The sequence below is a fragment of the Nocardia sp. NPDC004278 genome (genome assembly GCF_053602975.1).
Window position 1 is genome coordinate 1 of record NZ_JBSGEQ010000053.1, and the last position, 47,155, is coordinate 47,155.

At 66.6% G+C, this 47,155-nt stretch carries 43 protein-coding genes, 1 tRNA gene and 3 pseudogenes; 32 read left to right on the plus strand and 15 right to left on the minus strand.

Annotation, left to right across the window (positions count from 1 at the left end; genetic code table 11):
* Positions 1-110: pseudogene (locus ACWEO2_RS40875) on the minus strand (AMP-binding enzyme); the annotation flags it as partial.
* A 493-nt stretch (positions 111-603) separates the two neighbouring features.
* On the opposite strand from ACWEO2_RS40875, the gene ACWEO2_RS40880 reads away from it, so the two are divergent.
* The 6 genes from ACWEO2_RS40880 to ACWEO2_RS40905 all read left to right on the plus strand — a co-directional run bounded on the left by ACWEO2_RS40880 (position 604) and on the right by ACWEO2_RS40905 (position 6,599).
* Complete coding sequence (locus tag ACWEO2_RS40880; RefSeq protein WP_452410290.1) at positions 604-810, plus strand: hypothetical protein; 207 nt, start codon at positions 604-606, stop codon at positions 808-810.
* Positions 811-879: 69 nt separating this feature from the next.
* Positions 880-955 (plus strand) — tRNA-Thr (locus ACWEO2_RS40885).
* Between the two features lie 391 nt (positions 956-1,346).
* A complete protein-coding gene (locus ACWEO2_RS40890; protein WP_452410291.1) occupies positions 1,347-1,502 on the plus strand; it encodes a hypothetical protein in 156 nt (51 codons plus the stop codon).
* Positions 1,503-1,634: 132 nt separating this feature from the next.
* Positions 1,635-4,748 carry a BTAD domain-containing putative transcriptional regulator gene (locus ACWEO2_RS40895; protein WP_452410292.1) on the plus strand — a complete coding sequence of 1,038 codons (3,114 nt, stop codon included), beginning with the start codon at positions 1,635-1,637 and terminating at the stop codon, positions 4,746-4,748.
* A gap of 45 nt (positions 4,749-4,793) precedes the next feature.
* Complete coding sequence (locus ACWEO2_RS40900; protein WP_452410293.1) at positions 4,794-6,008, plus strand: FAD-dependent monooxygenase; 1,215 nt, start codon at positions 4,794-4,796, stop codon at positions 6,006-6,008.
* A gap of 75 nt (positions 6,009-6,083) precedes the next feature.
* Positions 6,084-6,599: a VOC family protein gene (locus tag ACWEO2_RS40905; RefSeq protein ID WP_452410294.1), complete on the plus strand. Its 516-nt coding sequence runs from the start codon at positions 6,084-6,086 to the stop codon at positions 6,597-6,599.
* A 1,122-nt stretch (positions 6,600-7,721) separates the two neighbouring features.
* Here the strand turns inward: ACWEO2_RS40905 and ACWEO2_RS40910 are convergent.
* Complete coding sequence (locus tag ACWEO2_RS40910; protein WP_452410295.1) at positions 7,722-9,245, minus strand: alpha/beta fold hydrolase; 1,524 nt, start codon at positions 9,243-9,245, stop codon at positions 7,722-7,724.
* Positions 9,246-9,769: 524 nt separating this feature from the next.
* Here ACWEO2_RS40910 and ACWEO2_RS40915 point away from each other — a divergent pair.
* Positions 9,770-11,029, plus strand: a complete 1,260-nt coding sequence (locus ACWEO2_RS40915; protein ID WP_452410296.1) for a lipase family protein — start codon at positions 9,770-9,772, stop codon at positions 11,027-11,029.
* A 497-nt stretch (positions 11,030-11,526) separates the two neighbouring features.
* Here ACWEO2_RS40915 and ACWEO2_RS40920 read toward each other — a convergent pair whose 3' ends face one another.
* The 7 genes from ACWEO2_RS40920 to ACWEO2_RS40950 form a co-directional block, all read right to left on the minus strand.
* Positions 11,527-13,038, minus strand: a complete 1,512-nt coding sequence (locus ACWEO2_RS40920; RefSeq protein WP_452410297.1) for an FAD-dependent oxidoreductase — start codon at positions 13,036-13,038, stop codon at positions 11,527-11,529.
* A complete protein-coding gene (locus ACWEO2_RS40925) occupies positions 13,038-13,388 on the minus strand; it encodes a (2Fe-2S)-binding protein (protein WP_452410298.1) in 351 nt (116 codons plus the stop codon). Before ACWEO2_RS40925 ends, ACWEO2_RS40920 begins: the two co-directional genes overlap by 1 nt.
* Positions 13,385-14,563: an NAD(P)/FAD-dependent oxidoreductase gene (locus tag ACWEO2_RS40930; protein WP_452410299.1), complete on the minus strand. Its 1,179-nt coding sequence runs from the start codon at positions 14,561-14,563 to the stop codon at positions 13,385-13,387. Before ACWEO2_RS40930 ends, ACWEO2_RS40925 begins: the two co-directional genes overlap by 4 nt.
* Positions 14,564-14,594: 31 nt before the next feature.
* On the minus strand, positions 14,595-15,587 hold the full coding sequence (locus tag ACWEO2_RS40935) for a proline racemase family protein (RefSeq protein ID WP_452410300.1): 993 nt from the start codon (positions 15,585-15,587) through the stop codon (positions 14,595-14,597).
* 60 nt (positions 15,588-15,647) lie between these two features.
* Entirely contained in the window at positions 15,648-17,093 is a 1,446-nt protein-coding gene (locus ACWEO2_RS40940) for an aldehyde dehydrogenase (NADP(+)) (protein WP_452410301.1), read from the minus strand.
* 30 nt (positions 17,094-17,123) lie between these two features.
* Entirely contained in the window at positions 17,124-18,152 is a 1,029-nt protein-coding gene (locus ACWEO2_RS40945) for an ornithine cyclodeaminase family protein (RefSeq protein WP_452410302.1), read from the minus strand.
* Between the two features lie 144 nt (positions 18,153-18,296).
* On the minus strand, positions 18,297-19,205 hold the full coding sequence (locus ACWEO2_RS40950) for a dihydrodipicolinate synthase family protein (RefSeq protein WP_452410303.1): 909 nt from the start codon (positions 19,203-19,205) through the stop codon (positions 18,297-18,299).
* Positions 19,206-19,511: 306 nt separating this feature from the next.
* Here ACWEO2_RS40950 and ACWEO2_RS40955 point away from each other — a divergent pair, with 306 nt between their 5' ends.
* The 9 genes from ACWEO2_RS40955 (at position 19,512) to ACWEO2_RS40995 (ending at position 27,617) form a co-directional block, all read left to right on the plus strand.
* Positions 19,512-20,618 carry a branched-chain amino acid ABC transporter substrate-binding protein gene (locus tag ACWEO2_RS40955; protein ID WP_452410304.1) on the plus strand — a complete coding sequence of 369 codons (1,107 nt, stop codon included), beginning with the start codon at positions 19,512-19,514 and terminating at the stop codon, positions 20,616-20,618.
* A 94-nt stretch (positions 20,619-20,712) separates the two neighbouring features.
* Positions 20,713-21,624, plus strand: coding sequence for a branched-chain amino acid ABC transporter permease (locus tag ACWEO2_RS40960; RefSeq protein WP_452410305.1), 912 nt, complete (start codon positions 20,713-20,715; stop codon positions 21,622-21,624).
* Complete coding sequence (locus ACWEO2_RS40965) at positions 21,624-22,748, plus strand: branched-chain amino acid ABC transporter permease (RefSeq protein ID WP_452410306.1); 1,125 nt, start codon at positions 21,624-21,626, stop codon at positions 22,746-22,748. The genes ACWEO2_RS40960 and ACWEO2_RS40965 overlap by 1 nt, the downstream gene beginning before the upstream one ends.
* On the plus strand, positions 22,745-23,632 hold the full coding sequence (locus ACWEO2_RS40970) for an ABC transporter ATP-binding protein (RefSeq protein WP_452410307.1): 888 nt from the start codon (positions 22,745-22,747) through the stop codon (positions 23,630-23,632). The genes ACWEO2_RS40965 and ACWEO2_RS40970 overlap by 4 nt, the downstream gene beginning before the upstream one ends.
* Positions 23,629-24,351 (plus strand): ABC transporter ATP-binding protein, encoded by a 723-nt coding sequence (locus ACWEO2_RS40975; RefSeq protein WP_452410308.1) that lies wholly within the window; start codon positions 23,629-23,631, stop codon positions 24,349-24,351. Before ACWEO2_RS40970 ends, ACWEO2_RS40975 begins: the two co-directional genes overlap by 4 nt.
* A gap of 1 nt (position 24,352) precedes the next feature.
* Positions 24,353-25,405 (plus strand): proline racemase family protein, encoded by a 1,053-nt coding sequence (locus tag ACWEO2_RS40980; protein WP_452410309.1) that lies wholly within the window; start codon positions 24,353-24,355, stop codon positions 25,403-25,405.
* Between the two features lie 192 nt (positions 25,406-25,597).
* Entirely contained in the window at positions 25,598-26,347 is a 750-nt protein-coding gene (locus ACWEO2_RS40985; protein ID WP_452410310.1) for a GntR family transcriptional regulator, read from the plus strand.
* Between the two features lie 269 nt (positions 26,348-26,616).
* The gene (locus ACWEO2_RS40990; protein ID WP_452410311.1) at positions 26,617-27,150 is read left to right on the plus strand and encodes a hypothetical protein; all 534 of its coding nucleotides are present in this window, start codon (positions 26,617-26,619) and stop codon (positions 27,148-27,150) included.
* Positions 27,147-27,617 (plus strand): N-acetyltransferase family protein, encoded by a 471-nt coding sequence (locus ACWEO2_RS40995; protein ID WP_452410312.1) that lies wholly within the window; start codon positions 27,147-27,149, stop codon positions 27,615-27,617. Before ACWEO2_RS40990 ends, ACWEO2_RS40995 begins: the two co-directional genes overlap by 4 nt.
* A gap of 84 nt (positions 27,618-27,701) precedes the next feature.
* On the opposite strand, the gene ACWEO2_RS41000 is transcribed toward ACWEO2_RS40995, so the two are convergent.
* Positions 27,702-28,076, minus strand: a complete 375-nt coding sequence (locus ACWEO2_RS41000; protein ID WP_452410313.1) for a winged helix-turn-helix transcriptional regulator — start codon at positions 28,074-28,076, stop codon at positions 27,702-27,704.
* A 134-nt stretch (positions 28,077-28,210) separates the two neighbouring features.
* Between ACWEO2_RS41000 and ACWEO2_RS41005 the strand changes: the two genes are divergently transcribed.
* The 6 genes and pseudogenes from ACWEO2_RS41005 (at position 28,211) to ACWEO2_RS41030 (ending at position 32,118) form a co-directional block, all read left to right on the plus strand.
* On the plus strand, positions 28,211-29,176 hold the full coding sequence (locus ACWEO2_RS41005; protein ID WP_452410314.1) for an NADP-dependent oxidoreductase: 966 nt from the start codon (positions 28,211-28,213) through the stop codon (positions 29,174-29,176).
* A gap of 39 nt (positions 29,177-29,215) precedes the next feature.
* Positions 29,216-29,536 carry an NIPSNAP family protein gene (locus ACWEO2_RS41010; protein WP_452410315.1) on the plus strand — a complete coding sequence of 107 codons (321 nt, stop codon included), beginning with the start codon at positions 29,216-29,218 and terminating at the stop codon, positions 29,534-29,536.
* 22 nt (positions 29,537-29,558) lie between these two features.
* Positions 29,559-29,999, plus strand: a complete 441-nt coding sequence (locus tag ACWEO2_RS41015; RefSeq protein ID WP_452410316.1) for a GlcG/HbpS family heme-binding protein — start codon at positions 29,559-29,561, stop codon at positions 29,997-29,999.
* 157 nt (positions 30,000-30,156) lie between these two features.
* A pseudogene (locus ACWEO2_RS41020) lies at positions 30,157-30,330 on the plus strand (AMP-dependent synthetase/ligase); the annotation flags it as partial.
* Between the two features lie 85 nt (positions 30,331-30,415).
* Positions 30,416-31,102 (plus strand): HEAT repeat domain-containing protein, encoded by a 687-nt coding sequence (locus ACWEO2_RS41025; protein ID WP_452410330.1) that lies wholly within the window; start codon positions 30,416-30,418, stop codon positions 31,100-31,102.
* Entirely contained in the window at positions 31,096-32,118 is a 1,023-nt protein-coding gene (locus ACWEO2_RS41030; RefSeq protein WP_452410317.1) for a HEAT repeat domain-containing protein, read from the plus strand. Before ACWEO2_RS41025 ends, ACWEO2_RS41030 begins: the two co-directional genes overlap by 7 nt.
* Positions 32,119-32,498: 380 nt before the next feature.
* On the opposite strand, the gene ACWEO2_RS41035 is transcribed toward ACWEO2_RS41030, so the two are convergent.
* Complete coding sequence (locus tag ACWEO2_RS41035; protein WP_452410318.1) at positions 32,499-33,221, minus strand: PucR family transcriptional regulator; 723 nt, start codon at positions 33,219-33,221, stop codon at positions 32,499-32,501.
* A 37-nt stretch (positions 33,222-33,258) separates the two neighbouring features.
* Here ACWEO2_RS41035 and ACWEO2_RS41040 point away from each other — a divergent pair, with 37 nt between their 5' ends.
* Both ACWEO2_RS41040 and ACWEO2_RS41045 read left to right on the plus strand, forming a co-directional pair.
* Complete coding sequence (locus tag ACWEO2_RS41040; RefSeq protein ID WP_452410319.1) at positions 33,259-33,465, plus strand: hypothetical protein; 207 nt, start codon at positions 33,259-33,261, stop codon at positions 33,463-33,465.
* Positions 33,466-33,603: 138 nt separating this feature from the next.
* Positions 33,604-33,981 (plus strand): nuclear transport factor 2 family protein, encoded by a 378-nt coding sequence (locus ACWEO2_RS41045; protein WP_452410320.1) that lies wholly within the window; start codon positions 33,604-33,606, stop codon positions 33,979-33,981.
* Positions 33,982-34,102: 121 nt separating this feature from the next.
* Here ACWEO2_RS41045 and ACWEO2_RS41050 read toward each other — a convergent pair whose 3' ends face one another.
* Positions 34,103-35,548, minus strand: a complete 1,446-nt coding sequence (locus ACWEO2_RS41050; protein WP_452410321.1) for a HAMP domain-containing sensor histidine kinase — start codon at positions 35,546-35,548, stop codon at positions 34,103-34,105.
* 192 nt (positions 35,549-35,740) lie between these two features.
* On the opposite strand from ACWEO2_RS41050, the gene ACWEO2_RS41055 reads away from it, so the two are divergent.
* Both ACWEO2_RS41055 and ACWEO2_RS41060 read left to right on the plus strand, forming a co-directional pair.
* Entirely contained in the window at positions 35,741-36,415 is a 675-nt protein-coding gene (locus ACWEO2_RS41055; RefSeq protein WP_452410331.1) for a response regulator transcription factor, read from the plus strand.
* Between the two features lie 116 nt (positions 36,416-36,531).
* A complete protein-coding gene (locus ACWEO2_RS41060) occupies positions 36,532-37,392 on the plus strand; it encodes a COG4705 family protein (protein ID WP_452410322.1) in 861 nt (286 codons plus the stop codon).
* A gap of 264 nt (positions 37,393-37,656) precedes the next feature.
* Here ACWEO2_RS41060 and ACWEO2_RS41065 read toward each other — a convergent pair whose 3' ends face one another.
* Positions 37,657-38,343 carry an SRPBCC family protein gene (locus tag ACWEO2_RS41065; protein ID WP_452410323.1) on the minus strand — a complete coding sequence of 229 codons (687 nt, stop codon included), beginning with the start codon at positions 38,341-38,343 and terminating at the stop codon, positions 37,657-37,659.
* A gap of 151 nt (positions 38,344-38,494) precedes the next feature.
* On the opposite strand from ACWEO2_RS41065, the gene ACWEO2_RS41070 reads away from it, so the two are divergent.
* Positions 38,495-39,139, plus strand: coding sequence for a TetR/AcrR family transcriptional regulator (locus ACWEO2_RS41070; RefSeq protein WP_452410324.1), 645 nt, complete (start codon positions 38,495-38,497; stop codon positions 39,137-39,139).
* A gap of 549 nt (positions 39,140-39,688) precedes the next feature.
* Here the strand turns inward: ACWEO2_RS41070 and ACWEO2_RS41075 are convergent.
* Positions 39,689-40,108, minus strand: coding sequence for a MarR family winged helix-turn-helix transcriptional regulator (locus ACWEO2_RS41075; protein WP_452410325.1), 420 nt, complete (start codon positions 40,106-40,108; stop codon positions 39,689-39,691).
* A gap of 102 nt (positions 40,109-40,210) precedes the next feature.
* Between ACWEO2_RS41075 and ACWEO2_RS41080 the strand changes: the two genes are divergently transcribed.
* Positions 40,211-41,032, plus strand: coding sequence for an SDR family NAD(P)-dependent oxidoreductase (locus ACWEO2_RS41080; protein WP_452410326.1), 822 nt, complete (start codon positions 40,211-40,213; stop codon positions 41,030-41,032).
* A gap of 420 nt (positions 41,033-41,452) precedes the next feature.
* Here the strand turns inward: ACWEO2_RS41080 and ACWEO2_RS41085 are convergent, their stop codons facing one another.
* Positions 41,453-42,439 (minus strand): AraC family transcriptional regulator, encoded by a 987-nt coding sequence (locus ACWEO2_RS41085; RefSeq protein ID WP_452410327.1) that lies wholly within the window; start codon positions 42,437-42,439, stop codon positions 41,453-41,455.
* Between the two features lie 170 nt (positions 42,440-42,609).
* On the opposite strand from ACWEO2_RS41085, the gene ACWEO2_RS41090 reads away from it, so the two are divergent.
* From ACWEO2_RS41090 to ACWEO2_RS41105, 4 genes and pseudogenes are all read left to right on the plus strand, one after another.
* Entirely contained in the window at positions 42,610-42,960 is a 351-nt protein-coding gene (locus tag ACWEO2_RS41090) for a carboxymuconolactone decarboxylase family protein (RefSeq protein WP_452410332.1), read from the plus strand.
* A gap of 49 nt (positions 42,961-43,009) precedes the next feature.
* Positions 43,010-44,059 (plus strand): 3-keto-5-aminohexanoate cleavage protein, encoded by a 1,050-nt coding sequence (locus ACWEO2_RS41095; RefSeq protein WP_452410328.1) that lies wholly within the window; start codon positions 43,010-43,012, stop codon positions 44,057-44,059.
* 108 nt (positions 44,060-44,167) lie between these two features.
* Positions 44,168-45,498 (plus strand): annotated as a pseudogene (locus ACWEO2_RS41100) (MFS transporter).
* Between the two features lie 69 nt (positions 45,499-45,567).
* Positions 45,568-47,121, plus strand: a complete 1,554-nt coding sequence (locus tag ACWEO2_RS41105) for a long-chain-fatty-acid--CoA ligase (protein WP_452410329.1) — start codon at positions 45,568-45,570, stop codon at positions 47,119-47,121.
* The last annotated feature ends 34 nt before the right edge of the window (positions 47,122-47,155 follow it).

Consider the following 47,155-nt stretch of genomic DNA (forward strand, 5'->3'; position numbering starts at 1 on the left):
ATGTCGGCGTTGTTCTTGGGTTCGATGACGGCGGTGACGGCTTCGCCCCATTTCTCGTCGGGGATGCCGATGACCGCGCAGTCCATCACGCCGGGAAAGGTGTGTAGGACGGCCTCGACTTCGGAGGGAAATACGTTGAACCCTCCGGACGTCCTTTACCTCTTCGATGAGGGGTGACCTCGCAGCTGAGCCGCAGAGCCACCCTGACCCGAGTGCCCGGCGAGGCTCGGTGGTTGCTCGGGTCAGTACTGCGGCGACCGATTCGCCGGTCCTTCAGATGTCCGGTTCTCTTCCGGGATCCATGTCAGGCCTGGTTTTCGCGCAGCGCGGCGCGATGCAGCCGGGACTTCATCGCGGCGAGGCTCAGACCGAGCGCGTCGGCAACCACTGGCCCGCTCTAACCCGGTATGTCCCGCGTGATCAGGACCTGCCGCTGATCGAGGGGGAGGGCATCGATCCATCTCGACCTCCAGTCCTGTGCCGACCGGATCGTCGGCACATACAAAGGAGACTTCGAGTCCGCCGAAGGATTCGCGCGAATTCGGACTGAGGCAGCCGCCACCGACCGACTGCCAATGGTCACAGGACTGCAGGATGGGTCAGGTGGCAGCGAACACCCTCAACGCCGGTTCGCCCGCGTGGTCGGGCGCCAACCCCGAGATACTGCACCGCCACCGGGTGATCAAGACCCACGCGGAGGCCGACGAGGGCGCCTCGATCGGCCCACCAGACCGAACCTGTGATGACCGAGTGCCCGGCTACATGCATGACGGAGTTCGGCGACTTTCGGCGGTGCACGTCAGGGGATGATTCTGGCGCTGACCTCCCGTTTTCGCGATCCGACCGCCGAGGCGATAGACTCGCGACGCCGAAAGGCACGCCGCCTTAGCTCAGTCGGTAGAGCGCTTCACTCGTAATGAAAAGGTCGGGGGTTCGATTCCCCCAGGCGGCTCCAGGTCAGAGACCATTTCCCTAATCCGCACACACCGCGCGGGGCGCCCAGTGTGCCGAGAGTGTGCCAACGCTCGAAGGGCGCCCGCCGTGATTCAGTGGAAGAGCGCGGCGCCCACCGCCTTCGACCGCGACGCCGATAGATGCCGCATCGGCGCCGAGTTGGGCGCCCGGACCAGCCCTCCCGAAGAATTCGACCGCGGCGACCACGAATATCAGATCGCCCTTAACCCGGATCACGCCGCGCATCCGAGACGCGATCTCGGCGACAGCTCCCGGCGGTCATGTCGAGAGCAGCTCCTTCTACTTCACCGATATCGAATTCCCTGTACCCGCACGCGATGCACATGAAAGGCATTCACTTCTGCAGCGCGCTCTGCAACGCCCGCGCGCACATGCCCGAGGTGCTGAACCTGCTATCGGGCGGCCGCATGCACCCGGAACTGATCATCAGCGACGTGATCCCCTTCGACACCGTTGACCAAGCGATCTCCGAGGTCGGCCACAAACCCGTCTTCGTCCGCCCCGCCATCGCGACCGAGCAACCGTGAGCACGGCCGAAGACCCCTCCGCCGAAATCGACTCTCGCCACACAGCGCGCGATCTTGGTCAGGCACTGACCGTCCCCAGCTGCGACCCCACCCACGCGCCAGACTGTCGATCACCGGGCCATACTGGCGATCGTGCAGTTCGGGATCCTGGGTCCAGTAGAGGTGCGACGGCCCGACGGGAGTCCGGTTGCGGTTGGTGGGCCGCAGGTGCGGTCGCTGCTGGCGGTGTTGGCGTCGGAGGCCGGGCGTGTTGTGTCTCGGGATCGGTTGATCGACGATCTTTACGGGGAGGACCCGCCTGGCGACGCCGGGCATGCGCTGCAGTCCCAGGTGTCGCGGCTGCGGCGGGCCCTGCGCACAGCGGGCGCCGACGAACTGGTGGAGTCCTCGACGGCGGGCTACCGGCTCGCGATAGACCCGGGCATGGTGGACGCGCACCGGTTCGTTCGGCTGGCCGAGGACGGTCGAACCACGTTGCGTGACGGGGATTCCGCTGCCGCGGCTGCGCTGCTGGACGAGGCTACCGGGCTGTGGCGGGGTGCCGCGCTGGCCGACGTACGTGATGCGCCGTTCGCCGCGACGATGGTCACCCGACTCACCGAGGCGTGGCTGGCGGTGCAGGAGGATCGCGCGGAGGCCGGGCTAGCGCTGGGCGACCACCGAGCGGTGGTCGCGATACTGACACAACTCGTCGCCGCACATCCGCTGCGAGAGCGGGCCCGGGCGCTGCTGATGCGCGGGTTGTCCGGCACCGACCGTCAAGCGGAGGCGCTGGAGTTGTTCGAGCAGGGCCGCAGGCTGCTCGCTGATGAGCTGGGGGCAGATCCCTCGGCCGAGCTGACGCGGGCACACCTGGCGGTTCTGCGCGGGGACACCGCCACCGCGGCCTTGATGCGCCGCCTGCCAGCCCAGCTCACGAGTTTCGTCGGCCGCGACGACGAATTGGCGCAGATCGCGGTGTTGCTCGCTCGGGCGCGTCTGGTCACATTGACGGGCACAGGTGGCACCGGCAAGACCCGACTGGCGCTGGAGGTCGGCGCCCGGGCTCGAGGCGAGGTGTGTTTCGTGGATCTATCGCCGTTGGTGGACGGCGCGCAGATGGCGCAGGAGATCGCGGCGACACTCGGCGGCCGTACCACCGCCGGGCACGGCACCGGTGAGCGCGAAGATGCCGAGACCCGGCTGCGCGCCATGCTTGCCAGCAGGTCCGCACTGATCATTCTCGATAACTGTGAGCATCTGGTGCTCGACGCCGCGCGGCTGGTCCATCGGTTGTTGCGCGACTGCCCAGGCCTGCGGGTGCTGGCAACTAGCCGGGAAGTCTTGCGCATCACAGGCGAGACCGTCCTCTCGATCGGGCAGCTGCCGATCGCGCCCGCCGAAGCGCCGCTGTCCGACCAGCTCGGCTGCGCGGCGGTCCGCCTGTTCGCCGACCGCGCCGCCGCGGTGCGGCCCGGATTCGCCATCGACGCGGGCACCATCACGACCGTGCGGCGCATCTGCGCGCGACTGGACGGCTTGCCGCTGGCCTTGGAACTCGCCGCCGCCCGTCTGCGCAACCTCGATGTGGACGAGATCGACGGGCGGCTCTCCGACCGGTTCAGGTTGCTGGCACGAGGAGACCGAACCGCCGAACCACGACATCAGACGCTACAGGCGGTAGTGGAATGGAGCTGGGATCTGCTCGAACCGGCCGAACGCCTCATGGCGCGGCGCTTCGCGGTCTTCGCCGGCGGCGCGTCCGCCGCCACCGCGGCGTCTGTCTGCGAGCTCGACGATGCCGACGAGCTGCTCGCCAGCTTGGCCGACAAATCGCTGGTGGAAGTACACGGTGGCCGCTACCGGATGCTGGAGACCATCCGTGCCTACGGTTTGGCCCGCTTGACCGAATCCGGCGAACGTGAACAGCTGCAACGTGCCCACGCGGGGTTCTTCACCGGCCTGGCCGAGCGGGCCGATCCGCAGCTGCGCGGCCCGGACCAGCTGGACTGGCTGACACGACTGAGCGTCGAAAACGACAACATGCAGGTCGCGCTGCGCTGGTCGGTGAACGCCGATCCGGTACTGGCGCAACGACTCATCGCTGCCCACGCATGGTGCTGGTGGCTGCGCGGTCACCCCGGCGGCACCGTCGAACTCGCCGGCGCACTACTTCCCGCACTCGATCCGGCGACAAGTGTCGAGGATCATGGTCTGTGCGTGGCGGTCGCCGCGCGGGCGAGAACCGGGCCGTTGGTAGCTGTCAACCGGGCGGCGGCGGCCCTATCCAGTGTCGAAAGCCCCCTCCAGCGGCCACATTTGGTGTTCCTGCTGGCAACAGTCGGCGGGTTGCTCGACCTGCCTCCGGAACGGCAGCGCCTGCTCTTCGGTCCCGACCAATGGTCGCAGGCATTCCTGCGGCTGGGCACGGGATTGCGCCTGCTGATGTCCGGTGAGCCACTGGTGGCCGAACCCGAGCTCTGGTGTGCCTTGGCGGGTTTCCGTGCCACCCGCGACCGCTGGGCGATCGCCACCACCCTCGACAAGCTCGCCGCCGTCGCCGACTGGCGCGGTGAACGAACAGCCGCGCTCGACCTGATCGATGAGGCCGTAGTCCTGCAAACCGAGTTGGGCGCAGGCGACGACGCCGCCGACCTGCTCAACCGGCGTGGTGACATTCTCGCTCGCGGGCCGGCTGCTTGCCACGACGCGGACGGAGCTCGTGCGGCTTACCACCGCGCCGCCGAATCGGCCCGGGTGGCGGGCGCAACGGACGCGTACGCCAATGCGATACGCGGGCTCGGCGACCTGGGCCGGGCGGCGGGCGACCTGCCCGGTGCCCGGGAGTACTACGGCACGGCCGTCGCTCTGCCCGACAACGGTTCGGTCGGCATGGCGGAGGCCCGGGCGCGCAGCCTGATCGGACTGGGCTGGGTCTCGCTCGCCGAAGCAGACATCGAAGCTGGGCTGGCGGCGCACCGCGAAGCGTTCGCGTTGACCCGTCACCGATCCCGTTCGGTGGCCGCAGCCGCGGTGGTCGGCCTGGCTGGGGTCGCCGCTGCGCTCGGCGAGACCGCCCGGGGCGCGCTGCTGCTCGGCGCTGCCGAGGCGCTGCGTGGAATGCCCGACGCGGGCGATGGCGAGGCGGCCGACACCGTCGCACGGTGCCGCACCGAACTCGGAGAACAGGCGTTCCGTATCGCCTTCGACCGTGGCATCGGACGCTCGGTGGAGGAGGTGGCGGCACTGCTCGGTGAGTGGCGGTGAGCCGATGGTGAGGGCGTGGTGAGCGCCGCGGCCGACGCTGTTCCCATGACAGCGACACGACAGTTCACCAACAAGACAGTCCTCATTTCCGGCGCGAGCGTCGCCGGTCCGGCACTCGCCTTCTGGCTGACCCGTCATGGGTTCACCGTCACCGTCGTCGAGCAGGCGCCCACGCTACGGGAGGGCGGCTACAAGGTCGACATTCGCGGCGTGGCCATGGATGTTATCGATCGGATGGGGCTGATGCCGGAAGTCCGCAAGGCCTCGACGGCGATGCGGGGCGGTGCCTGGGTCGACGACACGGGTAAGGCGCTGGCCACACTGGGACCCGAGTTGATCGGACTGCGGTCTCCCGGCGACGACGAGGTACTGCGTGGCGATCTCGCTCACATCCTGTTCGACGCCACCAAAGGCGGGGTCGAGTACCTGTTCGGCGACTCGATCACCGGCTTGGTGCAGCAAACCGACGGCGTCACCGTGCGATTCCGCAACGCCGAGCCGCGCGTGTTCGATCTGGTGCTCGGCGCCGACGGCAGCCATTCGGCGGTGCGCCGCCTCGCCTTCGGGCCGGAGGAGCGATTCACCCGGCATACCGGCATGGCGGCCTGTGTGATCTCGGTGCCGAACTATCTGGATCTCGACCATTGGGAACTGGTCCATCCGACTCCCGGGCGAGTGGTGCAGGTGTACAGCACCCGGCGCACCACGGCCAAAGCCCAGTTCATCTTCCAGGCGCCGGAACAACTGCCGGACCGGCGCGACCGCGACGCGCAGCAACAACTGGTGGCCGACGCCTTCACCGGCGCCGGCTGGGAGACACCGAACTTGGTACGCGCCATGCCCGAATCCACCGACTTCTACTTCGACTCGGTCAGCCAGATCCATCTCGACCAGTGGTCCGACGGTCGCGTCGCACTTGTCGGCGACGCCGCCTACTGCCCGTCGCCGCTGTCCGGGCAGGGCACGAGCATGGCCTTGGTCGGCGCGTATGTCCTTGCGGGCGAATTGAAAGCGGCCGCAGGCGACCACAACATCGCGTTCGATCGCTACCAACGCGCCATGCAGGACTACGTCACCCGAAACCTGACGTTGGGCTGGAACAACGCCACTCAGATGGTGGCAGCCGACCAGCGTGCGATCCGTACCCAGACCACCATGCTGCGCATGCTGCGGCATATGCCGTGGAAGGGCCTGGCGCTGCGCCCGATCATCAAGCCGCTCGAGCGCGCGGCCAACGCCATCCGCCTCGCCGACTACTGACCCCACCCGCACCGCCCCCATTCCGGGCGGGATTCTTCTTCACCAGCTGATCCGTGACACAGAAGGAGCACTCGAATGAGTATCGCAACCGGCCCGATTTTCCAGTTGGCGTGGGTTGTCCACGACATCGACGCGGCAGAACGCGAATTCACTGAACGCTACGGAGTCGACGAGTGGGTTCGGATGCCCCGCATGCGTTTCGGCCCGGATACGTGCCGCTATCGCGGTGCACCGGCCGATTACACCATCGACAGCTCACTCGGCTACGCAGGCGGGCAGCAACTGGAATTGATCGCACCTGTCTCGGGTGCGAACCTGTACACCGAAGCGCTCGCACAGTCCGGCCCCGGTCTGCACCACATCGCCTGGGTACCAGACGATTTCGATGCCGCACTGGCGCAGGCGCGGGCGGCCGGCACCGAAATCATGCAACACTGCGCCGTCGCGGAGATCGGCATGGAATTCGCCTACCTTCCCGGCGGCCCGCTCGGCTCCTACATCGAGCTCTTGCGACTGCCCGCGGATGCGCGCACGCTGTTCGACAGCATGATTCCGAACGGCTACCTGAATCCGTGGTCGCAGGGCCGGTAGCGGATAGATTGTCAGTTTCCTATCGGCCGGTGAACCGCGCCGGTCGCCGCTCCAGGAACGACAACATGCCTTCCCGCGCGCTTTCTCGCCGACACCGGGCAATTCGAGTTGTTGACCCGTCTCTTGTTGCAGTCCTCGCGCCCAGATCTCACGCGCATCCTCTCGCGAGATGATCTGTTGCGTGAACTTGTCGGGGGAGTCGCGCTGTAAATCCTTGATCAGCTTCTGTGCCGGTTTCGATATCGTCTCCCCCTGCACCGACCGCAACAGCAGGTGTTCGACCTTGGCGTCTCGGAGCAACTCGTAATCGCGGCGCAACTGGCTTTCATCCTTACGGCCGCCGATCTCACCCGACTTGTCCTCGATGGCGCGCACAGGGCCTTTTCTGGGGGCCCCGCTGTTTGTCGTAGCGGCGATTCTCGTCGGAAGTCTGTAACTCCTGTTCCCGCAACGGCTTCACGTAGCTGTTCTCGCGGTCGCGGAAATATCGGTCGGTGCCGTTCTCCCAGATCCACCCGCGTGCGTTGTTGTCGGAGGACTCCCGATCTCTGTCATAACCGTCGCTGGGCATGACTCGCCTACCCCCGAAAAGCTGGATAGATCAGATGAAAAGTATTGCGGTGCTCGCCATCACATGGCGGCGGGCGTACTCGTCCCGCATCTCGTCGGACAGCAGGGAGAACCCGTCGCCATATTCGTAATGGAAGGCAACGCTTTCCATGAAACCCACGCGGTGGAGGGATGGTCCGGGTATGGCGACCTTGGGGGCGACGCCGCATGGGTTTGCATCTGGAGGAGTAAGGGCAACAGCGGTGAAACATCCCGAAGCATGGGTTCTTCGCTGCGGCAATGGCCGCGGCGGCGCAGATGCGGCCGAAGCTGTTGTTCACCTACAACCCGTGCATCGGCACCCGGCTCCCGTGCCATGACTCACCGGAGATGGTGCTCTTCGAGCCCACCGAGTACGCGCTGTTCCCATCGGCCATGCCTGAGCGGTGGCATGCCGGGACGGAGTTCTGTCTGGCGTCGATGACGCGACCGAGCGAGGTTGGTGAGCTGACCGTGGGGTGTCGATCGGGATACCGGCCCCGTGTGGATCAATAAGTCGTTCAAGTACACCAGCTAGAAGTCGGGGAGATAGTTGGGGTCGGGTTGGCAGGTGAGGTCGGCGTCGGGGAGGGTGCCGTCGCGGAAGTAGGTGTTGACGGCGTCGTTCACGCATTGGCTCAGGTCGGCGCGGAGGATGCCGTGAACGCGGGTGTCTGCCAGTGTGACCATTCGTGATGCTGTCAGGTCCTGGTGCAGTGCGAGGCCTTGCTGGTAGGCGGTGCGGGTGTCGCGGGTTGCGTGCAAGATCAGGGCTGGTGTCGAGTTGTGCACTGCGGTGGGTGGTTCGATCGGGTCCGGCCAGAACGCGCAGGCGGTGATGTTGTTGGCGAACGCGCCGAACACTGGCTGGGCGGCTCGGACGTCTTCGATGTTGCGGCGATACCAGGCCGGATCTCGGGGTGCGGCCTTGTCGCCGCACATGACTGCGGCCATGCCCGAGGCGTCCAGCGAAACGGGGCCGCTGATCTTCGTTTTCAGCTGGTTCATGTCGATGGGCAGCCCGGACACTGCGTCGGCCACGACCCGCACGACCTCGGCGAGGTTGGTGTTCTTCTGTGGATTCGACAGCATCGCCATCAGCATCACCGGCACGGTGTGTTCATCGATGAGATAGCCGTTGCCGATCACCGGATGTGTGGCGGCACGTCGGATCATGTCCTCGACAAAGGCACGGACCTGCGGTCCGCTGCTGCCGAAGTGGTAGTCGGCGTCGTGGCGGGCCGCCCAGATCGCCCAGTCGTCGAGCCCGGCCTCGTTGACAGCGCCCATGTCCTGGTATGTGCCGATCCAGTAGCGGTCCGGGTCGATGGCGCCGTCCAGCACGATCCGATCGCTGTGCTGCGGGAACATCTGCGTGTACACCGCACCCAGGTAGGTGCCGTAGGAGCCGCCGTAGTAGTTGAGCTTGCGTTCGCCGAATGCGCTGCGGATGACATCCATGTCCCGGGCGGTATTGCGGGTGGTGATGTGGCGGGCCTTCTCGGGATCGGGTGCCATGCAGGACGCAGCCAACGCGGCGGCCAGGGTGGCGTCGCGAGCGTAGCCGAGGGCATCGAAGCCGGCTGAGAACATCATGGTGGGCAGCGGCAGCGCACAATTCACCCGGTCCGATCGGCCGATACCACGCGGGTCCATGCCGATCAGGTCGTACCGGGCACGGACATCCGGTGTGAGCCGATCCTGGAGGTCGACCATCATGCTCAGGCCCGGACCGCCGGGACCGCCGGGGTTCGACAGCATGATCCCGCGTCTTTGGGCAGGGTCGGTGGCTGGGATGCGCGAGATCGCTACGGTCAGCGTGCGTGAGTCCGGTCGGTTGTAGTCGAGCGGTACGACAACGCCTGCGCATTGAGCCCCCGCGCCATCGAGCACCGCGTCATTGCACGGCTTCCAGTCCAGTTGCTGGTGATAGAACGACTCCAGCTCACCTGGGATGTCATCGACCGGGTCGGCGCTTGCCGGTCCCATGGGCAATGTGGCGAATGCGGCTACCGATATGACCCCGAGAACGAGCCATCGAATCCATGTTATCGGCATTGCATCTCCTGCCCGCGACCTCCGTGTACGCATCCCTGATTCCGTCGCACAGCCATTTCCGGGGGTCTCGGACCAGCACCATACAGACGTTTGCTGAAACGGGCTCGGCGAAGCCGAGGTTTTTAGAATCGTCACCCATGCTTGCCCCGGTCAGATCGATCTTGTGCCTCCAACATCGGGTTTCGCGACGCGAGCCGACGTGTGCAAATCACAGACTGGTTGCGATGGCGTCGTATGCCAAGCAATTGCCTGCCATGTCGCGAACAAACACTCGCGTATCTCATCGGTCCAGGAGAGCTTTTTTCGCCTTTCTGGGCGGCCGCAACCTTTGTTGAAAACTTTATAAATGTAAATATGAAATCGTTATGCTACCGTGATCCAAACCCCAAGTGTTGTAACCGGTTGGTGCAGGCCCGGAGTGCCTGCGCGTCGGATAGTTGGACGCGGGAGGCGTGATGGAATCCGGGCATCTGTTGTCGACGTATCGGAAAAATGCTTGCCGCACAGCGTGTTCGGCTACCGATGTGCCTGGTCTGCCGGTCGACGGCACGCCCTGGCAACCAGTGATGTGGTGGCGGATCGGCCGGCTATGGCTTGCGCCCCTCACGCTCGTCATGATCATGCTGGCGGCAGCATTGTCGACGCCGGTCGTCGCGCGAGCCGCAGTGCTGTCCCCCGGTGACGATCCCTTCTATGCCGCACCCGCCGATCTCGCGTCACATCCGAACGGCGCGGTGCTCGGGGCGCGCACGATCTCACTGTTCGGTATGCCGATACCGGTGGCGGCGTGGCAATTGCGGTATCGCACAACCGATTCCGAAGAGCATCCGCAGCTGGACGTGACGACGGTGCTGGTGCCACCGGTGCCCTGGAACGGGCCCCGGCCGGTGTTGTCGTACCAGGTACCCGAGAACAGTCTCGACACCCGGTGCGCGCCGTCGTCCACGCTGCGCGGCGGACGCGCCACCGACATGGCGAGCGCCATGCAGGATGCGCCGTTCATCGCGGAGGCGCTGCTGCGTGGATGGGCCGTCGTGGTCAGCGATTTCGAAGGGCCGCAGTCCCGACTCTTCGACGGCGTGACATCCGGACGTGGAGTCCTGGACGGAATCCGGGCCGCACGGTCCTTCCTGCCAGCCGGCATCGATGCCTCGAGCCCGATCGGCGCCTTTGGATACTCGAGCGGAGCCTTCGCCACGCTGTGGGCCACGCAGTTGCGTCAGGAATACGCACCAGACGTGCGACTCGTCGGCACCAGCGCCGGCGGAGTCCCCACCGATATCCCGGCCGTGGCGCAACGCGCCGACGGTGATGCAGGGGCGATTCTGATCCTGCTCGGGCTGGCCCGCAATGAACCCGACTCCCGGCTGGCCGACTTGCTGAACGACCGAGGCCGCCGCGCGCTGCTCACCGCAGACACCTCCGCCTGCGGTGCGGATCTGGCTCAGAAATACTCCGACATCCACGTCGACGACTTCGCCACGGTGCCGAACCTGCTAGCGCATCCCGCTTTCCGCAACGCCGCCACGCCCAACGAACTCGGCCGCACCGCCCCCGACACCCCGCTGTACCTGTACCACAGCGTCGCCGACGAGAAGATCCCCGTCGCCGGTTATACCGCCCTCGTCGATAGCTACTGCGCTCAGGGCGCCACCCTCACCGCAATCCACTCGCTGTTCCCGACGCACATCGGAGCCGCCGCGGGCGAGGCCATGGGCGGCATGAACTTCCTCGCCGACCGCTTCGCCGGCACCCCACAAGCCCCGGGGTGCGTGGTGCAGTAAGCGCCGGTCCCGTCAGGCCGAGCGCAACGCACCGCCGCCGCCGTCGTCGGCGGGCATGTCTACTTCTACTACTAACGACACCGACAACCAGCGTCGAGTCCCCGGGAACCTTCGACGAGTACACCGAGGCCCAGTGGTGGGCCGAGCTCATCGACAAGGTCGGCATCGAGGAGGCGCTGAAGGTCTGGAAGCCAAGCGCGACACCGGATCCGCCTACCTATTCGCGCCAAGCCTCTGTGGACAGAGGCCATCGCACGCACACCACCTCGGCGATCGGTTCGAGGTCGCCCGAGCGCGGATCCTCGCTCGAACGCTGGGTGGCAGCAGCGCTCCGAGTGTTGTCTGCGTTCGAGAGGAGGCGTTCAGCGCCATGTGCCGCTCTGCGGGATGGCTGGTTCCTCGAGGTATGCCGTCACGTGACACCAAGTTCTGGGTCCTCCGACCGGCACGGCCGAACACGTGTCCGCCCGCGTCGAGAGCAAGCCCTTCCTCGCTCATCAGCGGGCCGCGTCGGTGGATTTCGAGGTGACCTGGGCCAGAAGTTCCAAGGCTATGGGGGCGCAGAGGGGCTGCTTGGCCAGCGGTCGCAGATCCTCCGCGGTGAGAGGTCGGTCCTCGGCGGCAGCGGCCAGCTCGGCTGTGGCGAATCCGCACACGTGCCCCTGGCACCAGCCCATTCCTGGCCGCGCCAGCAGTTTGACAGTCCGTACATCGGTGGCGCCGAGCTCGTCGCGGGCCCGACAGACGCTGTCGAAGCTGACCTCCTCGCACCGGCAGATCGTGGTGTCCGGGGTGAGCCACTCGTGCCAGCGCGCCGGGATCGGGTGTGCCTGGTGCATGGCGGCGGCGAAGACACGGAGGCGCTGGATGCGCGCACGCAGTCGACGAATATGCATGGCGTGGTCCTCGAGCGCGTCGGCCGCCGCGATCCCGGCCAGTTCACCCTCGGCTACCGCAAGCAGCGCCCCGCCGACTCCGGTTGCCTCGCCGGCTACGTACACCCCTGGCATGGTGCTGCGCTGCGAGTCGTCGACGACGGCGACGAGAGACTGGTCGACGTCGATCCTGGTTTGGGCGCCCACCGCGGTGATGAGCTCCATCGAAGGGGTGAAGCCCCAGCCCAGGGCGACCAGGTCTACGTCAACGGTTGTCGTGGGGCCGACAACTCGCCCCGCATCATCAAGCCGGGCCAGTTGGACCGCCTTGGTGCCGGTGGGATCGGCATCGATGCGAATCACCGCGGTGCGCGTCCGGTACGGGATCCGGTGGCGGGCCAGCGCCAGGGCGTACTCCGCACCCTCGGCGACCTTGGCAGGAAGGGCTGCCACGGCGCGGGCGTGGCGCGCCCATCCGGTCAGGGTATTGGCCTCGCACACGGCCACGACTGTCGCTCCGGCATCGGCGAGCTGCTTGGCGACCGGTAGGAGGAAGGGGCCTGTTCCCGCCACGACAGCGCGCTGACCGGCGAGTGTGCGGTGACCCTTCAGCAGGGCTTGTACGCCGCCGGCAGCCATCACTCCGGGGAGGTCCCAACCGGGGACGGGCAGCTGGCGGTCGTACCCACCTGGACAGAGAATCAGCCTGGCGGCGACGACGAGCCTGGGCGTCGCCTCGGCGGCGGCGACGCCCACGATCGTCGAAGTGAGGTGGAGGGTCCAGCCCCCTTCCCGGTCATCGGCGTCGGTCGGCGCCGCGGGCTCCACGAACCACACCTGGGCATTGGGAAGGTGCACCACCGCGCCCATCTGCCGGTGTCGGCGCAGCTTCTCACGAAGCTCGGTGAACAGCTTCCAGTCGTGATGGCCTTCCGCCTCCGGCCCACGTGGGGCGCGTTCGTCCGGATGACGCCAGTACTGGCCGCCGATCTGGGCACCGGCGTCCACCAGCACGACGGTTTTGCCCCGGTCCGCCGCAGCTACGGCGGCCGCCAGGCCGGCTGGGCCGGCACCGACGACGGCTACGTCAAATGCGCCGACCGTTTGTCCAGCCGGGGTCGGGTTGGTGCTCATCACTTTGTCCCTCCGTCGTTTGGAGCGTCAGTTGCCGCACCGACCGGCGCAGCGGTCGTGCTCAGCTGCATGCCTTCGCGGACGGGGACGAGGCAGGCGCGTTGATTGGGTGCGCCGTCGACGGTGATCAGGCAGTCGTAGCAGATCCCGATGCCACAGAAGAGGCCTCGGGGGCGGCCGTTGTTCCGGGTGGTGCGCCAGGACTGGATCCCGGCGTCGATGAGTGCCGCACCCACGGTCTGGCCGGGGTGGGCGCGGAGTTCCTGGCCGTCGAGGGTGAGGTGTACGACGGACGTGCCGCCGTCCTCGACTGTCCGCGGACCGGCCTGGGCTTTCGGATGTCTTGTCATGCGTGGTCACCAGCCGAGAAGCGAGCGGGGGCGAAGGGGGAGAGGTCCAGGTCCGGCGATTTGTCGGCCATGGCCTGAGCCAACAGCTTCGCGGTGCCGACCGACAGCCCTATGCCGGCGCCCTCGTGTCCGGTCGCGTGCCACATCCCGGTGAGGCGGGAGTCATGGCCGATCACGGGCAGATGGTCGGGGCAGTACGGCCGGAACCCCAGGTAGGTGCGCATGATGCGGACCCGGGCCAGCGAGGGGAACAACGCCAGTGCCTTGGCCGCGATCTCGCGCAGGACCGGCAACGACACGGTGCGGTCGAACCCGACCCGCTCCCGCGAGGAGCCGATCAGGATGGTCCCGGCCTGCGTTCCCTCGATCACGGTAGAGGTCTGCAGGCCTTCGTCGGAGGAGTGCGTCGAGGCGACGTACTCGCCGGCATACACCTTGCGGTTGATCGTGGGCGGCAGCGGCTCGGTCACCAGCACGAAGCCACGCCGGGGAAGGACGGGTACGTCGACCCCGGCCATCGCCGCGATCTCGCTCGCCCAGGTGCCGGCGGCGTTCACCACGTGGTCGCAGGCGATCGTTCCTCGACTGGTGCGCACGGCTTTGACCCGTCGTTCGCCACCCAGGTCACGGTGCTCGATCCCGGTGACTTCGATACCTGTCGAGATGACCGCCCCCATGCCTCGTGCCAGCCGCAGCAGATGGGCGGTGAGAAGCATGGGCTGCACCTGGGCGTCTTGCGGGTAGTACGCGGCTGCCGCCAGGCCGGTGCGGATGTTCGGCTCGTACTGGCGGATGTCGGCTGCGTCGACGTCCACGGTCTCGATGCCCGCCAGGCGCTGACGGGTGCCGAGTTCCCGTAGCGCGTCAGCGCCCTCGGGGCTCGACGCGACGACGAAGCCGCCCTTGGACTCGAACTCCCATAGCTGACCGAACTCGGCCAGGTCGTCGTGCCACACCGAGTGCGAGTACAGAGCCAGGTCCAGCTCGTGGCCGGCCTCCTTGTCCGACACCAGCAGGTTGCCCTCACACGCGCTACTGGTCCCCGCCGCAACCTGGCCCTGCTCGAGCACCTGCACGCGGAAGCCTTCCCGCGCCAGGAAGTACGCGCAGGCCGCGCCGACCGCACCCGCGCCGATCACCACGACTTCTGCGCCCTTGGGCAGGTGATCGCTCATGCCACCCTCCCAGGAGGCCCGGAAAGTGCGGTCACAGCAGGAACCCCGCGGGGAATGGGTCGGTGGGATCGAGCATGTACTGCGCGGTGCCGGTGACCCATGCCCGTCCGGTGATGGTGGGTACGACGGCACGAATCGTCTCGCCGTCCTCGGTGCCCGAAAGCTCGACCTCCTCGACGAGCCGGCCGACGAACGTGGACCCGATGAACGACTCGTTGACGAAGTCGGTGTGGAGGTCGAGCTCGCCCCGCGCGTGCAGCTGTGCCATCCGGGCACTGGTGCCGGTCCCGCAGGGCGACCGGTCGAACCAACCGGGGTAGATCGCCATGGCATGCCGGGAGTGCTGGGCGGTGGCACCCGGCGCCTTCAGGTAAACGTGGTGGCACCCGTTGATGTCCGAGCGTTCCGGGTGCACCGGCCTGGCCTGCTCGTTGATCGCGTCCATGATGGCCAGCCCCGCGTCGATCAGCCGCTGCTTCGCCGCCCGGTCGAACGGCAGGTCGAGGTCGTCGAGGTCGACGATCGCGTAGAAGTTGCCACCGAACGCGATGTCGTAGCGGACGTCGCCGTACCCCTCGACCTTGACGACCTGGTCCAGCGCGAGGCTGAACGACGGCACGTTCGTGATGGTGACCGACTCCGCGTGCCCGTCTCGTACGGCGACCTCGGCGACGACGAGACCGGCCGGGGTGTCGAGGCGGATCGTGGTCACCGGCTCGACCACGGGGACCATCCCCGTCTCGACCAGCACAGTCGCCGTACCGATGGTGCCGTGGCCACACATCGGAAGGAGCCCCGAGACCTCGATGAAGAGCACGCCGTAGTCGGCATCAGGCCGGGTAGGGGGCTGGAGGATCGATCCGGACATGGAGGCGTGGCCGCGCGGCTCGAACATCAACAGCGTGCGCAGCTCGTCGTTGTTGTCGATGAACCATTGGCGGCGCTGCGCCATCGTGGCACCGGGGAAGACTCCGACGCCGCCGGTGATGACGCGCGTAGGCATGCCCTCGGTGTGTGAGTCCACAGCGTGAATGATGCGTGTTGTCCTCATGTTGCCCTTTCTCGGATGCTCCAGCGGTGCGGATCAGCTCAGCTTCCCGTCAACTCTGCGCGGTACGTCGGCGTCGTCGCGCAGCTCGCTCGGAAGCAGGAAGTCGGGGAATCCTTGATAGGCCACCGGCCTGGTGAACCGATCGATGGCGGCGGTGCCGACCGAGGTGGTCCCGGCAGCGGTGGTTGCCGGGTAAGGGCCTCCGTGCTGCTGGGCGTAGGTCACCGAGACCCCCGTGGGCCACTGGTTCCACAGCAGTCGACCAGCCTTCGAGGCCAGGATGGTCGTCAGCTGCCCGACGATCTGGTCGTCCTCGTTCGCCACCAGGGTCGCGGTGAGCTGTCCCTCCAGCTGCTCTGCGACCTCGACCAGTTGCTGCTCGTCGGCGTACTCGACGATCAGCACGGTCGGGCCGAAACACTCGGCCAGCAGCGCTTCCGGGTCGGCCAACAGGTCCTGCACCGAGGTGGACAGGATGGCCGGAGCGGGCGGGTCGTTGAGCGGATCCTCCCCCTCGGCGACCACGGTGACAGCGGGATGCCGGCGCAGCTGTTGCTGGCCACTCAGGTAGCCGGCCGTGATCTTGTCGTTGAGCAGCGGCACGGCCGACGGTAGCGCGCCGGCGCGCAACGATGCCAACAAGTGGGAGTCGCCGGGTGCGAGGACCACGCCCGGCTTGGTGCAGAACTGGCCCGCGCCCAGCGTGAAGGACCCGACCAGCCCGGCGGCGATGTCCACGCCGCGGTCGGCGTCCGCGGAAGCAGTGACGAACACCGGGTTCACCGACCCGAGCTCGCCGTAGAACGGGATCGGCTCCGGGCGCGACGACGCCAGGTCGAACAGCGCTCGCCCGCCGGGGATGGAGCCGGTGAACGCCGCAGCCTTCACCTGCGAGTGCGTCAGCACGACCACCCCGGCCTCTTGGCCGTAGACGATCTGCAGGAGCCCGCTCGGTGCGCCGAGCTCGTCGAATGCCTCGGTCACCACCTGCGCCGTCGCGGCGGAGAGCTCGACATGGCCCGGATGTGCCTTCACGATCACGGAGCATCCGGCAGCGAGGGCAGAGGCGGTGTCGCCGCCGGCCACGGAGAACGCGAAGGGGAAGTTGGAGGCGGCGAACACTACCACCGGGCCGTAGGGGACGCGGGTACGCCGCAGGTCCGGACGCGGCCCCATCGACCACTCCGGATCCGCGTGGTCCACGCGCGCGTCCAGGTAGCCGCCCTCGTTCACGGTCTCGGCGAACAGCCTCAGCTGGAACGTCGTACGCGCCAGCTCGCCGCGGAGCCGTTGCTCGGTGAGGTGCGTCTCCCGGATGGCGAGCGGGACCAGGATGTCGGCGGCCCCATCGAGCCGGTCCGCAACGGCCCGCAGCACTGCGGCGCGCTCGGTGCGGGTTCGGCTGGACCACTGCGTTGCGGCCCGTTGCGCACCGCGGACGATATCGTCGATGCGGTCGGTGCGGGTGTCATACATCATTCCTCCAACGTCGACAGAGATTGTGGTGCGTCACGCGCGTTGCCGGTAGCGGTCGTAGGCATGCTGCGCCACGACCAGGTCCTCCCAGGCCATGCCCACTCCGGAGAAGACCGCCGGGCGACCGGGCGACGGGGTGAAGCGGCCGGTCACCAGTTCGGTCAGGTTGGCCAGCGGGTGTCCGCACTCAGCGTCCGCGATCCACTCGGTCGCTGGCCGGGCAAGGAGCAGGTTGCCCGACTCACGCATCGCCGCGGCATGGCTCTCCACCACGACGTCGGCATTGAGCACCAGCTCCGCGGGGAGTTCGCGCTTGTCGGGGCCGTGTACGCCGATCGCGCAGACCACGGCATCGCCGGGTATGTCGCCGACGTCGAAGAGGGGTGTGCGGGAGGACGTGGCACAGACAATGAGGTCCGCCCGCGACAGGTCCCGTGCGGCGTCGGCGGGTCGGACAGGAGCGCCGAGAGCAGCCGACCGTGCGACGAGCGCGTCTACCTTTTCGGGGCGGCGTCCCACCACGGCGATGTCGTCAGGGTGCAGGACGGCGTTGAGGTACGCGATGTGGCGCTCAGCCTGCGGGCCGGTGCCGTAGACCACCACCCGCTGTGCGCGTACCCCGGATTCGGGGTCTACGCCGCGGTGGGCGGCGATGAGGTGCTGGGCGGCCATCACCGTAGTGGCCGGGGTGCGCACCAGTGTCAGCTCCGCAGCGTCGAGAACCGCCAGTGGCGCGTGGTGCTCGGTTTCGAACAAGACGTAGACGCCTTGGACGTTCGGGTGTCCCTCCTTGGGGTTGCCCGGCGCGAGGGTGAGGACCTTGACCCCCGACGCGCCGCCGGTAGCGCTGGGCATCATCAGGAACTCGGCGCCCGGCCCGGCGGGAGCGAAGAGCCTCGGGCTGTCCTGTTCGGGATCGACGCGCCCTGATACGAGAGCCTCGGTGAGGACGCGGACCGCACTGGGTCCGTCGACGAGGTCCGCGATGGCGACTGCGCTGAGGTGGGCCGGACCAGTCCAACGACCACCTGCGCCGGCAGACTGCCCACTGGGTGCCATCATGATCTCTTCCTCTCCGAGGCTCTCGCCCCTCATCAGCAACACAGGATCGTTCGACTGTGATCCTGGGCTGCTTGCCTAAGGTGTGTCTGTCGATGCCGGCCGGCTACTCCATGGCATGGGATCGACAGACACGCCCAACTACGATCAGCGGTAGCCCTTGGCCAGAGCGGCCTCGGTGTCGCGGCGTATCGCCTCGGTCTGCTCGGCGGTCAATGGGCTGCGCGGCGGGCGGCACTGACCGCCCTTGCGGCCGGCGATGTCCATCGACAGCTTGATCGCCTGGACGAACTCGGTCTTCGAGTCCCACCGCAGCAGGGGGTGCAGGTCGCGGTAGAGCGGCATGGCCTCCTTCAGGTCCTCGACATTGCCGGAGGTTGCCAGCCGGTACAGCTTGGCGGTGGCCTCGGGAATCGCGTTGGGGTAGCCCGCGATCCAGCCGACCGCGCCGGCCAGGCCGAACTCGACCACGACGTCGTCGGAGCCGATGAGGATGTCCAGATCCGGTGCCAGCTCCTGGATCTCGTAGACGCGGCGAACGTCGCCGGAGAACTCCTTGACCGCCTTGATCAGACCCTCCGAGTGGAGTTCGGCCAGCAGGTCCGGGGTCAGGTCGACCTTGGTGTCGTAAGGGTTGTTGTACGCCACGATCGGAAGCCCGACCTTGGCAGCCTCGCGATAGTGGTTGAGCACCGATTGACGGTCCGCACGGTAGATGTTCGGCGGAAGCATCAGCACCGACTGGGCGCCCGCCTCGGCCGCCTGCTCGATCCAGCGGACGGTCTCCCGCGAGCCGTACGCCGCCACGCCGGGCATCACGCCGAACCCTTCGGGCGAGGCCTGCACCGCCACCTCGACCACGCGGGCGCGCTCTTCGGGGGTCAGCGTCTGGTACTCGCCCAGCGAGCCGGACGGGCACACGCCGTCCGTGCTGTTGGCGGCCAGCCATGCGACGTGCCTGGCGTAGCCGTCGTAGTCGACGCTGAGGTCGTCGTTGAACGGCAGTGCGGTCGCGGTGTAGAGGCCGCGCCAGGGGTTCTCTTTCGAGATGGTCATGTTGTGAAGCCTCCTGGATCAAGGTTGCGCACGAATAGAATGTGATATTGCACTGCGATTCGCAAGAGGCTCGGTCGGTTAGCCTCCGGGTCGCCGGCTTCAGTCTGCCTCCGGTTTGAACTTTATGCAATGTGCTATTGCACTAGCCGATTTCGGTCTCTACGCTGAGCCTCGGTTCCAGCAAAGTCACACCGCAGTCGCAGTGGTTCAGCGCCGGATACCTGACGCCCGAGGCGTTGACCAGGAGTGGAGATACACATGATTCGTAAGACGTGGATCGGCGCCACGGCGGCAGTCGCTCTGACTTTGACCCTGTCTGCCTGTGGCGGGGGCGGTCTGGCGGCGGGCGGCGGCGGTGACGGCGGAAAGGGCGACATCCGGCTGGGCATGGCGGCACCGCTGAGCGGCAGCAGCGCCGCGATCGGGCCGTACATGAAGAACGGCGCGCAGCTCGCGATCGACGAGATCAACGCCTCCGGCGGTGTGCTCGGTCGCAAGCTTCAGCTCGTCCCCGAGGACGATGCGTGTGACCCGAGGACAGCAGCGTCGGCGGCCGCCAAGCTCGTCACGGAGGGCGTGACCGTGTCGGTCGGCGGCTACTGCTCGTCGGCGACCCTGCCGACGCTCTCGATCTTCAACAAGGCCGACGTCCCGATGATCATCCCGGCCGCGAACTCCAACGACCTGGTCAAGAGCAAGCTGTCGAATGTCTTCCTGCTCAACGGCACCGGTGCCCAGCAGGCCCAAGCGGCGGTCGATTTCATCAAGTCCTCCGGCGTCAAGGCCGTTGCGCTGGCAGACGACAACACGTCGTACTCCAAGGACATCAGCACCCGCACCGGGGACAAACTCGGCGCAGTCGGATCGGTCAAGGTCGTGGACCACGAGTCGGTGACCGCTGGCGAATCGGACTACTCCGCTGCGGTGACCTCGATCCTCAACGCGAAGCCGGACTTCGTGTACTGGACCGGCTACTACCAAGAGGGCGGGCTGCTCATCAAGCAGCTGCGCGCGGCGGGTTACACCGGCAAGATCATGGTCGCGGACGGATCCGTCGACGAGCAGATGATCTCCATCGCAGGTGCCGCCAACGCCCAGGGCGTGTTTGCGACCATGACGCAGACGCCGCAAACGATTGCTGGCGGCGAGAAGTGGATCGCCGACTACAAGGCCGCCTTCAAGGCCGACCCCGGGCCCTACTCGACGCAGTCGTACGACGCCGTGCGCGTGGCAGCCCAGGCGATCAAGAACGCCAACTCGACCAAGGGCAGCGACATCGTCGCCGCGCTGGAGAAGATCGACGGGTTCCCGATCTTCAGCGGCAAGCTCAAGTTCACCCCGGAGCACACCCTCAGCGAGGGCGGCTTCGGCATCCTCGTGGTCCAGGGCAACACCTTCGCGCTCAACAAGTGACCCTCGGCTCGCGGGCGCCAATGGCCCGCGCCGGCGAGCCAGCCGCATCACCCTCTCCGGCTGGCCCCGCCGGCTCCCGGCATTTAGGAGTGCCATGGACCTGCAATATCTCATTCAACTGATCCTGAACGGCCTGTTCATCGGCTCGTTCTACGCCCTCGTCGCGCTCGGCTACTCGATGGTCTACGGCATCATCAAACTGCTGAACTTCGCCCACGGTGACATCTACATGCTCGGCGCCTTCGCAGGCTATGCGCTGCTGACCGCGGCAGCCGGCTCGCTGGGCGGCGGCGCCTCGATCGTCGTACTCGTCCTGATCATGGCGGTGGCAATGCTGGTCACCGGCACCGTCGGGCTCGTCCTCGAGCGGGTCGCCTACCGGCCGCTGCGTGGAGCACCGCGATTGTCGGTGCTGATCACCGCGGTCGGCGCCAGCTTCGCGCTGGAGTACGGCATCGCCGTCGGGTTCGGCCCGAACCCGCGTGTCTATCCCGTCGGCTTCGGCAACGGTGCCATCTCCGTGCTGGGTGCCCGGGTCACCTACGCCCAGCTCGCCATGATGGTGATCGCGGTCGGCCTCATGGTCGCCCTCGACCAGCTCGTCAACAGGACCCGGACGGGTCGCGCGATGCGCGCGATCTCGCAGGATCCGAAAGCCTGCCTGCTGATGGGCATCAATGTCGACCGCGTCATCTCGCGCACCTTCTTCATCGGCTCGGCGCTGGCCGGTGCGGCCGGCGTGATGGCCGGCGCGTATTACGGGAAGGTGGACTTCCTCATGGGCTTCATCATCGGCCTCAAGGCGTTCACCGCCGCGGTGATCGGCGGCATCGGCAACCTGCGGGGCGCCGTTCTCGGCGCTGTCGTTCTCGGGCTGCTCGAGTCGTTCGGAACCGCCGCGCTCGGCAGTGAGTGGCGAGACGTCTTCGCCTTCGGCTTCCTGATCCTGTTCCTGACCGTCCGACCAACCGGTCTGCTCGGCGAGCGAGTGACGGAGCGGGTCTGATGAGCAACGATAACTCGATTCCGGCCCGAGACGGGGCCGTCGACGCCCCCTCCGGCTTCGTGCAAGCCGTCGACGGGGCCGGCAAGTCCACGGTCGGTCGCGTCGGCTCCGGCCTCGCGCCTGCAGATGCAGCTGGCCGTGTTACGCCGGTAAGCCGCGCGATCAGCCACCCGCTGTTCGGCTGGGTCGTGATGGCCCTCGCCGTTGCGCTGCCGTTCGTCAACTCCTCGTCTTACAGCATCCGGATCGCAACAGACGCGCTCATCTTCGTGATGCTCGCCGTCGGCCTGAATATCGTCGTGGGCTACTGCGGTCTGCTCGACCTGGGCTTCGCCGCCTTCTTCGCGATCGGTGCCTATACGTCCGGCATCCTCACCACGTCGCTGGGGTGGCCCATTCTGCTCACGATCCCAGTCGTCGTGATCGCAGCCGTCATCGGCGGGGTGGTGATCGGCGGCCCGACCTTGCGACTGCGCAGTGACTACCTGGCCATCGTGACCCTCGGATTCGGCGAGATCATCCGGATCACCGCGAACAACCTCGATATCACCGGCGGCCCGAACGGGATCTTCGGTATCCCGGACTTCGGCGACTTCGGCCTGCGTTCTGACATCACGACGTACTGGATCGTCGTTGCTGTCGTTGCCGCAGCGGTGTTGGCTTCCGCGCGGCTCGGCAAGGGGCGGCTGGGCCGGGCCTGGCGGTTCGTGCGCGAGGACGAGGACGCCGCGGAGGCGATGGGCATCCACACCTACCGGGTGAAGTTCGCGGCGTACATCACCGGAGCGATCTTCGGCGGGATCGCCGGTGTGCTCTTCGCGGTGCACCAGACGGCGATCTCGCCAACCAGCTTCAACTTCCTCTGGTCGGCGCTCATTCTCATGGCGGTGGTTCTCGGCGGGATGGGCTCAACGCCCGGCGTCGTCGTCGGTGCGCTCGTCATCTCCCTGCTCCCCGAATTGCTACGTGGCGCGGAGAACTGGCGCTATCTCGTCTTCGGCGTCCTGCTCATCATCGTGATGCTGTTCCGCCCGCAGGGCATCTGGCCGCACCGGGGCGACGAAAAGCCGTCGCGGATCGAGAAGCGACGAGCCCGCACGGCGGCAAAGGAGGTCGCACCATGACCGCGACACACGGCGAGGTGACAAGGAACGGCTCGTCGGCCACGGGGCTGCTCCAAGTCCGTGACATGACAGTGGCCTTCGGTGGAGTCACTGCCGTCAACGGCCTGACCTTCGACGTGCACGAAGGGGAGGTCCTCTCGGTAATCGGCCCGAACGGTGCCGGCAAGACCAGCGCCTTCAACTGCATTACCGGCTTCTACAAGCCGTCGGCCGGGCACGTCACCTTCGACGGCAGCGATATCACCGGCAAACGTCCCGCGGTCATCGCCGCGCGCGGGGTCGCCCGCACGTTTCAGAACCTGCGCCTGTTCGGCGAGCTCAGCGTCCTGGACAACGTGCGCGCGGGGATGCATGTGCGGATCCGGCAGAACGCCTTCGACGCCATCCTGCACACCCCCCGATACCACCGCAGCGAGCAAACCGCGACCGACGAGGCGCACCGCTGGCTCGACTTCGTCGGAGCGCGCGGGAGCCGGGTCCACGAAGTGCGCAACCTGCCGTACGGCGAGCAGCGCCGCGTCGAGATCGCCCGGGCCCTGGCCCGTGAACCGAAGATGCTCCTGCTCGACGAGCCCGCGGCCGGCCTGAACCACAACGAGAAGGAGGAGCTCCTCGGCCTACTGCGCCGCATCAGCGACCTCGGGACCGCGGTCGTGCTCATCGAGCACGATATGGGCCTGGTCATGGAGGTCTCCGAACGCATCGTCGTCCTCAACTACGGCAAGGAGATCGCGGACGGCACACCCCACCAGATCCGCACCGACCCCAGGGTCGTCGAGGCCTATTTGGGCACCGACGACGCCGAGGCCGAAGCGGTGGCCGCCGCCGACGAGGGGATTTTCAGCGGTCACACCGCGGCACCGAGCGAGAAGGGCGAGTCGTGAGCACAGTTACCCCTGTCCTCGAGGTCGAGGACCTCGTGGTCAACTATGGACGGGTCGAGGCGCTGCGCGGTCTGTCGCTGACGGTCGGTGCAGGTGAGACGGTGTCGCTGCTCGGCAACAACGGCGCTGGCAAGTCGACCACCGTCGCCACGATCTCCGGTCTGGTGCGCGCGAAGTCGGGACGGATCAGGGCGTTCGGCAAGGAGATCACAGCGGCCAAGCCCTGGGACATCGTCGAGATGGGCATAGTCCACGTGCCCGAAGGCCGACGGATCTTCCCTCGGCTCAGCGTCCACGAGAACCTGCTCATCGGTGGTTACACCGTCCGTGACAGTAAGGCGATCGAGGAGCGGATCGGGGAGGTGTACGAGCTTCTACCGCGGCTGCGCGACCGCCGCAACCAGCACGGCGGCACCCTGTCCGGGGGCGAGCAGCAGATGCTGGCGATGGGGCGCGCGATGATCGCCGCGCCGCGCCTGCTCATGCTCGACGAGCCGTCCATGGGACTCGCCCCCCTCATGGTCGCCCAGATCATGCAGGTCGTGCGAACCATCAGCGAGCGAGGCACCGCCGTACTCCTCATCGAGCAGAACGCGCGGTCCGCGCTCACCGTGGCTACCCGCGGCTACGTACTCGAGGCGGGCGTGACCAGCCTCGAGGGGTCCGCCGAGGAGTTGCGGACCAATCCCCGAGTAGTGGAGGCCTACCTTGGCGCCTGAGATGTCGTTCAGCTTCGAGACGGTGGACTACCACACCGGCGGTGAGCCGTTCCGGATCGTCGCCCACGGAGCGGTCCGGCTCGACGGCGCCACCGTGGCGGACAAGCGGGTCCGGGGGATCGCGAGCCCGGAGGTGCAGTATGCCCGCGCGCTCCTGTGCAGCGAGCCACGCGGCCACGCGGACATGTACGGCGGCTTCGTCACCGAGCCCGATGACGACGGCGCCGATCTCGGGGTGCTGTTCTGGCACAAGGACGGCTTCTCCACCGCGTGCGGCCACGGCACCATCGCGCTGGGTGTGTGGGCCGTCGAGTCCGGCCTCGTGCCGCGACTCGAGCAGGGCACTCGCGACGTACGGATCGACGTACCCTCCGGGCGGGTCACCGCCCGCGTTGCCTTCGAGGCGGGCGAGATCGCCCACGTCTCGTTCGTCAACGTCCCGAGCTGGGTGCACTCCACCGGTGTCGATGTCGAGACCGACCGTGGCCGCGTCACGTGCGACATCGCCTTCGGCGGTGCGATGTACGCCGTGGTGTCCGCCGCGGACCTCGGCCTGGCTGTTCGCCCCGCAGACCTGCCCGACCTGATTCGGACCGGTCGCCAGATCCGGGATGGCCTCAACGCCGCCCGCGCGGCGGAGCACCCGAGCGACCCGCGCCTGTCCGGCGTCTACGCAACGATGTTCACCGAGGACGTCGACCCCGACGACGCGACCGCCGCCCAGGCGTTCGAGGGACTCAGTGCCGAGGGTGCGCTGCACCAGCGCAACGTCGTGGTGTTCTCCGACGGCGAGGTCGATCGGTCTCCGTGCGGGTCCGGTACCGCGGCCAGGGTCGCGCATCTGACCAGCCAGGGACGTCTCGCCGACGGTGCGGTCCTGGTGCACGACTCTATCGTCGGCAGCAGATTCCGTGCTCGGGCCGTGGCCCGGGTCCAGGCCGACGGTCACGACGCGGTCGTGCCCGAGGTCGTCGGCACGGCGCACAAGTTGGGAGACAGCCGCTTTGTCGTGGACCCGCGCGACTCGCTGGTTCCCGGCTTCATCCTCAGGTGAGGATCCACGGACCGATGAGAGGTTTCAGGTGTATGCGGGTTTCAGCTACCGGCATTCGGAACTGAACGACCTGGAATCACGGCATCCGTGACCTGCGGCGGACCAGATCGCTACGCCGCCTGCCCGGCGATTTGGTCCGTCTCCGCCCGCGCACGTAACATGTGATATGTCACTGACTGTCGCGCTTGTACCATGGCAACTGACCAGATCACACGCGCCGATCTTGCGGTCGCCGCTCATCCGCCCACACGCAACAAGAAGGCAATGATGTCCGCCACCGATACGCCGGTCTCGACACTGACGTCGTTCCTCCCCCGGAAGAGCATGCGCGACGAGATCATCGAGAAGTTGCGCGGGGCGATCATCACCGGTGAGTTGCGCCCCGACGTCGTGTACTCGGCCCCCGGACTGGCCGAACAGTTCGGCGTGTCCGCGACTCCGGTCCGCGAAGCAATGATCGACCTGGCCAAGGAGGGCTTGGTCGAAACCGTGCGCAACAAGGGCTTTCGCGTTCGCGAGCCATCCGAACAGGAGCTGGACAACCTCGCCGAGGTCCGCCTGCTCATCGAGGCCCCCACCGTACGCAAGGTTGCCGACGCCGGCATCGACCCCCAGCAGCTCGCCGAACTGCGCACCCTGGCCCTCGGCATCGAAAAGGCCGCGACCGAACGCGATTTCATCACCTACATCTCCATCGACACCGAATTCCACTGCCGCCTCCTCAGCCTCGCGGGCAACAACGAGCTGGTCGAAACGGTGCGGTCGCTGCGCTCCCGCTCCCGTCTCTATGGCGTCCGCCCACTCGCCGAACGCGGTGAGCTCATTCATTCCGCCCGTGAGCACGTGGAAATCCTGAATCTCATCGAACAGGGAGCCGCGGAATCGGCCGAACAGCTGATCCGCCGCCACATCGGCCACGTCCGAGGCATCTGGGCCGAATAGATCGGACTCGACGGACGGCGCGCCTGCGTCGATCGCATTCGCCCGAAGTCGTGAAAGTGCGGTTGAGCGGCGGTGATACGCGCAGGTCGGCTCGTTGGCCTGGTCGTTTTCCAAGGCACCCAATGGTTTCGATTCCCCAGGCGGCTCCGGGGCAGAGGCCATTTCCATGGTCCGCGTACATTGCGTGGGACGCCAATGTGGCTCGTCGGCAGTTGCGCACGTTCGTGAGATCGGCTGGCGGCCAACGGCTCCGCAGGCATGATGGTCGTGTGGTCGATCGTGAAGAATCTCAACTCGGGCTGGCTCTGACCGCTATCGATCCGAATGTGCTACTGGCACTGGCTGATCAGCACCATGCGCGTACGGTGCGGCCACTGGGCAGCCGTGCGGTCGCTGGGCATTTGGTGAAGCCTTACGTGATCGAGGCGCCGGGGCGGCGGGTGCGCGACCAAAACGTGCAGGCCGCGCTGCGGGTCGCGGGTGATCACCTGTCGTCGGCGTATCTGCGAGGTTCTCTCGGGCTCGCTGTGCTGCTCGTCCACGCCGGTGGTGACGGTGACTACGTCCTGGTCAACACATGGATCGAGGGGTACATGTCCGACCTTGCTGTCTTCGTCGGTCCGGCCGACGATGCCGCCGGGCTCCGGCCCGGACGGGCGGGTCTGGCCCCCTGTGTGTGGGAAGCGGCGGTTCTGGCCCACGAACGAGATGCCTTCACCCGGCATGTCCTGGACGGCCACGGTGTGATCGATGAGCGGCTGGCAGCGTGGCGCGGCGATGTGTTGGCAGGCAAGGTCCGATGAGGGGCACTGTATCGGTCCGGGTGCGCCACGCGCGTGTGGCCGATCTACCCCATGTTGCCCAGCTGGCTGCAGAGCATGCCGCGTATGAGAAGGCTGCGCCCCCGCCAGCCGATTTGGCCCGACGACTGCAGGCTCTGCTGTTCGATACAGAGCAGCCCCGATTGCGCTGTTTCGTCGCGGAACTGGACGACGGCGAGATCATCGGGTACGCCTCGTGCGCGCCGGAACTGTCCACATGGGACGGAGCGGAGTACCTCCATATGGACTGCTTGTTCCTGCGCGAGGGGCATCGAGGCTTGCAGGTCGGGCCCATGTTGGTGCAGGCCGTGGTGGCCGAAGCCCGTGAGCTCGGGCTAGGGCAGGTTCAGTGGCAAACTCCGCCGTGGAACACCGACGCAATCAGGTTCTACGACCGGTTGGGAGCCCGATCCACCGAGAAGCGGCGCTACTGTCTCATGGCCGATTGACCCGCTGATGAATGCACCCCAGCGCGGGCAGCGCTGAGGCCGGCGATGGCATCAGGACACCCGCACCAGCAGGACCCGAGGGATTCAGGCCCCGCGGCGCAGGGCGAACGCCTGGTCGATGTTGTCCTCGACCCAGGTGCGCAATTGATTGAGCGGGACTGCGGCGCTGCGGCCCAGCGGGGTGAGCGCGTACTCGACATGCAGCGGGACCGCCGGGTAGACGGTGCGGTCGACCAGGCCGAAATCTTCCAGGCGGCGCAGGGTTTGGGTCAGGACCTTCGGGCTGACACCTTGGAGTAGCCGCTGCAGTTCGCCGAATCGTTGCGGGCCGTCCTCGAGGATGCCGATGGCGAGTGCGGACCATTTGTTGGCCAGCAGATCGAGCATGGCGCGGCACGGGCACTGTGCGGCGTAGACGTCGTGGTGGACGTGCTGACCGGTCGGGCAACTGGTCGGCATCAGCAATCTCCTCACCTGGCAACTTTCCTCGAGGAAAGTTGGCGCTCTTGATGGTAACCACCCCTGCGGGGCTAGCTTCCTCTGCGTCAACAGGGAGGCCGGTCCGGGTCTTCCGGGATTCAGGAGGTGGTGTTATGTCCGCGGTCACGATGCGCGCGGTGGCGCAGGAGGCGTTCGGCGGCCCGGAAGTGTTGCGAGTCCGGGAGGTGCCGCGCCCGGAACCGTTGCCCACCGAGGTGCTGGTGCGCGTACACGCGGCAGGAGTCAATCCGGTCGACTGGAAGACTCGGTCGAATTCCGGTGTGGCGGGAGTGCTGGGCGAGCCGCCATTCGTCCTGGGGTGGGATGTGTCCGGGGTGGTGGCGGCGGTCGGGTTCGGGGTGACCACCCTGCGCGTCGGCGACGAGGTGTTCGGGATGCCCTGGTTCCCGCGTGCCGCGGGTGGTTACGGCGAGTATGTCACCGCGCCGGCTCGCCAGTTCGCGCGCAAACCGCGCACGATCGACCATGAGCACGCGGCAGCCGTGCCGCTGGCCGCCCTCACCGCCTGGCAGGCACTGGTGGACACCGCCCGGGTGCAGGCCGGACAGCGCGTACTCGTGCACGCGGCCGCCGGCGGTGTCGGGCACTTCGCGGTGCAGTTCGCGAAACACCTTGGCGCGCACGTGCTCGCGACCGCGAGCCAGGGACATCACATGTGGCTGACCGGCATCGGAGCCGACGAGGTCATCGACTACACCACCACCCCGTTCGAGCACAGCGCCACCGATGTGGACGTCGTCCTCGACCTGGTCGGCGATATCCACGACAACACCTCGATCCGGTCGCTGGAGGTACTGCGGCCCGGTGGGCTGCTGGTGTCGATTCCCACCGGGACTTCCCCCGAACTGGCCGCGGCGGCCCAGCAGCGCGGCGTGCGGGTCAGCTCTTTTCTGGTCGAGCCCGACGGCCCGGCGTTGACCCGGATCGCCAACCTCATCGACAGCGGGGAGGTGGAAGTCGCCGTGGCGGAGGTCTTCCCGCTCGAGCACGCCGCCGCCGCCCACGTACGCGGCGAAAAGGGCCGCACCCGAGGAAAACTCGTGCTCCGCGTCGTCTGACACCGTCATCCGGATCCCAGCGAAAGATCGGAATTCCCCGTGTTCTACGAAATCCGCCGCTACCAGACCCGGCCCGAACGCCGCGCCGAATGGGTCCGCTACATGGAGGAGGTGGTCGTGCCCTTCCAATCCGGGATGGGCATGAATGTCATCGCTTCCTTCATCGACGAGGAAGACGAAAACGGCTACCTCTGGATCCGCCGTTTCGAAGACGAGGCCGACCGCGCCGAGCTGTACCGGGCTGTCTATGAAAACGAGCGCTGGACAGGCGAAATCGGTCCGGCCGTGCACGCCCTGCTGCTCGCCGAGCAGTCCGTGGTCACCCGTGTCGTCCCCACCGCGGCCTCCCCGCTGCAATAACCCACCAAGGAGAACATTTCCCATGACCACCGACACCCACTTGTCGACGCCCTCGCCCTCCATCACCCGGAGTGCGGCCGCGCGGCTCATCGCAGCTGTACACTTCGCCGCCGCAGAGATCGGATTCGACGCGGCGGTCGCCGTCACCGATGTCGGCGGCCACCTCAAGGCATTCGAACGCCCTGACGAGACACCCTTCCTGGCCAGCGAGGTGGCCGTCGACAAGGCGTGGACCGCGGCCTCGTTCCGCCTCGCCACGCACGTCTGGAACGACTATGTGTCCGGCCCGCAGGTCGCCCCGCTCGCGTACCATCCGCGCCTGATGGCGGTCGGCGGCGGCTTCCCGATCGTCGAGAACGGCCGTTGCATCGGCGGTCTGGGCATTTCCGGCGGTACGGCCGAACAGGATCGGCAGGCCGCCGAGATTGCCTTGACCGCAACTGGTTTCGACAGCGCGGAATAGCACCCGGTCGGGGGCCGCAAGACAGCGGCTTCATGCCTGAGCGGTGGGCCTGATGACGAGTTCGCTGACATCGACGGTATCGGGCTGGACGATGGCTCTAGCGACCGTGTCGGCCGGAAGGCCGGTGCGGTCGCTGGTCTACTCGAATGCGCCCGGATCGCTGCGCCCAGGAAGTGTTGGGCGGCCACTCGAGACGGTCGAGGTCGCACTCATCGCGGATGGTGAACTACTGATCCGAGGCCCGCAGGTGATGCGCGGTTACCGTGGCCCGCCCGAGCGCACCGCCGAAACGATCGACGCCGACGGATGGCTCCACACCGGCGATGTGGCGAGATGTATGCGGCCGAAATCGGCGTTCTCTATAGCCTGTGCACTTGACATTGTCACTGTGTGAAGGCCTTCACTGGCTGTCGGAGGTGGTCCCCATCAACTCGACACACAGCAATCCACAGGACACGCGACTGCTCGACGCACTTGCCGCAGCGAACTCGTCGACGCGGCTGGCGTCGGCTCTGGCAGTCGGCACGCATCCCGAGCCCGGTTTCGTCGATGCGCTCATAGCGCGGTGCGCGATCGAGCCGGACTTCTTCGTGCGCGACATGCTCACCTGGGCGCTGACCCGGCTCCCGTCGGAGATCACGGTTCCGAAATTGCGCGCGGAGCTGCGTTCCGAGCACGCGCAGGCCCGCAGCCAAGCGTTGCACACGCTGTCCAAGATCGGCGATCCGAGCGCGTGGTCGGCGATCACGCGGTCGTTGCTGCACGATGCCGACGACGAGGTCGCGCGGAGTGCATGGCGCGCTGCCGTTGTTCTCGTGCCCGAGGGGGAGCGGGAAGGGCTGGCCGCGGAACTCGCCGGGCAATTCGGCCGTGGCGATCGAGAGGTACGGCTGAGCCTGAGCCGTGCTCTCGTCGCGCTCGGCGACGTGGTCGAGCCGGTCCTCCGGACGGCGATGGCAAGTCACGACCCGACGGTGCGTGTGCATGCCAGCGCCACGGAGCGGCTCTTGCGCGACCCGGATGCCGGATTCGACATGGCCGTCGATGAGGCAAGACGGGTCCTGGCGCTCGGTCCGGACCGGGAGGAGGCAGCGGCATGCTGATCGGCGAGGTGGCGCGCCGCTCGGGGGTGAGCGCCCGAATGCTCAGGCACTACGACGCCCTCGGGCTGGTGCAACCGACCGGCCGCACCGTGGGTGGCTACCGGGAATACTCTCCCGAAGACATCCGCCGGATTCTTCATGTGGAGGGGCTGCGGTCGCTGGGACTGTCGCTGAGTCAAATCGGACGCGCTCTCGACGATTCCGGATTCAGCGCGACCGCACTGGTCGCCGACCTCATCCGAAAGACCGAAGAACGGCTGAACCGGGAGCAGGAACTGCTCGAGCGGCTCCGTACGGTCGATGCGGCCGAGCCCGCCGGCTGGCAGGACGTCCTGCGCATCGTCGAGCTGCTGCACGGACTCGGTTCGCAGAGTGCCGCCCGCCGCCAGCAGGCCGTTCTGGCCCCAGCTGAGGATGTGTCGGTGCCCGCCGAGCTGCTGGCCGAGGCGGTCCTGACCGAATCCGATCCGAACGTTGCTGGGGCCCTGCGCTGGGCACTGGCGCGGGCGGGCGGTGACGGTGTGGCGAGCGTGGCGTCCGGCATGGGCTCAGCAGACGTCGACGTTCGGCGACGCGCGGTCCTGGCCATCGCCGAGCTACCAGGCGGCGAGGCGACCGCGGTGCTCACCGACGCGCTCGGCGATGCGGACAGCACGGTCCGCAGAACTGCGGCACTCGCACTGGGTGCGCGGGGCGTGACCCAGGCTGTGCCAGCACTTCTCGGCGTGGTGATCGAGGGTCCGAACGATGTCGAGGCTGCCGAACTCTTGGGATCGTTGGCACGGGACGCGAACTGGGCAGACCGGATCATGAGTGCGTTGATAGACGAGCTCACCGAACAACCAGCGGACTCGGCAGTGCGGATTCGACTGACCCAGGCACTCGCCGAGATGCCGGGGACCATCGCGCTGGACATCCTGCGGCAACTGGTGCACGACGATGACCGGGCCGTGGCCCTCATCGCCTCGACCCTCGTGGAGCGGATCGAGCAACGGTCCGCCGATCCAAATCGGTGATCATGGCGAATGTCTCCTGATCGGGCCAGCTCGTGCCGGGTTGCGGCGGTCAGCACCGCGGCGGCATTCGGGGTGGAACCGGCGGCGCGCCAGGCGATTACCTGATCCGGGCGGACCAGCAGCGCACCGTCGTGGCCGATGCCGCACAGGTCCGCCGGGAGTTCCGTCGGGTGGTTGTGCTGGTCGCTGGGGAGCACTGCCATCTTCGGCGGGCGAGCATCAGTCCTTCCAGGAGCCGATTCCCGATCCAATCCGACAAGATCCTCGGCCAATACGATCGAATCCTTCCCATGCTTCGAATCCTGCCGCGCAATCCTCTGCAGTCGTCGGTTGACGTGCGATCTTCTCCTGCAACGGCCGACACTCGCGCGAGACCGACGTCACGGCCGCTGGCCTGGGGGCTGCAGCAGTCGTGTTTGCAGTGCCAGATACAGCAGTGCCGCATCGGCGGGCACTGCGAATACCGAGCCGGTGAGCTGTTCTATTCGCTTGAGACGGTGCAGCACGGTGTTGCGGTGCAGGTGCAGGTGCGCGCCGACGGCCGAGGTAGAGCCGCCGAGCTCGTACCAGGCCAGGGCGGTCTGGATGAGAGCGTCGGCGTCGGTGGGGTGGAGTTGGTCGAACGCGGCGAGCGTGTCCGAGAAGATGCCTGTGGCGAGTGCGGGGTTCGCTGCTATCAAGGCACGTGCCGGCGATGAGGCATAAGTGTGGATCCCGGTGTCGGTCGGGCTCAGGCACCGGAAGGCGAGGCGCGCTTGGTCCAGCGCTGCGGGCGCGGAACCGAGGTCGCTGAAGGGTTTGCTGGCGCCGGCTCGCGTCCGTGCGCTGCGTAAGGCGTGGTCGAGTTTCGCTGGGGTGGTTGCGGTGGCGAGGGTGATCCAGTCGTCGGCGAGCAGGGTGCGGACGGTGGTCACTCCGGTTGCGGCGAGGCGGATTTCGCCGACCAGGACGACGAACGTGCCGTGGGCGGGCAGCCGCATTCTTTTGCCCAGGTTCGCCCGCTGCGCCGGGGGGAGGTCGGGATCGAGCAGCGCCAGCAGCAACCGTTGATCGGGCTGGTCGCCTCCGGCAACCAGGGTGCGCCGATAGGTGTCGGCCGCCAAGCACGCATCGGTTGGGTCGTGGGAGGGCGAGGAATGGATGTCGGGCCCCTACGTCGTGTTGGCGAACTTCGGCGCGGTGGCCCGAGAACTCGAGTTGATCGCCGCCGGCAGGTCGTCTGTGGATGGGCTCCGAACCGGAACTGCGCCCGGTGGGCGTACCACGCTGCAGGTCCTGCCCGCTGATATGCGGGAATCGATGCTGCTGCACGGCTTCTCGGCCGTCGCCTCCGCCTTCCGTGCTTGATGGCGGATGGCTCCTCTCGGTCCACTACGCCAACGAATGGAGCTGGCCAATGACGTAGCTGCACCTCGTTCAGAGAGTTCCCCGCAAGAACACCTTCCAGGTCACATCGACAAAAAATTACGATCGGAGTTGCTCATCATGACCACTGCCACTCGCGAACTATTCGAGCGCTACCACGCGTGCTGGGAAGACCGCGACCCGGACCGAATCGTCGAACTCCACACCGACGACTCGGTGTTCCACCTGCACTCGGGCCAGGAACCCGCCCGAGGCCGGGCGGCCATCCGCGAGGCCGCGGCGGAGACGTTCGCCCAGATTCCCGACCTGACATTCCACCTGATCTCGATGCGCGTCGGGGAGGATTTCTGGGCGGTGCAGTTCCAGATGACCGGAACCTCGGCAACCGGCAATCCCGTGCGCGTCGACCTCGCGGACTATGTTCTCGTCGAAAACGGCGCAGTCAAGGAGAAGCACTCCTACGTCGACGGGGTCGCCATCCAGGCCGCACTCGGGTGAACACCCGCTAGAGGGCCTCGGACAAGCTGGTGCCTCAACAGAATTGGCGTAAGTAAGAGTGCCCCGCCCGCAAGGGCGGGGCAGCCCGGCGCGGCCGGTGCGCGGTGTTCGGGTAGATCGTTCAGACGTCGGTGCGGGGCAGTTCGATGATCGCAATGGCTCCGGTCGGGAGGTTCTGATCGATGCGTACGGTGCCGCGGTGTGCGGTGATGATCTCGGCGACGATGGCCAGCCCGAGCCCGGATCCGCCGGTGCCGCGGCCGCGGTCCTGCTGTGGTCGGTAGAAGCGGTCGAAAATGCGTGCGCGGTCGGGCGCGGCGATGCCGGGTCCGTCATCGGCGATTTCGATGTGGGCGTTGCGGTCGTGGCGTCGGAGTCGGACGGTGATGGTGGTGGCGGCGTAGCGGGTGGCGTTGTCGAGCAGGTTGCGCAGCGCGCGCGAGATCTGGGTGGGGTCGCCACTGATGCGAGCGGGTTCGACCGCAATGTCGATGGTCAGTGCGGTGGTGGTTCGGGTGCGGGCGACCTCGGCGGTGAGGATGTCATCGAGGTCGATATCGATGTGCCGCTGGGCCAGGGCGTTTTCGTCGGCGCGGGCGAGCAGCAGCAGGTCGTCGATAAGGTGGCGCATGCGTTGGGCCTCGGGCAGCAGGGTGTCATCGAGCATGGCCGCGTCGAGAATGGTGGGTTGGCCGCGGCCGAGTTCGAGGGCGGCGGTGATGGTGGTCAGTGGGCTGCGTAGTTCGTGGGATGCGTCGCTGATGAAGCGGCGTTGGGCGCTGTGCCCGGCCTCGATCCGCGCCAGCATGTCGTTCATCGTCTCGGCCAGGGCCGCGATTTCGTCGCGCTGCGGTGGTACGGGGACGCGGTCGGTGAGGTCGGCGCTGGTGATGGCGGCGACGCGGGTGCGAATGCGTTCGACCGACCGCAGTGAGCGCCCGACCAGGATGTAGGTGGCCAGTGCGGCGAGCGCGACGATGAACGGGGTGGCGAAAGCGACCAGGGCCGCGACCAGTTTGCTGGTGCGTTCGATTTCTTCCTGGTTGGTCGCGACCACGATGGTGTAGCGGCCGCCGCGCCCGTCGACGGTGGCCGCGCTGACCCGGCCCTCGTCGGCACGGGTCGCTATGGGTAGGTCGTGGACGATGATTCCCGGGGCGGGGCGATCGTCGGTGATCGGGCGGGTGGGGCTGTTGGTGGAGCTCTGCACGACTCGGCCGGTCCGGTCGATGATCTGCACGATAGCGAGCCGGTTGTCGGTTGCCAGCGCGCTGCGATCCAGGTCTGCGGGGGTATCGAGGGCGAGTTGGGCGGTGACCTGGTGGATCCGGTCGGTGGCCGCGTCGTCGGAGGCGGTGATCAAGGAGCGATACAACACGTAGGTCAGCGATAGGGCGGCGATGGCGAGCCCGACGGTGATGACGACCGTAACGATCAGTGCGGACCGTACCCGCAAACCCCAACGTGCGGGGTGGGTGAGGGTTCGGATCAAGCCCGCTGCGGTGTCGGCGAACCGGCGGTGTCGCGGTGCGGCGGCCGAGGATATGTCATCGGGTAGTCGGTTCATTGTGCCCAGCTTCGCGGGATGTGGGCGCGGCGTCGGTGACGGCCGCGCTGACGGTCTGATCAACGCGGTCGAGGACAGCGGACATGCTCCGAGTCTGGGCCCGTGTTGCTGTGGAAACGCTGAGAGCTGCAGCGATCGCCGAGCGGGTTCGGCTGTAATGAACCTGCGGGCGGTGACAGAAGGGCGGTGGTGGTGCGGGTACTGGTGGTCGACGACGAGATCCGACTGGCCGAGACCCTCCGGCGCGGTCTGTCGGCGGAAGGATTCGTCGTCGAAGTCGCACACGACGGAATCGACGGGCTGGAACTGGCCGCGACCGGCGACTTCGACGTGCTGGTGCTCGACATTATGCTGCCGGGCAAACACGGTTACCAGATCGTGCGGGAGCTGCGCGAACGCCGGATATGGACGCCGGTCCTGATGCTCTCGGCCAAAGACGGCGAATACGACCAAGCCGACGCCTTCGATCTCGGCGCCGACGACTACCTGACCAAACCCTTCTCCTTCGTCATCCTCATCGCCCGCCTACGCGCGTTGATCCGCCGCGGCGCACCGGAACGACCCGCGATCCTCACCGCCGGCAGCCTCGCCCTGGATCCAGCGCGGCGAAGTGTCAGCCGCGCCGGACAGGAACTTTCGCTGACCCCGCGCGAATTCAGCGTGCTGGAATACCTGCTGCGCCACCGGGGCGACGTCGTCACCAAATTCGACATCCTGCGCTCGGTCTGGGACGCCAACTACGAAGGCTCCGATAACGTCGTCGAGGTCTACATCGGCTATCTCCGCCGCAAGATCGACACCCCGTTCGGAATGGCCAGCATCGAAACCGTCCGAGGTGTCGGATACCGTCTCCTCGACGCCACCTGACCAGCCAGTTCGAGCACATCCGCAGTGCGATCGGCCGCACCCTTTCAGCGTGCTCTCAGCGGCATCTGGGCAGACTCCGCACCCATGGACGTCGGCACTGGAGAAGGAGAGCACCGATGGTGAAGCACGTGGCTCGAAGTCTGCTCGTCGACTACAAACTTCCCCAGATCACGGTCATGTTCTGGATACTCAAGATCGCCGCGACCACCCTGGGCGAGACCGGCGGTGATCTGCTGGCACAGACACTGAAACTCGGCTATGCACAGGCATCGCTGCTGTTCCTGGCCATCTTCGCGATCAGTGTCCTGACCCAGTTACGGGTCCGCCGATTCCACCCCGCGCTCTACTGGACGGTCATCGCCGCCACCAGCACGGCGGGCACGACCATGTCCGATCTCATCAACCGCGGACCGGGCTCGGACACCTCGACCGACGGCGGCCTCGGCTACGGCGTAGGTGCGCTGCTGCTCATTTCCGGGCTGGCTCTGGTGTTCGCGATCTGGAAGTTCAGCGGGCAGACCTTCGACGTCGCCAACATCACCACCTTCCGCGGGGAACTGCTCTATTGGGCCGCGATCCTGCTGTCCAACACCCTCGGCACCTCCCTCGGGGACTACCTTTCCGACAGCTCCGGCCTCGGTTACTGGGGCAGCGGCTTCCTGATCTTGGTCGTCATGGCGCTGATCCTGGCGGCCCACTACCGCACCGCGGTCTCCGGCGTACTGCTGTTCTGGATGGCGTTCGTCCTCACCCGTCCGCTCGGCGCGACCATGGGCGACTGGCTGTCCAAACCCCACGCCAGCGGCGGACTCGCGCTGGGCACCTATGGCACCTCGGCCGCGCTCCTGGCAATCCTGATCATCGGCATCACCTACAGCTACCGAAAGAGTCAGCGCACGGCCACACCCGAGCACACAGTGGAGCCCGCGCACAACGATGACGCCGACACCGCGTCCGACATCCTCGGTACTCGATAGTCGATAGCTGCCACTCTCCGCCGCCGCAGTCGGCCTCGAGCTTTTCGGCGGCGATACATCTCCGACATGGCGCCGCACCTGGCTGCACAACGGTCACCTGCGGCTTGTGCTCCGCGAGCGCGACCTGTCGCTGTAGCCCGGTGGGGCAGCCGAATTCGACACATCCCTGCCGCACCGGCCGGGCAGCGGTGGCCGAAGCTGCGGCTCGTATCGGATCCGGCAGATCAGGTGCCTCCTGGTCTGCCGGATCCATCTGAAATGGCCTCAGGGGTGGGCTTCGGCGGTGGCCTTGAGGTCTTTCAACCAGGCTTCGAGGCCTGCTCCGAGGAAGGCGGTGGAGGTGGGTATGTCGGCTTCGACCTGTGCGCCGGTCCAGTTCTCTTCGGTGCGCACCAGCACACCGCCGTCGACTTCGGTGAAGTTCCAGACGTGGATGCCGTTGTCGATGCGCAGTCCGTCGCCGATGGCGGGTCCGCTCCAGCGGATGCAATTGCTCTGCTGCATTTGCTGGACGGAGGAAGTGATGGTCAGGGTGGTGGCAGGGGTGGTGGGGCTGGCGGGCACCGGAGTTGTCCACCGAAACTGCGAGCCCGCCCGCAGTGGTCCCTGGTCTAGACGCTTCATGCTGGTGACGGGCTGCTGCCACGAGGGCCAGCGTTCCACGTCGCTCTGCAATTCCCAGATGGTGCTCAGCGGGGCCTTGATAAGGGCCTCGGTCCGGTACCGGATCCGCGCGGCGTCATCGATGCCCGCCCCTTGGCAGGTCAGCGAAGCCGGGTGAGTGAGGTCCCCGGTCGTTGCGGCCTGACTGGTGCTGCCAGTGCGTGTGTCGTTGTTGCCGCTGCTGCACGCGGCGACGGAGGTCAGTGCGACCGCGGCGGCCAGTGGGATCAGGAACAGGGCAGTGCGCGCACCGGCTCGGCGGCGGGGGGTTTGTTGGGTGTTGGACATGGTTGTCTCCTCGTTCGGGTCTCGGGCCGACTTCCCTCGAGTTAGGGCCACTCGATTTAGTTAGAAGCTATAACCAAGAGGTGTGAGTGTCAATAAATAAAGTGATAAGGTCTAACTCGAAGATGCTGCGGAGCCTGACAGGAGGCGGTTGATGGGAGCGGCTGGGACCGGTTCGCGGGAGCGCTATCGAACTCAGGTGTGCGACGAAATCAAGCAGCACGCTTGGGCGCAAATCGCCACGGCGGGCGTATCCGGCTTGTCGCTCAATGCGATTGCCAAACGCGTGGGTATGAGCGGCCCCGCCCTCTACCGGTACTTCGCCAGTCGCGACGAGTTGATCACCGCACTCATCCGCGACGCCTACCGAAGCCTTGCCGACGCTCTGCGCGCCACGTTCGACTCCGGTGCCGACGTGGCCGGGCTGGCCTGCACCGTGCGGGAATGGGCCTTGCGGGACCCGCAGCGGTACTTCCTGATCTACGGCACACCTGTCCCCGGCTACCACGCACCCGAGGACACCACCGAGATCTCATCCGAAATCATGACGGTGCTGATCGAGGCATTCTCCGCGCTGTCCCCGGCGGAGCAGTCGACGCCTTTCGACGCCCACCTCGAGAACCACCGCCGATGGGCCGACGGCCATGCGGTGCCGGCCGCGACGCTGCACCGTGCCATATCTTTTTGGACCCGCCTCCACGGCGTTCTCTCGCTCGAACTCGCGGGCCACTTCACCGGCATGGAGTTCGATCCCGCTTTACTGTTCGCCGACGAAGTGAACACCCTACTGACCCCCTGACCACGACCGGGCCGAGCGGCGGCCCGGCAGCGGCTGTGCCGGCACGATCGCCTCGAATTCGGTCGAACACCCGCGTTGCCGCGTCGTAGTCCCATGGCGCCGACGAAATTCCTTGTCTGCCTTGCTGCCCGGCCCCGATCGGCGCGCCGGGCAGGTCGGTCGGCACAGGAGTCAACCTGAATCAGCAATGACCCGCTCCGAATCCGGATGGCCGTGCGACCCGGCGTCAGGTCGGGCCGAGGCCATCCGGTCAATCCAGGATGCTGGTGCTTCGATCTCGACCAGATCCTCGGGGATGTCCAGGGCCGCAACCCCCAGCAGTGTGGCCGGTGGGACCGGGATAACCCCCAATTTCGGGCTTCGACGGCTGGCCGCTGGAGCATGCACATGCGGCCGGATCGCCGAGGCGCGGCCACAGCCTCGAAAGCTGTTATTACGACCGGAACCCACATCGGCCGAGGTAGGCGATCGAGCAGATCGCAACGACCCTGTCCGGCGAGAGCTGACAAGCGGATACGTCGAACCTCGTCAGCCGGGGTGCGTGTTGTGTCATTCCTCCAAGATCAGTTGCAGTAGCTTGCGCAAGGATTCGCGCTGCTCGGTGGTGAGTCGGACCAATGGGTCTGCGGCGAAGGGCATGCGAGTGCGGAGGTCGGCGGCGGCGGCGCGACCAGCGGGGGTGGCGGCGACGAGTTTGATGCGACGATCGCCCGGGTTCGGGCGGCGTTCGACCAGGCCGCGGGATTCCAGGCGGTCGATGATCGTGGTGACGTTGGAGGGCTCGGCGTGCAGGCGAGCAGCGATGCGGCGCATCGGGACGGGGTCTTCGGCCGCGAGCAGCGCCTTGACCTGGAGCGGGGTCAATTCATGGGCGTTGGCCGCAGCCTCGGATTCTTGTGCATAGCGGCGAGTGATGGCCGCGAAGAGGCCCAGGACCTCGCTGGCCAGCTCATCCGAAGTGTTCGACATAGAAACCATATCTACCAAGATGCTTGACAACGCGTAATGTCACCATACATAGTTATGAATCATAATAGTTATGCAACATAAGCAAGCGAGGGATTTACGAAGATGAGCCCCAAGACCGTCCTGATCACCGGCACCTCCTCTGGCATCGGCCTGGCCACCGCTATCGCCGCCGCAGAGAATGGCTGGCAGGTCATTGCCACCATGCGCGACACGGCCAAGGCGGACGCGCTGCGCGCGGCTGCGGAGACGGCCGGTGTGAGCGTCGAGATCCAGGAGCTGGATGTGACCGACCCTGGCTCGGTCGCGGCCTGCCTGGCCGGGCTCGACCGCCTCGACGCGCTGGTCAACAATGCCGGCTCCGGTCGTCTGGGCACGCTGGAGCAGGAGAGCATCGACGACGTGCGCGCCGTCATGGAGGTCAACTTCTTCGGCGTCCTGCAGGTCACCAAGGCGGCACTGCCCCTGCTCCGCGCGAGCGAAGGACGCGTGGTGACCGTCACCAGCGTGGGCGGTGTGGTGGGCCAGCCGTTCAACGAGGCCTACTGCGCGGCCAAGTTCGCCGTCGAAGGCTTCATGGAGTCGCTGGCGCCGGTGGCGGCGCGAGTCGGTGTGGCCGTCAGCGTGGTCGAGCCGGGAGCGGTGGCCAGCGAATTCGTCAACAATGTGGCTGGCCGTGACGCTGTGCTGGAACAGGTGGGTCCGTATGCGCCCGCGCTGTCGGCCTATCTGGACCGCGCCCGCGGTGCCTTCGCAAACGCACAGACTCCGCAAGACGTGGCGACGCAGATGGTCGAGCTGCTGGCCTGTGAGCGGCCCGCGTTCCGAACGCTTACTTCGGACACCGCGCGCGCTTTCGTCGGGATGAAGCTCGCCGATTTCGACGGTTCGGCCGTACAGGCGATGACCGGCGCTTGGATCGCCTAGCCGCGCATCGCTGTCGGCGGTGAGGATGCTGGTCCGCCTCTCTCACCGCCGACTTCGCGTGAACGCCGACAGATGCGATGTATTCTTACCGTCGTTGTCGTTCAAAGACTTTGACGCGAGGTCGAGTGGTCATCGGAGTCGCCTGCGCTGGGGAACGTGACATTCACGGGCTGTGGGCCGATACCGATGGCGATGGCACGTAGTCGTCCCGAAAAGGCCACGCCGACAGCAATACTCACTGCACACACCGAGGCGTCGTGCTGCCACCGGCAGCCGACCGCCACCGAAGGTGTTTTCCGGGGCTGGTACGGGAAGTTGGCCAGCGGCCGGGTTGGTCCGGTTGAACTGCGCGAGCAGCTGAAATCGCCGCGCACCCACTGCATGGTGGCGTCGGGTTTGGATCGACTGCCCCGGTGCGGGTTATTGGTCTCTGGATCGGCTGGGGCTGGTGCCGGTGTGGTGGCGGAACCATCGGGAGAAGGCGCTGAGTTCGGAGAATCCGAGTTCGGTTGCGATGTCGGTGAGTGTGCGGTCGCGCTGGGTGAGGTAGCGGCGGGCCAGGTCGAGGCGGGTGGTGTCGAGGATGCCGGTGAAGGTTTCCCCGGTGCGGATGAGGTGTCGATGCAGGGTGCGGCGGTCCATGCCGAGCTTTTGGGCGACAGTGGTGGCCGAGCAGTGTTGGGTCGGGAGTAGCGATTCGATGATGGCGCGCACCTGGTCGGCGGTGGATTCGCCCGACGGGGCCAGTGTTTTGAGGTATTCGCGGGCGTAGGGGCGAAGCACAGGGTGGGCGAGTGGATTCGGGGCGTCGAGGTCGCGGGAATAACAGACGATGCCATCGAAGTCCTGGTCGAATTCTATTGACGGACCGAGAATCCGGAGGTGGGTGTCGGGGTCGGTCGGCGCCGCGTGGGTGAAGCAGGCCGATACCGGGTGCCAGGCGTGGCCGAGGAATTCGCGCAGGATCTGGCAGGTCGCGCCGATCGCGAGTTCTACCGATTGCCGGCCCATCGAGATCTGCGGTGCCGCTTGGATGTGGATGGTGGTCAGGCTGTTGGTTTCGGTCAGCCGGGTGCGGAGCGCTTCGTTGTGCAGGCTGACATAGCGGACCACGATGTGTAGCGCGCTGCGGATATCGGGCTCTTCGCGGGCGACCAGGGCGACCGGACCGAGGTTGGACAGGCCACGTCGCTGCGCGAGCCGTAGCCCGAAGTCGATGCAGTCCGTTTCCGCTGCCGAGCGTTCCAGGAGTTGGTCGACTGCTTCGCCGGGCAGCCAGGTGTCGCTGGCGGCCAGTCCCGCGGGACCTATCCCGACCGAGCGCAGCAGCAGCATCGGATCCAGCCCGAGCGATAAGGCCAGATCGACATAGCCGGACAGCACGGCACTGCGAACCATCGTCGCCATGTCCACACCCCTTCTGCATGTCCCAGATCGTCAATCAGATTGACCCGCACAGTCAAGCATATCCGATTTGATGCGCATACCGTGACCGCTATCACATTCCGCGCATCACAGGAGCCGCCGTGACAATCGAGTCCGCACCGCCGTCCCCGTCCACGCCGACCGTCGATGCCATGCATGCCGGGAATAGTTGGAACCCGTTGTGGGACAAGCTGTTCGAGTGGGATCCGGAATGGACCGAGCAGTTCATGTCGATGGGTACTCTCCCGATTCGCCGCGGCGTTCTGACTCCCCAGTTCGTCGAGTTGTTGAGCATCGCGGTCGACGCCGCGTGCACTCATATGTACTCCCCGGGAGTACGCCGACATATCCGCGCCGCCCTCGAGCTCGGGGTCTCCCGTGAGGAGATTCTCGCGGTGCTCGAGCTGACCAGTGTGCTGGGCATTCATGCATGCAATGTCGGTGTGCCGGTTCTTGCCGAAGAGTTCGACGCGTTCGAGCGTCGCCGCGCGGAGCAGCGGTAGAAAACCGCTCCGCACAACCGAATTCGATCAGAATCCAGAAAGGACGATCATGCATTTTCTCGACGATTCGCTGCTACCGGAGAATCAGGAAAAGCTTGTTATTCAGGTGGCCCCGTACGGTCCGGAGTTCTTGCCGGGGGATTCCGATGACATTCCGGTGACGATGGACGAGCAGATCCAGAAGGCGGTGGACTGCTACAACGCGGGCGCGCAGGTGCTGCATGTGCACGTGCGCGAGGCCGATGGTCACGGTTCGAAGCGATTGGAGCTGTTCAACGAGATGCTCGCCCGGCTCCGCGAAGCGGTGCCGGAGATGATCCTGCAGGTCGGCGGGTCGATCTCGTTCGCGCCGCCGGAAGGTGCCGACAAGGCGAAGTGGCTGGACTACGACACCCGTCATATGCTGGCCGATCTCGATCCCAAACCGGATCAGGTCACCATCGCCATCAACACCAGCCAGATGAACATCGTCGAGTTGCTGACCGAGGACGACATCGCGGGTACGTCGCTGCAGAACCCCGTGCTGCACAAGGCATACCGCGACATGGTGATCGAAGCCGGTCCCGACTTCTACATCGAGCACCTGCGGCGGCTGACCGCCGCCGGTATCCAGCCGCATTTCATGCTCGGCTCGATCCATCAGCTCGAAACCGTGGAGCGGTTGATCCGCCGCGGCATCTACACCGGCCCGCTGGTGCTGAACTACGTCGCCATCGGCGGTGGTGCGGCGGGCCTGCATCCGGCGGACCTGCTCGAGTTCATCCGGCGGACTCCCGACGGTTCGGTGCTGACGATCGAGACGATCATGCGCAACGTGACGCCGATGTGCACGATCGCGATCGCGCTGGGCCAGCATGTGCGGGTCGGCATCGAGGACAACCTGTGGGGCCGCAAGGGTGAGCGGCGCACCTCGGTGGAGCAGGTGGAGCAGATGGTCCGGATTGCCGACGAGCTGGGCCGGGGCGTGGCTTCGTGCAAGGAAGCACGCAACATCTACCTGTTCGACGAGGTATACGCCGACACCGACGAGGCGTTGGCGAAGATCGGATTCCCGCCCAACCGCAAAACCGGTCAGGTCGGATTCCTCCACCACGCGTAATCGCGCCGGGCAGCGCGTCGGCTCGCGCGCTGCCCGCTCGCTGCATTCGTCATCGTTCGTACCGGCCCGGGGCCGGTACGCCAGTTCCACCAGGCTCGAGGAAGCGCCATGGATCTCCATACCACCCCCACCGACCCTTCCGCAGATACACCCGCGGCCTCGAGCGCTCGTTCCCGGATCTTTCCGTGGATAGTGTTCGGGTTGACCTTCGGGTTGATGGTGTCGGACTACATGTCCCGCCAGGTGCTGTCGGCGGTGTTTCCGCTGCTGAAATCCGAGTGGGGGCTGTCGGATTCGCAGTTGGGCTCGCTGAGCAGTGTCGTGGCGTTGATGGTGGGCCTGTTGGCATTTCCGCTGTCGCTGGCGGCCGACCGGTGGGGCCGTGTGCGCAGCATGCTGGTCATGGCGACCGTCTGGAGCCTGGCCACCCTGGTCTGTGCGCTGGCCACCGGCTACGGCCAGATGCTCGGCGCGCGTTTCTTGGTCGGAGTCGGCGAAGCCGCATACGGCAGTGTCGGAGCCGCGGTGATGTTATCCGTGTTCGCACCCCGCTTGCGGGCCTCGCTCAGTGGAGCGTTCCTCGCCGGCGGCTCCTTCGGTTCGGTCCTGGGTGTCGCACTGGGCGGTGTCGTCTCCGCACACATCGGCTGGCGGTGGACCTTCGCCGTCATGGCCGCGGTGGGCCTGCTGCTGGTGGCCGCGTTCCGAGTTCTGGTCACCGAATCCGTCCTGAGCCGCCACCAAGTCGCTGAGGCACCGGCGACGGACCCGGGTTCGGCACCGCACAACAGTGCTCGTGCGCCGTTGTCGAGCCTGTTCTCGTCGGTGTCGGTGTGGTGTGCCTACGTTGGCGGCGGACTGCAGTTGTTCGTCGGGGCGTGCTGATGGCCTGGCTGCCCAGCTTCTTCAACCGCTCCTACTCGATGCCCTCGGACCGCGCCGGGCTGGTGGCCGCGATATACGTGCTGCTCATCGGCACCGGAATGATCGTGTGCGGCATCATCACTGACCGGATCGGTCGCACCGATCCGGCCCGCCAGTGGAACAGTGCACTGGTCTACTGCACGATCTCGCTGATCCTGCTGACCGTCGCATTCAGTCTCGACACCGGCACTGCTCAGCTGATCGTCCTAGGGTTGGGGGCATTGACTGCCGCCGGTTCGGCCGGAGCCACGTCCTCGATGGTGGCCAGCCTTACCCACGCCAGCTTGCGTGCCACCGCATTCGCAACGGTTACCTTGGCCAACAACATATTCGGGCTCGCACTCGGCCCGCTCGTGGTCGGCTTCCTCGCCGACCGCTACGGACTGGCCAACGCCTTGCGACTGGTCCCATTGACCTACCTCGGCGCCCTCATTGCGCTGGGCCTCGGCCGCCGTGCCTACCCGGCCGGATTACGCCGTCTGGCCAGGCTCGACGCCCAGCTCACAACCGCCTGAGCGCAACACGCTCGCCCGGCCGACCAGACGGCCGTCATGCTCACCGACACCCCCGATCGAGGTCCCTCCATGCTCAATCTGTCTGTGCTGCTGGAAGATACAGCCCGAAACAATCCGCATCACGACGCGATTGTCGCCGGCGATGACACGCTGACCTACGCCCAAGTCGACGCCGTCGCCAACCAGGTCGCCCACCTGCTCGTCGCCCACGACATCCAGCCGGGTGACAAGGTCGCGCTATCGTGCCCGAATCTGGCCTGGTTCCCGATCATCTACTACGGCATCCTGAAGGCGGGTGCCGTGGTGGTCCCGCTCAACGTCCTGCTCAAGGACCGCGAAATCGCCTACCATCTCGATGATTCCGGCGCCAAAGCCTATTTCTGCTACCAGGGCACCCCCGAGCTGCCGATCGGCGACTACGCCCGCGCCGGTTTCGACCGGGCACCGAGCTGCCGTCACCTGTTCATCATCGACTCACTTGCCCCGCAGTCCGGCCAGATCGCCGGCGACCTGTCCACCGCCGTGCGGGCGCAGCCCACCGAATTCGACGCCCGCTTGCGCGAATCCGGTGACACAGCGGTGATTCTCTACACCTCCGGCACCACCGGCACACCCAAGGGTGCCGAACTGACCCACGCGAACATGCTGTTGAACGCATTCACCGCCAACCGGCAGTTCGACAACAGCCCGGCACGGCACGACCGGCACCTGGTGGTGCTGCCGCTGTTCCACTCCTTCGGGCAGACGGTGAACATGAATGCGGGGTTCTCCGTCGCCGCAACCCTGGTCCTGCAATCGCGTTTCGACGCCGCCACCACACTGACGTTGCTTTACAGCGAACGGATCACCCTGTTCGCCGGTGTGCCGACCATGTACTGGGGGCTGCTGCAGGCCCTCGACGACAGCGTCGAACTCCACCCCATGCACGAGCACCTTCGGTTGGCCGTTTCCGGCGGCGCCGCGCTACCGGTCGAGATTCTGACCCGCTTCCGGCAGCGGTTCGGTGTGGACATCGCCGAAGGCTATGGGTTGTCGGAAACCTCACCGCTGGCCTTGTTCGCCGACTCCGATCACGAGCCGCGCCCGGGGTCGATCGGCCGTCCGGTCTGGGGAGTGCAGGTCCGACTCGTCGATGAGGACTGGAACACCGTCACCGGCAACGATGCCGTCGGTGAGATCGCCATCCGCGGCCACAATGTCATGAAGGGCTATCACAACAGGCCCGACGCCACCGCCGAGGTCATGCGCGACGGCTGGTTCCGCACCGGTGACCTGGCCCAGCGCGATACCGATGGCTACTACTACATCGTCGACCGCGCCAAGGACATGATCGTGCGCGGTGGTCTCAACGTCTATCCCCGGGAAATCGAAGAAATCCTCATGACCCATGAGGCGGTGTCGCTCGCCGCGGTGGTCGGCATCCCACATGAGAGTCACGGCGAGGAAATCAAGGCGTACATCATCGCGGCCCCGGGAACCGCACCGACCGAGGACGCGCTCATCGGATGGGCCAGACAACAGTTGGCGGCCTACAAATACCCCCGCCACATCGAATTCGTTCCCACGCTGCCGATGACGGCCACCGGCAAGATTCTCAAACGCGAACTCCGGATGAATCACTGAAAACCACTGCACGACAACAACTGTCGTGTCCGAA

Coding starts and splice junctions, on each gene's coding strand:
- ACWEO2_RS41095 (WP_452410328.1), top strand. CDS start 43,010: ATGCATTTTCTCGACGATTCGCTGCTACCGGAGAATCAGGAAAAGCTT.
- ACWEO2_RS41080 (WP_452410326.1), top strand. CDS start 40,211: ATGAGCCCCAAGACCGTCCTGATCACCGGCACCTCCTCTGGCATCGGC.
- ACWEO2_RS41045 (WP_452410320.1), top strand. CDS start 33,604: ATGACCACTGCCACTCGCGAACTATTCGAGCGCTACCACGCGTGCTGG.
- ACWEO2_RS40950 (WP_452410303.1), bottom strand. CDS start 19,205: ATGACCATCTCGAAAGAGAACCCCTGGCGCGGCCTCTACACCGCGACC.
- ACWEO2_RS40930 (WP_452410299.1), bottom strand. CDS start 14,563: ATGAGCGATCACCTGCCCAAGGGCGCAGAAGTCGTGGTGATCGGCGCG.
- ACWEO2_RS40970 (WP_452410307.1), top strand. CDS start 22,745: ATGACCGCGACACACGGCGAGGTGACAAGGAACGGCTCGTCGGCCACG.
- ACWEO2_RS41105 (WP_452410329.1), top strand. CDS start 45,568: ATGCTCAATCTGTCTGTGCTGCTGGAAGATACAGCCCGAAACAATCCG.
- ACWEO2_RS40985 (WP_452410310.1), top strand. CDS start 25,598: ATGGCAACTGACCAGATCACACGCGCCGATCTTGCGGTCGCCGCTCAT.
- ACWEO2_RS41060 (WP_452410322.1), top strand. CDS start 36,532: ATGGTGAAGCACGTGGCTCGAAGTCTGCTCGTCGACTACAAACTTCCC.
- ACWEO2_RS40965 (WP_452410306.1), top strand. CDS start 21,624: ATGAGCAACGATAACTCGATTCCGGCCCGAGACGGGGCCGTCGACGCC.
- ACWEO2_RS41075 (WP_452410325.1), bottom strand. CDS start 40,108: ATGTCGAACACTTCGGATGAGCTGGCCAGCGAGGTCCTGGGCCTCTTC.
- ACWEO2_RS40960 (WP_452410305.1), top strand. CDS start 20,713: ATGGACCTGCAATATCTCATTCAACTGATCCTGAACGGCCTGTTCATC.
- ACWEO2_RS40980 (WP_452410309.1), top strand. CDS start 24,353: ATGTCGTTCAGCTTCGAGACGGTGGACTACCACACCGGCGGTGAGCCG.
- ACWEO2_RS41000 (WP_452410313.1), bottom strand. CDS start 28,076: ATGCCGACCAGTTGCCCGACCGGTCAGCACGTCCACCACGACGTCTAC.
- ACWEO2_RS40890 (WP_452410291.1), top strand. CDS start 1,347: ATGCCCGAGGTGCTGAACCTGCTATCGGGCGGCCGCATGCACCCGGAA.
- ACWEO2_RS41040 (WP_452410319.1), top strand. CDS start 33,259: ATGTCGGGCCCCTACGTCGTGTTGGCGAACTTCGGCGCGGTGGCCCGA.
- ACWEO2_RS40900 (WP_452410293.1), top strand. CDS start 4,794: ATGACAGCGACACGACAGTTCACCAACAAGACAGTCCTCATTTCCGGC.
- ACWEO2_RS40945 (WP_452410302.1), bottom strand. CDS start 18,152: ATGATGGCACCCAGTGGGCAGTCTGCCGGCGCAGGTGGTCGTTGGACT.
- ACWEO2_RS40925 (WP_452410298.1), bottom strand. CDS start 13,388: ATGACAAGACATCCGAAAGCCCAGGCCGGTCCGCGGACAGTCGAGGAC.
- ACWEO2_RS40905 (WP_452410294.1), top strand. CDS start 6,084: ATGAGTATCGCAACCGGCCCGATTTTCCAGTTGGCGTGGGTTGTCCAC.
- ACWEO2_RS41015 (WP_452410316.1), top strand. CDS start 29,559: ATGACCACCGACACCCACTTGTCGACGCCCTCGCCCTCCATCACCCGG.
- ACWEO2_RS41065 (WP_452410323.1), bottom strand. CDS start 38,343: ATGTCCAACACCCAACAAACCCCCCGCCGCCGAGCCGGTGCGCGCACT.
- ACWEO2_RS41090 (WP_452410332.1), top strand. CDS start 42,610: ATGCATGCCGGGAATAGTTGGAACCCGTTGTGGGACAAGCTGTTCGAG.
- ACWEO2_RS41030 (WP_452410317.1), top strand. CDS start 31,096: ATGCTGATCGGCGAGGTGGCGCGCCGCTCGGGGGTGAGCGCCCGAATG.
- ACWEO2_RS40995 (WP_452410312.1), top strand. CDS start 27,147: ATGAGGGGCACTGTATCGGTCCGGGTGCGCCACGCGCGTGTGGCCGAT.
- ACWEO2_RS40910 (WP_452410295.1), bottom strand. CDS start 9,245: ATGCCGATAACATGGATTCGATGGCTCGTTCTCGGGGTCATATCGGTA.
- ACWEO2_RS41085 (WP_452410327.1), bottom strand. CDS start 42,439: ATGGCGACGATGGTTCGCAGTGCCGTGCTGTCCGGCTATGTCGATCTG.
- ACWEO2_RS41050 (WP_452410321.1), bottom strand. CDS start 35,548: ATGAACCGACTACCCGATGACATATCCTCGGCCGCCGCACCGCGACAC.
- ACWEO2_RS40940 (WP_452410301.1), bottom strand. CDS start 17,093: ATGATGTATGACACCCGCACCGACCGCATCGACGATATCGTCCGCGGT.
- ACWEO2_RS41070 (WP_452410324.1), top strand. CDS start 38,495: ATGGGAGCGGCTGGGACCGGTTCGCGGGAGCGCTATCGAACTCAGGTG.
- ACWEO2_RS41005 (WP_452410314.1), top strand. CDS start 28,211: ATGTCCGCGGTCACGATGCGCGCGGTGGCGCAGGAGGCGTTCGGCGGC.
- ACWEO2_RS40920 (WP_452410297.1), bottom strand. CDS start 13,038: ATGAGCACCAACCCGACCCCGGCTGGACAAACGGTCGGCGCATTTGAC.